Source organism: Caulobacter sp. GW821-FHT11A05, from assembly GCF_058809015.1.
In genome coordinates, this window is record NZ_JBXASF010000025.1 from 1 (window position 1) to 47,629 (window position 47,629).

A 47,629-nucleotide genomic window follows, 5' to 3' on the forward strand; every position below is an offset into this window, starting at 1 on the left:
GGCGGCGGCGGCGGCGCGGTCGGCGTCGTCCAGCAGGGCGGCGGCGAGGCGCGGCTGGCCGGTGGCCGGGCAGGCGGCGGGGCTGAGGGCGCGGACGTAGGCGGCCAGGCCGGCCAGCACGGCAGGGCTGGGCGGCGGGCCGTCGAACTCCTCGGTGATCAGGCCCTCGATGAAGCGCGGCAGGTCGGGGCGGGCCGGGTCCTGGGCGATCTTCAGGGCGGCGCGGGGGCCGGAGAGGTCGGGGATGGCGACCGGGTCGTCGACGCCGTTGCCGCGATGGCTGCTGAAGCGGGAGGTGGTGACGTCGGCGGTGCCCGGCGCCCCCGAGACGCCGGGGAACTGGAACAGGCGGTTGCTTCGCCCGTCGCGGTGGCAGCTGTCGCAGGAGAGGCCCGCCCGGGCCGCCGGCCCGCCGAGCAGCAGTGGGCTGCGGAAGGCGGCGCGGCCGACCTCGACGCTCTGGCGGGCGGCGGGGTCGGCGGGCAGTGTCAGGCATTCGCCGGGGCGCATCGTCAGCGCCCGGTCACGATCGGGGCCAGCGGCCAGCCAGCGCATCTCAGCCAGCGGCGGGGCGGCGGCGGCCAGCAGCAGCAGGCCGGCCCCGATCAGCAGCAAGGGCGCCAGGGCGGGACGGATCAGGAAGGCTGGCCGCCGGCCGAGATCCATCGCCGCAGCTCCTCCGCCTCCGGACAGCCGAAGTCGCAGGCCGCGTCGAGCCGGGCCAGCAGGACCCGGGCGCCGTCGCGATCGCCGCGCACCACCTTCAGCTCGCCATAGTATTCCAGCGCCCCCCGGTGGGCCGGGGCGATGGCCAGGGCCTGGCGGTAGTAGCTTTCGGCGATGTCGTACTGGCCCATGCGCCGCTGGACGTAGCCCTGGTAGGTCAGGACGTCCGGATGCGGCCCGAAGGCCAGCCGCGCCTGGGACAGCGACGCCCAGGCCTCGGCCCAGCGCTTCTCGTTGATCAGGCCGCTGGCGTCGGCGTAGGCGAGGTCGCCTTCGTCGGCCCCCGGCAGGGTCAGGAAGGACTGCGGGGCCGGGGCCGGCGCGGCGCCGGTGGCCGGCGGCGCCAGGGCGGCCTCGACCGCGCCGATGCTCGATTTCAAGAGGGCGGCGTCGGCGCAGGTTCCGGCGCAGGTCGTCGCCCGGCCCTTGAGGCCGGTCAGCTCGGCGTTGGCCTTGTCGACGTCGCCGAGTTTGGCGTGGGTGACGGCCAGTTCGCGGCGGGTGGCGATGTCCTCGGGCTTGAGCTTGGCGGCCTTCTCATAGGCCTTGCGGGCCCCTTTGAGGTCGCCGCCGCTGGCCTTGGAATAGCCGAGCAGGAACCAGCCCTCGGGCAGCTTCGGCGCGGCCTCGGTGACATGGCCGAAGGCGCGCTGGGCGTCCTTCCACTTGTTGGCCTTCAGGGCCTCGACGCCCTTCTGGTATTCGGCGGCCGGGTCGTACATCGGGGCCGAGGCGCCGGGCGATCCGCCACCGCCGCCGCCACCGCCGCTGGCCGCCAGCAGGGGCGAGGCGGGAAGCGCGATCAGCAAGGTGGAAACAGCGGCCGTCAGCGCGGCGCGCATGGGACGGGACATGGCATCCTCCCTCTGGGGAGCGCTCTTTGGAGGCGCTCTTCGAACCCGATCACTGTTACACCGAAGCCGTTCCCGCGCCAGCCTCGGTGGTGAAACGGCCCCTCACGTCCTATCTTGTCGGCAACAGCTCCGGAGTCCCGCCATGTTCTTCAAGAAGACCGCCGAATTGCCGACCGCCGACACCGCCCTGCCGGGTCGCAGCACACCGATCCTCGGCGAGCACGAGCGCCATTTCGTCAACGGCCGCCCCCTGCACGGGCCCTGGCCGGAGGGCCTGGAAACGGCGGTGTTCGCCATGGGCTGCTTCTGGGGCGTCGAGCGCATCTTCTGGCAGATCCCGGGCGTCTATTCGACGGCCGTCGGCTATGTGAACGGCTTCACGCCGAACGCCACCTATGAAGAGGTCTGCTCGGGCCGCACCGGTCACACCGAGGCGGTGCTGGTGGTCTATGACCCCAAGGTCGTCTCCTACGACGATCTGCTGAAAGCCTTCTGGGAGAACCACGACCCGACCCAGGGCATGCGCCAGGGCGGCGACGTCGGCACCCAATACCGCTCGGGCATCTATCCGCTGAACGACGCCCAGGCCTCGGCGGCGGTGGCTTCGAAAGCCGCCTTCCAGCAGGCCCTCTCCGACAAGGGCTACGGTGAGATCACCACCGAGATCGCCCAGGCCGGGCCCTTCTACTACGCCGAGGACTACCACCAGCAGTACCTGGCCAAGAACCCGGGCGGCTACTGCGGCATCGGCGGCACCGGCGTCACCTGTCCGATCGGCGTTGGGGTAGAGGCGTGACGCCCGAAGCCTTCGACAAGGCCGCCAGGGCGTTGCCGGGCGTGACCATGGACGTGCTGTGGGGCGACCATCACGTCTACAAGGTCGGCGGTCGGATGTTCTGCATCTACGGGCCCGGCGACGACAGCTTCTCCTTCAAGGCCAGCGACATCGCCTTCGAAGCCCTGACGGAGACGGGCCGCGCCATCCCGGCCCCCTACATGCAGCGCGCCAAATGGGTCCGGTTCGCCTCGCTGAAGGCGGAGGATACGGCGGAGGTCGCGGACTGGCAGACCTCGGCGCATGGCATCATCGCCCAGAAGCTGACCAAGAAGGCGCGCAAGGAACTGGGGATCGCCTGAAACCCTCCCTCCCCTTTATGGGGAGGGACAGCGAGGCGAAGCCTCGCAGGGTGGGGTACACGCGTGACCGGGCGCGCTGCATCCGACTACCCCACCCGTCACGCTGCGCGTGACACCCTCCCCATAAAGGGGAGGGAGGGTTGTTCTCGCCCTACTCCGTCCCGCTCTCGTCCAGCGTCCTGCGCAGGTTCCGCACCGCCGTCGCCGCCGGGCTCAGCGTCTGGCGCCAGGCCAGCAGCAGCACCGCCCCCATGGTGGCGATGGCGAAGGGGATCGGGCCGAACATCCAGGCCGCCGCCGCCAGGGCGAAGTAGTAGCCGCGCACCCCGGCGTTGAAGGCGCTCAGCGAGCCGTTGAGCACCCGCGCGCCGGCCTGGGCGATGGCGTCGACCACAGCGGGGTCGGCCGGCGGATCGCCCTCCTTGGGCTCCGGCGCGGCGCCGACGATGGTCAGGGTGTAGTTCATCTGGCGGATCGACCAGATGAAGTCGAGGAGCCCCCGCGACAGGGTGACCAGCATCACCGCCAGCTGGGTCTCGAACAGCAGTCGGCCGCTGGTGCGGATCAGGGCCAGGGACGAGAGCGAGCGGAAGCTGTCCTCGCCGCCGAACAGCACCCCGGCCACAGCCGCGATCAGCAGCAGGTTGGAACTGGCGAAGAAGCTGCCGGAGTTGAGCGCGTGGCCGAGCAGCTGGCCGTCCATGAACCGCCCCTCACGGCGGGCCATCTGCAGCATCCAGGCGACCCGCACCCGGGCCATGTCGCTGTTCAGCGAGCCGGCCGGGCCCCGGAACATCCGCAGCAGCGGCTCGTAGAACACCCAGCAGAGGACGTAGAAGCCGAGGGCGGCGAGATTGGCCGGGTCGATCATCTGCCCTCCTAATCCTCCAGGATCTGGCTGTTCTTCTGGGTGTCCTTGAGCAGGATGCTGACCACCAGCCCCAGCACCATCACCACCGTGACATAGACGTAGAAGCCGCTCTCGGTCTTGGCCTGCTTGAAGGCCAGGGCGACATATTCGGCGCTGCCGCCGAACACCGCATTGGCCACCGCATAGGGCAGGGCGACGCCAAGGGCCCGCACGTGGGTGGGATAGAGCTCAGCCTTCACCACCGCCGAGATCGAGCTGTAGCAGGACTGGAACAGCAGGGCGCTGAGCAGCAGCAGGAAGGCGGTGATCGGGTTCGTCGTTGCGGCGATGGCCGACATCACCGGCCAGGTGATCAGCACCCCGCCGGAGAAGGCGACGATCAGCATCGGCTTGCGGCCGAAGCGGTCCGACAGCCAGCCGAACAGGGGCTGGGCCAGCATGAACAGGAACAGCGCCGAGACGCTGATCAGGGTGGCGGTGTCCTTGCTGAAGCCCGAGGTGTTGACCAGGAACTTCTGCATGTAGCTGGTGTAGACGTAGTAGCCGAGCGAGCCGGCGGCGGTCAGGCCCATGACCGCCAGGGTCTGGCGCGGATGGGCCTTGATGGTCGGGGCGATCAGCGAGGCCAGCAGGGCGAAGAACAGCACCACCGCCGCGATCTGGGCCGGCTGGGCGATGCCAGGCACGGTGAAGGAGACGATGGCCGCGACCACCACCCCGGCCAACATCAGCGACACCCACCAGACCTGGGCGCGGGCCACCCGGACCTGCCCGGTCTTGACCTTGAAGCTGTGGCTCTCGTCGAGCCGGCGGCGGATCCAGAACACCACCACGGCCAGCAGGGCGCCGATGACGAAGGGAATGCGCCAGCCCCAGGCGTCGAGGGTCTCGTCGCTCATCGTCTGCTGCAGCACCACCAGCACCAGCTGGGCGGTCAGGCTGCCGGCGATCAGGGTGACGTATTGGAAGCTGGACCAGAAGCCGCGCCGCTGCTTGCCGGCCACCTCGCTCATGTAGGTGGCGCTGGCCCCGTACTCGCCGCCGACCGACAGGCCCTGCAGCAGCCGGGCGCCGAGCAGGATGACCGGGGCCAGGCCGCCGACCAGGGCATAGGTCGGGGCGCAGGCGATGATCAGGCTGCCCAGGCACATCAGCGACACCGACAGGGTCAGCGCTGCCCGCCGCCCGGACCGGTCGGCGTAGAGTCCCATCAGCCAGGCCCCCAGCGGCCGGGCCAGGAAGCCGACCAGCGACACCGCCGCCGCCTTCAGGAGCTGGGCGGTCTGGTCGCCCTCGGGGAAGAACTGCTTGGCGAAGTAGAGGCTGAGGAACAGATAGGCCGACCAGTCGTACCACTCGACCAGGTTGCCGGCCGAACCGCCGAGGATGGCGCGAAGCCGCTGGCCGGCGGTCATGCCGGGCGCGCTGGCCTCCGGCGGCAGCTGGCCATCGGCCCCGGTTTCCGTGACGCTCATCGTGCTCCCCTCATCTTGGGGGAGCCTAGGTCAGGCCGCGAGCGACGGGAAGGGCGGCCGTCAGGCCGTCTGCAGGCTTTCGGCCGGGGCGGGGTCGCGGCCCGGCGTCAGGCCGACCCAGGCCAGGAACAGCGGCCCGATCGCCATGGCCAGCAGGACGCCGGCGAACAGCGGCCCCTCGCCCAGCCCGCCACGCACGTCCAGGCCGGTTTCGCCGACCGGCGTCAGCGTCGCGCCGCTGAGGCTGAAGAAGCCCGCCAGGATCAGCAGCGGCGAGGCGACGACCGGCAGCACCTGCCACCAGCCCGAGCGCCCCATGTCATGCAGGCGTTTCGAGAACAGGCAGATCATCACATAAAAGACCGCCGCGCCGACGACCGCGCCGAGCAGCGGTATCCAGCCCAGCATCGCGCCGATCACCGAGGCCCCGAGCCAGGCGCCCCAGAACTGGCCGCGGCCGATTCGGCCAAACGGAGAAAACAGCAGGTTGGACATGGACATTGGGGACCCCTCCCGAGCCGTCGAATGTCCGACGCTAATACAACCATAAGGACTATACAAGATTAACGACGCTGCTGGATTGAGCCGAGCCGCCAGCCTCCGAAAGCCGCCCGTCGGCGATGTGCAGGCGCCGCCCGGCCAGTCCCGCCAGCCGGGGGTCATGGGTCACCAGGGCGACCGCGGCCCCAGCGGCGTTCAGGGCCTGGATCAGCTCGACGACCCGGTCTCCGGATTCGCTGTCGAGATTGCCCGTCGGCTCGTCGCAGATCAGCAGGTCCGGCTCCTTGGCCATGGCCCGGGCGATCGCCGTCCGCTGTTGCTGGCCGCCGGAGAGCTGCGACGGCAGGTGGGCGGCGCGGTCCGAGAGCCCCAGCCGCTCCAGCACCGCCTCGGCCCGGGCCCGCCGGGCGGGTCGGCCGCGAACCAGGCCCTCGAGGGCGAGCATGACGTTCTCCAGGACGGTCATGTCCTGCACCAGATGGAAGGCCTGGAAGACGAAGCCGATATGCGCCCGCCGCAGGGCCGCCAGCCGGTTGGCGGAATAGCGCGAGACGTCCTCTCCCATGAAGATCAGGCGACCGCGATCGGGCCGGTCCAGCAGGCCCAGCAGGGTGACCAGCGTCGACTTGCCGGAACCGGACGGACCGGTGATCGAGATGAACTCCCCTTCGGCGAGATCGAGGGAGGCGTCGGCCAGGGCGGTGACGGCCACCGGTCCGCTGGCGAACTGTTTCCAGGCGCCGTCGAGCTGCAGCATCGTCAAGGGCGCAACCGCACGCTGCCGTGGCCGTCCAGGGCCTTGGCCGAGCCGATCAGCACCCGGTCGCCGGTCTTGAGCCCGGAGAGCACCTCGACGTCGTCGCCCGCCCGCTCGCCCAGCCGGACCGCCTTGGGCCTGGCCATGGCGTCGTCGCGATCCACCACCCAGACGGTCTCGGGACCGACCAGGTCGCCGTAGCGGACCACCAGGGCCTGCCTCGGCGCGCCGGCGGCGAAGGCCAGCTGCAGGGTCTGTCCAGGCTTGAAGTCGGGCGGCGCGGCGCCGGTAAACTCCAGACGCACGGTCAGCGAGCCCTGTTCGACCTCGGGATCGATCGAGCGGATGACCAGAGTCGCGGCGGGATTGTCCATCAGCCGGGCTCGGCCGCCGACCTTCAGCAGCGGCCCGTTGACGTCCGGCACCCGGGCCTCGACCCGGACGGTGTCCTCCACGGAGATCTGGCCGATCACGTCGTTGGGCCGGATCGGCGCCCCCTGGCGCACATTGACGCCGCCCAGCACGCCCGAGATCGGGGCCCGCACGATCAGCGCATCCAGCCGTCCCGACTGCAGGGCCTTCAGGTCGACCAGCCGGCGCCGGGCTTCGCCCCGCGCCAGGCGGCGTTCCTGCTCCAGCGTCGTCAGCCGGCGGTGCTCGGTTCCGGCCGCGTCGAGCTGCTTGCGGGCGAAGGCCACGTCCTCGCGCAGGCGATCCATCCGGGCCTTGGAGGCGAAGCCGCGCTCTTCGAGCTGCTGATTGCGGTCCAGGTCATTGCGAGCCACCTGGTGGCGGTATTCGGCGTCTCTCACCCGGTCCAGCGCCTGGGCGATCTGGCGCTCTCCGTCGCCCTCCTGGGCGCGCAAGGCGGACTCCTCGCTCTCCAGCCGCATCAGGGCGTCGGCCACCTCCCGCTGCAGCGTCGGATTGGCCAGGGTGAGGATCGCCTCGCCCTTGGTGACCCGATCGCCGCTGCGGTGCAGAATCTGATCGACCACGCCGCCTTCCAGGGCCGCGACCGTCAGGCCGGAGTCGCTGGAAATGGCCCCGGTTCCGACGATCAGGGGGGAAAAGGCCTCCTGCCGGACCTCGGCCAGGGTCGCCTCTGAGGGCGCCAGGCTGGGTCCGCCGGCCAGGCTGAAGCCGGCCGTCGCCACCGCGATGACCACCGCGCCCAGGGCGCCGCCGACCGCCAGCAGACGGTTGCCCGGCCGCCACGGCCGCCGGGGACCTCCGTCATGGCCGGGCGGGGAGTCCTGCCCGCCGACATCCCGCTCGAAGATCGATCTCTTGCCCGCGCCGGGCGTCGATGGGGCCGGTCCTATTCGGAACAGCTGCGGACTCTCCGCGCTCATGGCCATCGTGAAGTGCTCCCCAAGCCCTCACCCGGCGACGAAGCCGGCGGCGGAACCAGGGCTCCGCCGCCGAACTCCGGCCTACCGGGCGAAAAACGCCCTAGCCGATGCTATCGCTGTCGCCGGTCGGGTCGCTGTCGCAAATCTTGACCTTGATACAGAGGGTCAGTTCGACGCCGACATCGACCGTGACGCAAATCCACCGATCCTGGCACGCCGCGAACGCCGGCGCGCTGACACCCAGCGTCGCCGCGGCAATGGCCCCGGCGATGCCGGTCCTAATCAACTTGATCATTGAAGTCCCCCTAGTGGCGCACGTCCGCCATGGACGGCGACTCCACCATTGCGAGTATCAAGATGCGAGTCAATCGAACCGTGTTATTTGAACCACTCTAACACGTTTTGTGAAATGGCACGCGCTTTCCGCGCGTAACGCTCTTGCGACGTAACCGTTTGCATGGAATCCATGCAATTTCAGGTTAAGGGGGAATTGATCGTGGCGCTCAGGTTCAACAAATGGATTGCGACGGGCATCGCCGGGGCGGTGGTGATCGCGGGCGTTGGCGCTTTCGCGGCCGCCAGTTCCAGCCAGCCGGCCTCTGCGGACTTCAAAAATCCGCTGCACCGGATCCTGTTCTCTTCCATCGACAGGAACGGCGATGGTCGGGTCGATCGCCACGAGGCCGAGACCGCCGACTTCAGCATGTCGGTCAAACCGGGCCAGCAGGGCGCCGAGAAGATCGCCGTAGAGCGCATGAGCAAGGCGGACCGCTTCATGTATGCCTTCGACGCCAACGGCGACGATGTGGTGCCGGCCGCCGAGTTCGCCTCGGTCCTGAACGGCGCCCAGAAGGGCAAGGCCAGGGAGTGCGCCAACCGCCCCTGTGAGCCCTAGAGGCCGCATGAAGCGTCCTTCTGGGGGTCGTTCTTGAGATCGACGCGGCAATGGCTGACGGCGGCGGCGATGGTCGTCATCATCGCCGTGGGCTTGGCGGTCGGGGCCTTGATGACGGCCAGCGTCGCCCTGGACCTGGCCAGCGACCGGGAGCACCCTTTCGCCGCCTCCACCTACAGGGTGACCACCCGCACCCCGGCGCTGTTCACCAGCGTGGTCAGCGCCGACGAGGCGCGGGCCGACACGCCCAAGGAACTGCGCGGCGCCCTGCTCGCCTCGGGCGCGGTGGTCCAGGCGGTGCGCGTCGCCCCGGCCGCGGCCGCCCTGCGGGCGCCGGCCCGGCCCGATCGCGAGGTGCGGCTTCAGGTCATCGCCGCGGACCCGGATTTCCCCCAGCTGTTCAAGGTGACGTCCGGCGGGACGGGGCTCTCCTCCTTCGGGACGCGGCCGGGCGTCTGGCTCACGCGCCAGGCCCTGCGACGCCTGGAGGCGGTCCAGGGCGGCCCGCTCGCCCAGGTCCAGGTCGGGGCGCGCCGGCTGCCGATTCTCGGGGTCATCGACCGCCCCGGCCCGACCTCACACCTGCAGTACGACGCCGTGGTCCCGTTCACCGAGGCCTTCGACTACGCCAACTCGATCCTCGGCTCGACGCACCACTATCCGGCCCTGACCTATGTGCGCCTGCGGGGCGATCCCGAGACGGCCGCGCGAAGCGCCGCCCTGGCCATGCGGCAGGTGACCGGGCTGGAGACGCCGGCCGACCTGACGCCGATCACCCGGCTGCGGTCCGGCGTCCCGGGCGGCCTGTCGGGCGAGCCGCGGTTCGTCGTGACCGGTGGCGCCCTTGAGCGGCAGACGGGCCTGTTGCTGGCCCTGATCAGCCTCGGCGGCGTCGCCGTGTCGCTGCTCCTGTTCGTCCAGACGGCGCTGGAGGCGCGCCGGGCGGAGATGGGCGTCCGCATCTGCTTGGGCGACGCGCCGCGCCAGATCTATCTGCGCGGCATGGCGATGGCCGGCGGCCTGATGGCCGCGGCGGCGCTGCCGTCCGTCCTGCTGATCGCCCTGGCGGGCGGCCAGGTCCTCGCCTACCTGGGCAAACGCGATCCCGGACCGATCGTCTGGTCCGGCGTGGCCACAGCCTTCGTCGTCTGCGGCGTCCTGGTTCTGGCGGCCGCCGCCCTGGGCCTGACGCCGATCCTGATGACGGCGCCGATCAAGCTCGTCCAGCCGCGCCCGCACGGCCGGCGGCTGGCCTGGGTCCTGACCGCGGCCGGGCTGTCCATCCTGGTCTGCGCCAGCGGCGCCTTCTCCTTCTCGGCCGCCCTGTTCGGGGTGGAGGTCGCCCGGGGCGCCGCGCTGACCCCCGACGACGACCGGCTGCTGCTCGTCCCGGCGCGGGCCGACCATGTCGACGCGGTGTTGCAGGCGCTGGCCGGCCGACCGGGGGTCGAGGCCGCCGGGACGCTGCACTGGAGGCCGTTTGACGTCAGCGCCGGCAACATGAGCCTGCAACTGGCCGGGGCGGGCCGGTTTCAGCAGGCGACGGTGCTCACCGGCGAGGTCACCATCTTCCAGGTCACCGGCCGCCGGCCCCTGGTCGGAACCCTGCCGCGTCTCGCCGATGGCAAGGGCTGCCGCGCCGCCGCCAGCGAACAGCTGGCCCGCAGCCTCGGGTTCAGCCGCCCCTCCGACCTCCTGGGGCGTTGGGTGACGCTGGCGGCCTTCCCCGACCGTTGCGTCATTGTCGCCATCGTCCCGGACATCCGGCTCGACCGCCTGAACGATCCCACCGGCCCGACCCTGCACGTCGTCGGCTCGGAATTCGTCACCCTGCGCGAACGCTCCGGCGTCCCGTCGCGGCGGATTCTCGTCCGTCTGCAGCCCGGAGCCTCGGCCCAGGCGGCCCTGGCCGACCTGCCGCGCGCCGCGTCGGCCCCGCCGACCAGCCTGACCCGGCTTGGCCGCAACGCCTACGCCAGAGAGGGCCGCATTGCCGCCCTGCTGGGTCTGGGCGCCGTTGTCATGAGCCTGGTGTTCCTGGGGATCTGTACGGCCCTGGTCCTCAACGCCGTCGAGCATCAGCGGCGCGAGATCGCCATTCGCCAGGCGTTGGGGGCGGGCACGGCGCGGCTGGTGGCCCGGCTCACCGCCCCCATCGCCGCCGCCGCGGCGCTCGGGGCGGCCTTCTCCCTGGTCGTCAACGCGATTCTGCTGGGCGCCTGGCGGACCCTGGGGGGCCTCGCCTCCGAGGCCGGCGCCTGGCCCGCTGTCGCGGTCGCCGCCGCCAGCCTGGTTCCGGTGGCGCTGGCCATGGGGGTCGCCTACGTCTGCGTCGCCCTGGTTCAGCCGGCCGAGACCCTCAAGTCCGCCACCCAGTAGGCTGGCCTCAAACGAAAAACGCCGGCCTCTCGGCCGGCGCTTCGCAAGTCAATGTCGATGGGATCAGCCCAGGCGCCAGGCGCCGGCGCCGCCCAGCGGCAGGACCCAGTCCTGGCCGTCGTCGTCGTCGCCCAGGCCCAGCAGTTCGTTGATCGGCGGGCGCAGGGTCTGCGGCAGGTTGTCGTCGCCGACCACATACGGGGTGTCGAGGATCAGGAACGACAGCGACTGATAGGCGCGGCCGAAGAAAACCGGCGGGGCGTCGTCGTCGAAGCTCGGCGCCGTCACGGTGACGGTCGGGGCCTCGAAGGTCGGCAGCGTCGGGATCGGCGGAATGCTCAGGTCGAGCGGGTCCAGCTGGACCAGGGATTCGTGGCCGTCGCCGTCGGTCGGGATCAGGACCAGCGGTTCGGCGTCCTTGCCGTGGCTGACCAGGCTCAGGGCGGCGGGCGCCTCGTCGTCATTGGCGGCCGCCAGGCCGGCGGGGGCGTCCTCGCCGCCGTCGTCGACCACCGGCTCGGGGGACGGATCGTCGTCGCTGGCCAGATCGACGACCTCGACAGTGACGATGCCGCTCAGTTCGTTCTGGGCGAATTCCAGCGGCTGGATGTGTTCCAGGCCCATCTGGGCCTCGGAGAAGTCGTCGACATAGAGGGCGCCCGGCACCCGGCCGGTGATGACCACCTCGCCGGCGTCATAGCCGACGGGACCGCCGAAGATGGCGTCCATGACGTCGCCGCCGAACCCGTTCCCCCGGAAGTCCAGCATGTTGTCGTCGTTGAAAAACATACATCCGTCCCCAATCATCGCCCAAAATCCCGGACGATCACCGTTATTGCTAGCATGGCGAGCGTAAAAGGCCAGCCCTCGCGCCATGGGAGCGAGCAGATTTCGGGCATTGCGTGGCCGCGGCGCCGAATAACCGCAATGGTCACCGTTCCCTCACGGAATTCTGCTACTAGATAAGGGAAAGGGAGAGACAACGACCATGGGCCCAACCGGCCTTGCAGTGCGGGGATCGCGCGGTCTGCTGCGGCAGATTCGCGAGGCCATGGCCGGGGGCGCCCCCGCCCAGGCCAAGCTCGACATGGTTGTGCGCATCATCGCCCGCTCGATGGTCGCCGAGGTCTGTTCCCTCTACCTGCGCCGCAGCCATGGCGACCTGGAACTGTTCGCCACCGAGGGCCTGGCCCGCGAGGCGGTGCACGTCACCCGGCTCAAGTCCGGCGAGGGCCTGGTCGGCGAGATCGTCCGCCTCGGCCGGCCGCTGAACCTCAGCGACGCCCCCAACCATCCGGCCTTCGCCTATCGCCCGGAAACCGGCGAAGACCCCTACCATGCCTTCCTCGGCGTGCCCCTGCTGCGCGGCGGCCGGGCCATCGGGGTGCTGGTCGTGCAGAACGCCACCACCCGCAACTACAGCGAGGAAGAGGTCGAGGACCTCCAGATCATCGCCATGGTGTTGGCCGAGCTGGTCGGGGCCGGCGACATCCTCGGCGAGGCCGAACTGCGCGACGTCGAGATCGCGCCGCACCGGCCCGAGCGGCTGAAGGGCGCCAAGTTCGCCGACGGTCTGGCCTATGGCGTCGCCGTGCTGCACGAACAGCCGGTCGCCGTCGGCCACCTGCTCAGCGACGATCCGGTCGCCGAGGAGGCCAAGCTGAAGGCGGCGGTCAGCGGCCTGCAGGCCCAGATCGACCAGATGCTGGAAGGCGAGGGCGGCCTGATCGGCGCCTCCTACGAGGTGCTCGACACCTACCGCATGTTCGCCCACGACCGCGGCTGGAACCGGTCGCTGGAAGAAGCCGTGCGCTCAGGGCTGACCGCCGAGGCGGCGGTCGAGCGGGTCCGTTCCGAACACCGCGCGCGCCTTGGCAAGGCCAAGGATCCCTACCTGCGCGAGCGCCTCCACGACCTGGAGGATCTCAACGACCGCCTGCTGCGCCACCTGTCCGGCGACGGCGACGTCAAGCGCGAGCTGCCTGAGAACGCCATCCTCATCGCCCGCAACCTCGGCCCCGCCGACCTGCTGGAGTATGACCGGACCAAGCTGAAGGGCATCCTCCTGGAGGAGGGCTCGACGGCCAGCCATGCGGCCATCGTCGCCCGGGCGCTCGACATCCCCTGCGTCGGCCGCCTGGCCGGCCTGCGCGACCGCCTGAGCCAGGGCGACCCGGTCATCGTCGACGCCGAGAGCGGCGAGGCCTTCCTGCGGCCCCGGCCGGACGTCATCAAGGCGCTCAACGCCCGCCTCGACGTGCGCGTCCAGCGCAAGGCCGAGTTCGCCAAGCTGCGCGACACGCCCGCCTTCACCCGCGACGGCGCCAAGATCACCCTGCTGATGAACGCCGGCCTGGCCGTCGACCTCGACATCCTGCGCGAGACCGGGGCCGAGGGCATCGGCCTGTTCCGCACCGAGTTCCAGTTCATGGTCGCCGAGGAGCTGCCGCGCCTCGAAGCCCAGACCAGCCTCTACCAGAAGGTCTTCGAGGCCGCCGACGGCCTGCCCGTCACCTTCCGCACCCTCGATCTGGGCGGCGACAAACTGCTGCCCTACATGGAGGCCGAGCGCGAGGAGAACCCGGCGCTGGGCTGGCGGGCCATCCGCATGGGCCTGGACCGTCCGGCCCTCCTCAAGATGCAGCTGCGGGCGCTGATCTGGGCCTCCAAGGGCCGGCCGCTGCGGATCATGTTCCCGCTGGTCGCCAACGTCGACGAGTTCCGCGCCGCCCGCGCCATGGTCGACAACGAGGTCAGCTGGGCCCTGCGCAGAGGCCGCCCGGCCCCGAGCCGTCTCGACGTCGGGGCGATGATCGAGGCGCCGTCGCTGATCTGGCACCTGGACGCCCTGCTGCCGATGACCGATTTCGTCAGTGTCGGGACCAACGACCTGATGCAATACCTGTTCGCCGCCGATCGCGGCAATCCGCGGGTCGCAGACCGCTATGACCCGCTGTCGCCGCCGGCCCTGCGGGCGCTGAAGCAGATCCAGTCGGCCTGTGCCGAAACGGGAACCCCTGTCTCGGTCTGTGGCGAAATGGCCGGCCGGCCCCTGGAAGCCTTCGCTCTGACGGCCCTGGGCTTCGACCGACTGTCGATGCCGCCGGCCGGGATCGGGCCGGTCAAACAGATGGTTCTCAGCTGCGATCGCGAGGCCGCGGCGCGCGGCGTCAACACCCTGATCAAGAGCGCGGCGGGCTCTGTTCGCAACGAGATCGAGACTCTGGCCCGGAAATTGTATGTCGCGGTGTGACTTTTGACCTCACGGGGGGTTACCGCATTGAAATCCGGGCGTTATTTTGTTATCCACAAAGGATCGTTAACGTCTCTCGCGGTAGGAGAGGCGAACGGCGGGACTCTCGCCTCATGCGCGAGCTCCGCTGCTTGCGTTGAGTGGGGGCTTTCCTAGTCATGGCGCTGGATACCGGCGGGGTTACGTCTTTGTATCGCACGGGTGAGTACGATCCTTCATCGGACGCGACGCGCAGCGATGCGCCGTCCCTGCAGGACGGCCACGACGTCGGCGCCGCCCTCAAGGCCGTCCGCCAGTTCCAGGGCGTCACCCTGCAGGACCTGGCCGACGCCACCCGCATCCGTCAGACCTATCTGGCCGCCCTCGAGGACATGCGCCTCGACGAGCTGCCCTCGCGCCCCTTCGCCATCGGCTATGTGAAGGCCTACGCCCGTCACCTCGGCCTCGACGTCGACGAAGCGGTCGAACGCTTCCGCAATGACAATCCCGAGCACGACGAGGGCCTGCGCGCGCCGGTCGGCGTGCGCAAGGAGCGCGATCCGCGCCTGGCCCTGATCATCATCGCCGGCCTCTTGATCGGCGCCGCCATCCTGCTGTGGAACGTGGCCCAGCGGGCCATCGCCGAAAAGGCCCCCAGCCAGGCCGTCGTCGCCGAGACCCAGGTTCCGGTCATCCCGTCCACCGACACCGGCGGTCCCATCCAGGTCGGCGCCGCCATCCCGCCGCCGGTGGAATCGACGACCCCCGACGCCTATGTCACGCCCGGCATGGCCGGCAACGGCGACGGCGCCGACACCGCCGCCAAGCTGGCCGAGGTTCCGGGGCTGTCGCTGCCGCTCGGCACGGCGTTCAAGGCCGAAGGCCAAGTCTACGGCGCCCCGGCCGGCGCGCCCATCAGCTCACAGGTGATCGTCAAGGCCCGCCGCAACGGCACCTTCGAGGTCAAGGGCCCCGACGGCTCCAACTACTTCACCCGCGTCCTGCAGCAGGGCGAGGCCTACCGCGTTCCGGCTCTCAAGGGCCTGACCGTGACGGTCAGCGACCCCGGCCTGTTCCAGGTCTTCGTCGCCGGCCGCTACACGGGGCCGTTGCCGGGCCTGATCACCCAGACCGCCAAACTGACCGAACAGGCTCCGCCTCCCATTCCGGCGACGCCGGCGCAGTAAGAATTCTCCCTCCCCTTTATGGGGAGGGAGGGCTACAGCGCCATCCACTCAGGGCGCAGCACTTCCGCCGCCCGACCCTCAACCGTCAGCGCCCCGTCGATCCGGTCCAACCGCATCAGCCCCAGCGCCAACCCTTCGACCCCCGACCCCGCCACGCCCGCCCGCAGCTCACCCTTCAGCACCTCGGCCCCCGCCGCCGGCGCCGGCCCGTCGAACCTGAGCGGCAGCATCCGGCTCTTCACCACGCCGCGCCGCTTCATCCGGCTGGTCGTCTCCTGGCCGACAAAGCAGCCCTTCTTGAAGTCGATGGCGTTCAACAGGTCGAGGTTGGCCTCGATGGGATAGGTGGCGTCGTCGCCGAAGTCGGCCATGTCCGGCACGGCCAGCGCGATGCGGTGCGCATCCCAGTCCGCCCGGCTCGCCGTGTCGGCGACCTCCAGCCCGTACCCGCGCCAACCCAGCGCCGGCAGTCTCGGATCGACGATCCAGCCCGCCCCAGGATTATCCCCAAACGCCGCGAACACCCCCGCCTCGTCCGGCCCGATGATCACCTTCGACCGCAGCCGGTACATCGTCAGCCGGCGGATCAGGTCCTCGCGCCGGTCGGCCGCCACCTCGATCAGCGCCCCGTCCTCGGTCCCGAGGATGAACAGGTCGACCAGCAGCCGTCCTTGCGGCGTGAGCAGCGCTCCGTACCTCAGCGCGCCGGCAGCCAGGGTCTCGACGTCTTGGGTCAGCAAGCCTTGCAGGAACCCGCGCCAGTCCTCGCCGCTGACCCGCACCAGCGCCCGGTCGGTCAGCCTCAGTTGCGACATCGTCATGCGTCCATAAGTGGCGCGCGTCGCATTGGAGCGCCAGAGGCAACCCGGTTACTATCCCGCAAATGGCCTCAACGCCCTTCCCGATTCTCTTCATTGGTCCCGGCCGCATCGGCGACGCCGTGCTCAGCTCCGGCCTGATCCACAGGCTGGCGCGCGAGATCCCGCACGCCCGCTTCACCATCGCCGTCGGCCCCGCCGCCGCGCCGCTGTTCGCCGACGTCCCCGGCCTCGACCGCCTGATCGTCATGGAGAAGCAGAAGGGCAGCGGCCACTGGTTCAAGCTGTGGAACCAGGTGCGCCACACCGCCTGGGGCCTGGTCATCGACATGCGCGGCTCGGCCGTCTCCAGCTTCATCCGCAGGAAGCGCCGCGCCGTGCACAGGAAAAGTCACGGCGAACCGGTCCACAAGGTCATCGAGGCCGCCCGCCTGCTGCAGATCGACGACGATCCGCCCGCCCCCTATCTCTACGTCTCCGACGAACGCCAGGCCGCCGCCGACGCCCTGATCGGCGAGGCCCGCCCGATCCTGGCCATGGGCCCGGCCGCCAACTGGTTCGGCAAGACCTGGCCGCTCGACCGCTTCGCCACCACCGCCAAGCGATTGATGTCTGATGACGGCCCGCTGGCCGGCGGCCGGCTGGTCATCCTTGGCGGGCCGGAGGACGTGCGCTACGTCGACGAGCTGCGCCGCTCCCTGCCGCGCGACCAGTGCCTGGACCTCACCGGCCAGCTGGACCTGCTCACCGCCTACGCCCTGCTCAAGCGGGCCCGCCTCTTCGTCGGCAACGACTCCGGCCTGATGCACCTGGCCGCCGCCGCCGGTTGCCCGACCGTCGGCCTGTTCGGTCCCTCCGACGACCGCCTCTACGCCCCCTGGGGCCCGCACACCCGCGTCGTCCGCGGCCCGCGCAGCTTCGAACAGTTCAAGGAGGTCGACCCCGGCCTCAACCAGACCATCGGCCACATGCTCGACCTGCCGACCGAGGCGGTGATCCTGGCGGCGAATGAGCTGCTGAAGGCGACGGAAACCCTTGATCCTTCTCCCGCTTGTCGGGAGAAGGTGGCCCCGGAGGGGTCGGATGAGGGCAGCGCCGACCTTTGAAGGTTGGCGCTGACAATCACTGACCTCCGGCGCTGCCCTCATCCGTCGGCGCAGTTCATCCTCGGGCGCGCGCTTCGCGCGACCCGGGGGCCGCCACCTTCTCCCGACAAGCGGGAGAAGGAACCAAGAGGAGCGCCGCCCGATGCCCAATACCTACGACCTGATCGTCCGCGGCGGCGAGGTGCTCAACCACTCCGGCCGCGGCCGCGCCGACATCGGCGTCCGGGCCGGCAAGATCGCCGCCATCGGCGACCTCTCCCAGGCCAGCGCCGGCGAGACCTTCGACGCCGCCGGCCTCACCGTCCTGCCGGGCGTCATCGACAGCCAGGTCCACTTCCGCGAGCCCGGCCTGGAATGGAAGGAAGACCTGCAAACCGGCGGCCGGGCGGCCGTGCTCGGCGGGGTCACCGCCGTCTTCGAGATGCCCAACACCGAGCCGACCACCACCGACCCGGACGCCCTGGCCGACAAGCTGGCCCGCGCCAAGAACCGCATGGACTGCGACCACGCCTTCTACATGGGCGGCACCCACGAGAACGCCGCCTTCTTGGGCGAGCTGGAACGCCTGCCCGGCTGCTGCGGCGTGAAGGTGTTCATGGGCGCCTCGACCGGCACCCTGCTGGTCGCCGACGACGAGGGCGTCGAGGCCGTCCTCAAATCCATCAACCGCCGCGCCGCCTTCCACAGCGAGGACGAATACCGCCTGGCCGAGCGCCGCCCCCTGGCCCGCACCGGCGACTGGACCAGCCACCCGGAAGTGCGCGACGCCGAATCCGCCATCCGCTCGACCGAACGCCTGGTCCGCCTGGCCCGCAAGGTCGGCCGCCGCATCCATGTGCTGCACGTCACCACCAAGGAAGAGATCGCCTTCCTCGCCCACCACAAGGACGTCGCCTCCGTCGAGGTCACCCCCCAGCACCTCACCCTGCACGGCCCGGAAGCCTACGAACGCCTCAAGGGCCTGGCCCAGATGAACCCGCCGATCCGCGGCCTGGAGCATGTCGAGGGCCTCTGGGCCGAAGGCATCGGGGCCGGTGTCGCCGACGTCCTCGGCTCCGACCACGCCCCCCACACCCTGGAGGAAAAGGCCCGGCCCTATCCGGCCTCGCCCTCCGGCATGCCCGGCGTCCAGACCCTGGTTCCGATCATGCTGAACCACGTCGCCGCCGGCCGCCTCAGCCTGGAGCGCTTCGTCGACCTGACCAGCCACGGCCCCCAGCGCGTCTTCGGCATCGCCGGCAAGGGCCGCCTGGCCGAGGGCTACGACGCCGACCTGACCATCGTCGACCTCAAGGCCAAACGGGTCCTGACACACGCCGACATGGCCACCCGCAGCGGCTGGACGCCGTTTGACGGCATGGAGGTCACCGGCTGGCCGATGGCCACAATCATTCGGGGACGGGTCGTGATGCGCGAGGACGAGGTCGTGGCCCCGGCGCTGGGCGAGCCGGTGCGGTTCCAGGAAACGCTGGGCGCCTAGAACGGCTCGGGTGTGATTTCGTCCTGATCGACGATGGCCTGCCGCGTCTGGACGACACGGCTCATTCGGCGGCGAGCTTGGCCGCCAGACGGGCGCGGCCCCGGGCCTTCACGTCCTCGATGGAGGCTTCGTCGAGGTCGCCGGCGTCGCCGCTCTCGAGACCAAGCTCGATGTCGCGCTTCAGCAACTGATGCTTGGTGTCCTGAGCCTCAAGCAGGCGCACAGCCTCGGCCATGGCCTCGGTCGCTGAGGCGAATCGGCCCGATCTCACCGCCTGTTCGATGAAGGCCTGCTGTTCCTGACTGAGCGAAACGTTCATGGCGCGATCCTAGCAGAAAACGCGTGCTTGTGCGATTTCCGCGGGCCCTGTCGAATCCGCGACAGCCCGCCCGTCTATGCTATCAGACGCGGGCGCTGCGCCCCGTCGCAGCCAAACGGGGACCAATCCCATGCAGTACATGATCCTGATCTACGAACCCGAGTCCGCCTACCAGGGGGCCAACGAAGCCACCCTGACCGAGATCGTCGGCAAGCACATGGCGCTCTCCAAGGAACTGCGCGAACTGGGCCTGCTGGTCTCCGGCGACGGCCTGCAGACCACCGACACCGCGACCACCGTCCACAACGGCCCCGGCGGCGTCCAGACCGTGCACGACGGACCCTTCGCCGAGACCCGCGAACAGCTCGGCGGCTACTATCTGATCGACGTCCCCGACCTCGACGCCGCCCTGACCTGGGCCAAGCGCATGCCGGTGGTCGAGGGCGGCAAGGTCGAGATCCGCCCGATCATGATCTACTGAGCATGGAGGGGCGGCTGATCGAAGCGGCGCGCGGCCGCGTTGTCGCCGCCCTGGCCGCCCGCTTCCGCGACCTCGACCTGGCCGAAGAAGCCTTCGCCGAAGCCGCCGCCAGCGCCGTCGAGGCCTGGCGGCGCGACTTCCCGGACGATCCGCCCGCCTGGCTCTGGCGCACCGCCTTCCGCAAGGGGCTCGACGCCGTCCGCCGGGCGAACACCCGCACGAAGGCCCTTCACGACGCTCCGCCGCCGCAGCCCACGCCTGAAGACGCCATGATCGCCGCCGACCAGCCGATCCCCGACGAACGCCTGCGGCTGATCTTCGTCTGCTGCCACCCGGCGCTTGGGCCCACCGCCCGCATCGCCCTGACCCTGAAGATCGTGCTCGGCCTCTCCACTGACCGCCTGGCCCGCGCCTTCCTGGTCGCGGAAGCCGCCATGCTCCAGCGCATCACCCGCGCCAAGAAAAAGATCGCCGCCGCCGGCGTGCCGTTCGAGATCCCCGGCCCCGCCGCCTGGCCCGAGCGCCTCGACGCCGTCCTCGGCACCCTCGAAGTCGCCTACGCCCAGGCCTACGAGGACGCCGCCCTGACCAGCGAGACGGCCGCTGCGTTCGCGCCGGAAGTCCTGCGCCTCTCCGGCCTCCTCGCCGACCTGCTGCCCGAGGAGCCGGAGGTCCTCGCCCTCGCCGCCCTCGTCCGCTTCGCCGAGGCCCGCCGTCCCGCCCGCCTCGACGAGACCGGCGCCATGGTCCCGCTGTCCCTGCAGGAACCGCACCTGTGGCGCGGCGATCGCATCGCCGAGGGCGCGGCGCTGCTCGACCGCGCCGCCGACCTCGCCCGGCCCGGCCCGCGCCAGATCCTCGCCGCGATCCACGGCGCCCACCTGTCGCGCCAGGAAACCGGCGTTACGCCCTGGGGCGACATTGCCCGCCTCTACGACGCCCTGGTCATGCTGCGTCCCGGCGCGGTCAGCGCGGTCAACCGCGCCGTCGCCTACGCCGAGGCCTACGACCCCGACACCGGCCTGCGCGCCTTCAACGCCATCACCCCGCAACCCAGCTGGCTCCCCTGGCAGGCCGCCCGCGCCTGGCTCCTCGACCAGACCGGCCAGCGCGCCGCCGCCGCCAGCGCCTACGACGCGGCGCTGGCGTTGGACCCACCGCCGGCTGAACGGCTGTACCTCGAACGCCAAAGGCGGCGGCTGGCGTAGTTTTCGCTCTCCCCCGCTTGGCGGGGGAGTGGCTTTGGCGAGCGCTGCAAGCGAGCCAAACCGAGGGGGTCTCCGCCGCCGGTGCAGGAGGAACCTCCCCAACCGCTGGTGGGGCCCCGCCTCCTGGTCCGTCGCTCACGCTCCGAACCGTCCTCCGCCCCCTCTCGGGGGCGGAGAGCGACTACCCCGCAATCCCGGCGCATGGCATAGGAGCCGACATGGACGGCAGCCAGACCCCCGCACCCTTCCGCGACGCCCGCTACGCCCCGCGCCGGCTCGACATCGAGCGCCGCGACGACGGAACAATCGTCCTGACCAACCCCACCCCCTGGTCGGACAGATTCCTCACCACCACCGCCGCCCTCGACTTCTGGGCCGTCGAGGCGCCGGACCGCGTCTGGCTGGCCGAACGCGACGGCGACGGCTGGCGCACCGTCACCTACGCCCAGGCCCACGCCCAGGTCGCCGTCCTGGCCGGGGCCCTCAAAGCCCTCGACCTCCCCGCCACCCGACCGCTGCTGATCCTCGCCCGCAACGGCGTCGACCACGCCCTGATCTCCTACGCCGCCATGGGCCTGGGCATCCCCATCGCCCCGGTCTCGCCGCAGTACGGCCTGAAGGGCGCCGATCTGGCCCGCCTCGAATACGCGGCCCAGGTGCTGCAACCCGCCGCCGTCTACGCCGACGACGCCGAGGCCTTCTCCGGCGCCCTGGCCGCGCCCTTCCTGGCCGGCCTGCCGGTCATCGCCAGCCGCAACCCCCGCCCCGGCGACATCCCCTTCACCGAGGCGCTCAAAGCCGCCCCCGCCGCCTTCATCGCCACCCCGGGCGACATCGCCAAGCTGCTGCTGACCAGCGGCTCGACCGGCCGGCCCAAGGCCGTCATCTGCACCCACCGCAACGTCTCGCTGAACGGCGCCCAGATCACCGCCTGTTTCGACGACCCCGATCCGCCGGTGGTCGTCAACGCCGCCCCCTGGAGCCACAGCCTCGGCGCCAACGCCATCCTGCACATGGTCCTGCACCGGGGCGGCACGCTCTACATCGACGCCGGCCAGCCGACCCCCGGCCGCTTCGCCGAGACCGTGCGAAACCTCAAGGACATCTCGCCGACCTACCACAACATGGTCCCGGCCGGCTGGGGCCTGTTCGTCACCGAACTCGAACGCGACGAGGCCCTCGCCCAGACCTTCTTCGCCCGCGTCCGCGTGCTGCAGTACGGCGGCGCCTCCATGGCCCAGTCGATCCTCGACCGCGTCCAGGCCGTGGCCACCCGTGTCTGCGGCCACCGCATCACTTTCGCGACGGGGTACGGCTCCACAGAGACCGGCCCCACCGCCTGCAACATCCACTGGCACAACGCCCGCTCGGGCATGTGCGGCCTTCCGGTTCCCGGCACCTCGGCCAAGCTGGTCCCGGTCGGTGAAAAGCACGAGATTCGCGTCAAGGGCCCGCAGATCAGCCCCGGCTACCTGGGCGAGCCCGACCTCTCGGCCGCCGCCTTCGACGAGGAGGGCTACTACCGCCTCGGCGACGCCGCCCGCCTGGCCGACGACGCCGACCCCGAGGCCGGCCTGGTCTTCGACGGCCGCCTGGTCGAGAACTTCAAGCTGGCCAGTGGCACCTTCGTCGCGGCGGGCGCCTTACGCGTCGCTGCCGTCTCGGCCATCGGCGGCGCCGTCTCCGACGCCGTCGTCTGCGGCGAAGGCGAGGAGGGCGTCGGCCTGATGCTGTTCCTCGACCCGGCCTACAACGCCCGCCACAGCCCGGCCGAAACCCGCGCCGCCATCGAGGCCGGCCTGACGAAGATGAACGCCGCCTCCAAGGGCGGCGGCGGCCGCATCTGGCGCGCCCTGATCCTCGACGGCGCCCCCGACGCCGCCAGCGGCGAACTGACCGACAAGGGCTACATCAACCAGGCCCTGGCCCGGGGACGGCGGCCGACGGAGCTGGCGCGACTGTTCGCGGCGGAGCCTGATGAGGGTGTGATGGTGTTCGGTTAGCCCATGGCCCGCCTGCACCGAGAGACCCACCGTATCGACCGAGTCGGCTGGCTGCGAGCCGCCGTGCTGGGCGCCAACGACGGCATCGTCTCGACCGCCAGCCTGATCGTCGGCGTCGCGGCGGCCTCGCAGGGCAGGGGCCCCATCCTGGTGGCCGGGGTGGCGGCGCTGGTCGCCGGGGCCATGTCGATGGCGGCGGGGGAATATGTCTCGGTCAGTTCGCAGTCCGACACCGAACGGGCCGACCTCGCTAAGGAGAAGGGCGAGCTGGAAACCCAGCCCGAGATGGAGCTGGAAGAGCTGACCCAGATCTACGTCGCCCGCGGCGTCGAGGCCGGCCTCGCCCGTCAGGTCGCGGCCCAGATGACCGCCCGGGACGCGCTCGGCGCCCACGCCCGCGAGGAGCTCGGCATTTCCGAGGCCACCACCGCCCGGCCGATCCAGGCGGCCCTGACCTCGGCCGCCACCTTCGCGGCCGGCGCGGCTCTGCCGCTGCTGCTGGCCGTCATCGCGCCGCTCGCGATGCTGGTTCCGGCGGTGTCGGTCTCCTCGTTGCTGTTCCTGGCCCTGCTCGGCGGCATTGGCGCCCGGGCCGGCGGCGCGCCGGTGCTGAAGCCGGTCCTGCGGGTGACCTTCTGGGGCGCCGTGGCCATGGCCCTGACGGCGGGGGTGGGCGCTCTGTTCGGGGTGGCGGCCTAGGCGGTCTCTTCGGCCAGCCTCCCGCTGACCCCCAGGCAGATCATTGTCTGCCCGACGAAATACAGTCCCCAGACCGCCAGTCCGACGGCGAAGCTCGGCTCGATCCGGCCCATGCGGGCGAAGATCAGCAGGTCGGAGACGAGGAACATCACCGCCCCCAGCCCGGTCCACAGTCGCGGAAAGCGGCTGATCCAGGCGCAGGCGGCCATGGCGGAAAGGCCTGTCGCATAGAGGGCGATGCCGGGCGCCTGGGCGCGGTCGGTGGGCAGCAGATAGGCGATGGTCACCGTCGCAGGGACCAGCACGATGGCCAGCAGCAGCTGGCTGCGGGTGAGGGCAGGGCGGCGGTTGCGCAGGTAGAGGCCGATGGCGACCAGGTGGCCGGCCAGGAAGGCCAGGGCCCCCACCGTGAAGTTCACCCCCAGCAGCACGTCGCCGGCCATCCCCAGGGCCATCACCGCCGCCAGCAGCCAGCCATCGAGGCTCCCCGCCCGCAGCGCCGCATAGACGGCCAGGAAGCCGACGCCGGTTCCCTTCCAGGCCAGATCCCAGGCCGGCGGCAGGTCCAGGTTCCAGGCCAGGACGTAGCTGGTCCCGCCAATGACGGCGGCGAGCAGCGCCAGTTTCGCAAGCCTGTCTCTGGTCATCGCGGTCCCCTCCCGCCCGGCATAGCGCCAAACGGCTCCCGCCGAAAAGCCTTCCGACCGGCCGATGGAAGCGGGGACACATTGAATTGCCGCCATCGCCGGCGCCAAGGCCGCTCCGGGCGTTGCGCGGCAATTCAATGTGTCCCCTCTACCCCTGGCGACCCCGTGAAACCCTCGCCCGCCGGGGGCTGGAGCAATATGTCTAGACATATTCACCGCCCTTTCACCGCCCCCGAGGGGCCCCGCCAGGCCCGGCGCCGCGGGCGTAGGTCGCCGCGGCGCGTTTTCGACCAACCTTCGCAGCGCATCGACCAACCCACCGACCAACGCTCCGGCCCACAGGCGCAGCCATCGAACCCACGCCAAAGCCAACGTTTCCGGGCGTTTGGCCGGTTCTCCGGGGCTTTCAAGCGGCAGCGCCTTTTTTGTGGGTCCGGCGACCGGCGGTATAATGGGTGGCCGCTTCGATAACCGGGTCAGCGGGGCGATCTCGCCGCGCGGCCGCCATTCCCTCAGCGCGCGGAATCCGGCATGACCTCCCCAACGAGGAGACATCCCCCATGAACGGCGCCGACGCCCTGATCACCACCCTCTGCGACAACGGCGTCGAGGCCTGCTTCGCCAACCCGGGCACCAGCGAGATGCAGTTCGTCTCGGCCCTGGACCGCGAGCCGCGCATGCGGCCCATCCTCTGCCTGTTCGAGGGCGTCGCCACCGGCGCCGCCGACGGCTACGGCCGCATCGCCGGCAAGCCGGCCTGCACCCTGCTGCACCTCGGCGCCGGCTACGCCAACGGCGGGGCCAACCTGCACAACGCCCGCCGCGCCGCCACCCCGGTGGTCAACGTCATCGGCGACCACGCCACCTACCACCGCCAGTACGACGCCCCGCTGAACAGCGACATCGCCGGCTGGGCCGCCCCCAACAGCCTGTGGGTCAAGTCGGCCGAATCCGCTGACGAAGTGGGTCCCCTGGCCGCCGAGGCCGTGCAGGCCAGCTTCGGCGCCCCCGGCGGCTGCGCCAGCCTGATCCTGCCGGCCGACACCGCCTGGCTGGAGACCACGGTCCTCGGCCCGAAACTGGAGCCCGCGCCCCGCGCCAAGGTCACCACCGACGAGGCCGCCGCCATGGCCGCCCGCCTCAAGGCGGCGAAGAAGCCCGTCATCCTGATGGGCGGCTCCTGCAGCCGCGAGGCCGGCGTCGCCGCCGCCGCCCGTGTCGCCACCGCCGGGGTGCGCATCCTCATCGACACCTTCGTCGCCCGCCATTCGCGCGGCGCCGGCCGCTTCGCCCCCGACCGGCTGCCCTACTTCGGTGAGATGGCCCTCGCCGACCTGGAGGGCGTCGACCTGATGGTGCTGGTCGAGACGACCATGCCGGTCGCCTTCTTCGCCTATCCCGACCGCCCCAGCGTGCTGGTCCCCGAAGGCTGCGAGCTGGCCAGCCTCTGCGGCAAGGACGCCGACGGCCCGGCCGCCCTCAACGCCCTGGCCGACGCCCTTGGCTGTCCCGCCCACGGCCCGGTGGTCGAACAGGCCCTGCCCGCCGCCCCGGCCGGCCGCCTTGACCCCCATTCCATCGGCGCCGCCATCGCCCGCCACATGCCGGAGGGGACCCTGATCTCCGACGACGCGGTCACCGCCGGCCTGCCGATCTTCACCCAGACCAAGTCGGCCCGCGCCCACGAGTGGCTCTGCCTGACCGGCGGCGCCATCGGCCAGGGCATCCCGCTGGCCATCGGCGCGGCCGTGGCGGCCCCGCACGCCAAGGTGCTCAGCCTGAACGGCGACGGGGCGGCGATGTACACCGTGCAGGGCCTGTGGACGATCGCCCGGGAGAACCTCGACGTCACGACCGTGGTCTTCGCCAACCACGCCTACCGGATTTTGGGCATCGAGCTGGGGCGGACCGGGGCGGGGAACCCAGGGCCGGCGGCCAAGACGCTGCTGGACCTCAGCAACCCGAAGATCGACTGGCAGCAGATCGCCGGCGGCCTGGGCATTCCGGCAGAACGCGCCACGACGGCCGAGGAGTTCGACGCGGCCTTCGAACGGGCGATGACCCAGCGCGGTCCGCGCTTCATCGAGGCGGCGCTGTAGGAATCCTTCTCCCGCTTGTCGGGAGAAGGTGGCCCCCGAAGGGGGTCGGATGAGGGCAGCGCAGATGCCGGACGAAGAGCGCTGGAGGCCACATCCCTGGCCGCCGATGCCGCCCTCATCCGGCCGCTACGCGTCCACCTTCTCCCGACGAGCGGGAGAAGGGCTGTGCCAAGGCTAAGGCTTGCGCTTCTTGAACGCCGCCTTGCCGGGAGGCGGGCCTTTGAAGGGCGGCTTCTTGTCGAAGGGCTTCTTTTCGAACGGCTTCTTCTCGCCATAGGGCTTGCGCGGACCGCCGGGGCCAGCGCCCGAGCGGGTCGCCGGACGCGGGGCGGGGCCGGCCGGGCGCGGCGAACGGGTGTCGCCCACGCCCGGCGCGCTCGACGGCTCGATCTTCACGTCTTCCCGCGAGGTGGCCCGCACCGCTTCGGCGAACCGCACCGACGCCTCGGCGCTGATCTCGAACTTGGTCTCGTTGTCGAAAATCTTGATCGAGCCGACGTCCTTCTTGGTCACATGGCCCAGGCGGCAGATCATCGGCAGGATCCACTTGGGATCGGCGTTCTTGCCCCGGCCGACGTTGAGCCGGAACCAGATGCCGTCGGTCATGCCGCCTTCGCGCGGTTCGCGCGGCGCGTATTCCGCCCGCTCGGGACGGTCATAGCCGCCGCGCGGCGCTTCGGAACGTTCCGGCCGCTCGCGTGGCGCACCTTTGGCCGGACGGGCGTCGGCGCCGCGGCCGTCGTCGTACAGGTCTTCCGGCTCGGGCAAGCCGCCGCGTTGCAGCCGCATGAAGGCCCCGGCGATCTCTTCCGGCGTCTTCTGCTGCAGCAGCAGCGCGCCGAGCGCCATGTCCTCCTCGCCCACGGGCTCGAAGGTCATCGCCGTTTCCAGCATCCGCTGCTTGTCGCGTTCGCGGATCTCCTCGGCTCCGGGCGGGCCGCTCCAGCCGGCGTCGATGTTGGCCGAGGCGAACAGCATCTCGGCCTTGCGGCGGCGGGTGTAGGGCACGATCAGCACAGCCGTGCCCTTGCGCCCGGCCCGGCCGGTGCGGCCCGAGCGGTGCATAAGGGTGGCCTTGTTCTGCGGCAGGTCGGCGTGGATCACCAGGCCAAGGTCGGGCAGGTCCAGCCCGCGCGCCGCCACGTCGGTGGCGACACAGACCCGGGCATGGCCGTCGCGCAGGGCCTGCAGGGCGTCGGACCGCTCCCGCTGGGAGAGTTCGCCGGACAGGCCGACGACGGCGAAGCCGCGTTCCTTCAGGCTGGCCTGCAGGTGGCGCACGGCCTCCCGCGTGTGACAGAAGACCAGGGCGCCGGGGGATTCGAAGTAGCGCAGCACGTTGACGACGGCATGTTCCACCTCGTTCGGCGCCACGCGGACGGCGCGATAGTCGATGTCGACGTGCGGCTGGTCCTTGCTGGTGGTGTCGATGCGCAGGGCGTCGTTCTGGAACTTGCGGGCCAGGATGGCGATGTCCTTGGCGATGGTCGCCGAGAACAGCAGGGTGCGGCGCTCTTCCGGGGCCGTCTCGAGAATGAATTCCAGGTCCTCGCGGAAGCCCAGGTCCAGCATCTCGTCGGCCTCGTCGAGGACGACGACCTTCAGGCTGGTCAGTTCCAGGTTGCCGCGTTCCAGGTGGTCGCGCAGGCGGCCGGGGGTGCCGACGACGATGTGGGCCCCGAAGTTCAGGGCGCGGGCCTCGGCGCGGGCGTCCATGCCGCCGACGCAGGAGACGATCTTGGCGCCGGTCTTGGCGTACAGCCAGGTCAGCTCGCGCTGCACCTGGATGGCCAGTTCGCGGGTCGGGGCGATGATCAGGGCCAGGGGCGCGTCGGCGCGGCCGAAGCGCTCGGCTTCCCCGAGCAGGCTTTCGGCCATGGCGATCCCGAAGGCGACGGTCTTGCCCGAACCCGTCTGGGCGCTGACCAGCAGGTCCTGGCCGTCGGAGGCTTCCAGCACGGCGGACTGAACGGAGGTCGGGGTTTCATAGCCGCGCTCAAGGAGCGCCGCGTCGAGGGCGGGGTGGCTGGCGGGGAAGGTCATTCAGGGTCGTTTCATGGTGCAGTGCACAATGGCGCACGCGGGAGGGCGGGGCTGATACGCTCTATTGGCACAAAACGCCAGCTTTGCCTGAGTTCCTCCCCCATTCGGGGGAGGATCACTATATGCAACCCATGACCAAGCTCTCCGTCCTCGACCTCGCCCCCATCGTCCAGGGCGGCGACGCGGCCCAGGCCTTCGCCAACAGCGTCTCCCTCGCCCAGACCGCCGAGCGGCTCGGCTACGAACGCTTCTGGCTGGCCGAGCACCACAACATGAAGGGCATCGCCAGCGCCGCGACCAGCATCGTCATCGGCCATGTGGCGGCCCAGACGAAGTCCATCCGCATCGGGGCCGGCGGCGTCATGCTGCCCAACCACGCGCCGCTGATCATCGCCGAACAGTTCGGCACCCTTGCCTCGCTCTACCCGGACCGCATCGACCTGGGCATCGGCCGCGCCCCCGGCACCGACCAGCTGACCGCCCAGGCCCTGCGCCGCAACCTGTCGGGCAACATCGACCAGTTCCCGCGCGATGTTCTGGAGATCATCCAGTACCTGGGGCCCGACAACCCCGACGCCCGCGTCCGCGCCGTGCCGGGCTATGGCACCAACGTGCCGGTCTGGATCCTCGGCTCCAGCACCTACGGCGCCCAGCTGGCGGCGGCGCTGGGCCTGCCCTACGCCTTCGCCTCCCACTTCGCGCCGGGCGAGCTCGACTTCGCCCTGGAACTCTACCGCCGCCAGTTCCGGCCCTCGGAGCACCTCGACAAGCCCTACGTCATGGCCGGCTTCAACATCTTCGCCGCCGACACGACGGCCGAGGCGCAGCTGCTCTTCACCTCCCTGCAGCAGGCCTTCGTCAACCTGCGCACCGGCAACCCCGGCCAGCTGCCGCCGCCGGCCCCCGGCTACGGCGAACGCCTCGACCCCCAGGCCGCCGGCATGCTGGCCAATGCCCTCAGCTGCGCCGCCGTCGGCGACCGCGACGTCGTCCGCGCCGGGCTTGAGGCCTTCATCGCCCGCACGGGGGCTGACGAGGTCATCGTCACCGCCCAGATCTTCGACCATGCGGCGCGTCTGAAGTCGTTCGAGATCGCCGCGGAGGTGCATGCGGGGCTGGCGAAAGCCGCTTAGCCTGTCGAGGGCTCCCGACCGTCGGGGGCAGATAATCCGGGGACACTATATAGATTTCCGTTGGTGACGGCGGCCGCGGCAACAGCGATGGCTGGAAATCTATATAGTGTCCCCGGATTATCTGCTGCACCGCCGACGCCGCGGCCTGATCAGACCCGAGCCAGCCCTTCCGGTGCAACCGCGCCATCCGTCAGCGGCTTCCACAGCACCCGCCGCTGGTCCACCGGCCCCGGCATCACCACGCCCGAGGCGGCGACAAAGCCCATCCGGCTGAAGTACGGCGCATCCCCGACTAGGAAGACGCTTCCCCAGCCCGCCGTCTTCGCCGCCTCGCACGCCCGCCCCACCAGCTGGGCGCCGATGCCATGCTTGCGCTCATCAGCCTCGACCGCGATCGGCCCCAGGAACACGCTCACGCCGTCGCCGACCTTCACCGGCCACATCCGCACCGACCCCAGCAGCGCCTCGCCCCGCCAGGCGCTGATCGACAGCGCCGCGATCAGCCGGTTGCCCTCGCGCAGGCGTTCGGCCGCCTTGGCATAGCGGCCAGGGCCGAACGCCCGGTCGGTGAGGGCGAGGATGGCGGCGGCGTCGGCCGACGCTTCGGGGCGGTAGGCGATGTCGGTCATGGGCTCGGCGAAAAGGAACAGGGACAGGGGCCCCGCCGGCCAGGCCGGGGAGCGGTCAACGGCGCCCGGGTCGGACGCGGAAGGTGGTTCGTCGCAGAGTCTTCATCACGGCGCGGCCAATAGGGCCCCCGCGATCCAGCGTCAACGGCGTTGCGGCGGCGGCCCCTACAGGCCAAGCTAGGCGGGCCCATGAGCGACTCCCCCGATACAGCGCCGCCGCCGTCCGAAAGCTCCATACGCGCCCTGCTGGGCCAGCGGGACTTCGTCTTCTTCTGGCTCTCGCGCTGGACCGCCGTCCTCGGGGTGCAGATCCAGAGCGTGGCGCTCGGCTGGCACGTCTACGACATCGCCCGCCGCACCATGGACGTGAAGCAGTCGGCGCTGATGGTCAGCCTGATCGGCCTGGTGTCCTTCGTCCCCGTCCTGCTGCTGGCTCTGCCGGCCGGGGAGGCGGCCGACCGCTACAACCGCCGCCGCATCCTGATCCTCTGCTACATCGTCGAGATCGCCGTCGCCGCCGGCCTGTTCGCCGCCGCCTTCTGGAACCGCGAGACCATTCCCATCCTGCTCGGCGCGGCCGTCGTCTTCGGGGCGGCCCGCGCCTTCTTCGCGCCGGCCAACACCGCGCTCGGCCCCATGCTGGTGCCACGCGCCCTGCTGCCCCGCGCCATCGCCTGGAACTCGCTGGCTTGGCAGACCGCCTCGATCATCGGCCCGGCCCTCGGCGGCCTGTTGATCGCCGTCTCGCTGAGCGCCCCCTACGCCGCCGCCCTGATCCTCTACCTGGTGGCCGGCTTCTGCGTCCTGATGGTGCGCGGCAACGCCCAGCCGCAGCTGCAGCCCGGCTCCCGCTGGTCCCTGATGAAGGAAGGCCTGGCCTACGTCTGGAACAACAAGATCGTCTTCGGGGCCATCTCGCTCGACCTCGCCGCCGTCATCCTCGGCGGAGCCACGGCTCTCTTGCCGGTGTTCGCCCGCGACGTGCTGGTGCTGACGCCGGAGCAGCAGGCCTGGGCCTTCGGCGTACTGCGCGCCTCGCCGGCCATCGGCGCCGCCTCCGTCGCCGTCTACCTGGCCGCCAATCCGATCCACCGCCGGGCCGGGCCGATCATGTTCCTGGCTGTCGCCCTGTTCGGCGTCTTCACCATCGTCTTTGGCCTGTCCAGCTATCTGTGGCTGTCGGTCGCCGCCCTGGCCATCCTTGGCGGAGCCGACATGGTCAGCGTCTATGTCCGCCAGACCCTGATCCAGCTGGCCACCCCCGACCATATGCGCGGCCGGGTCGCCACCGTCTCCAGCCTGTTCATCGGCGCCTCCAACGAGCTGGGCGAGTTCGAGACCGGCCTCGTCGCCCGCTTCCTGGGGCCCGTCGGGGCGGCGGTGTTCGGCGGGGTTGGGGCCCTGGCGGTCACCGGCCTGTGGGCCTGGATGTTCCCGTCCCTGCGCAAGGCCGACCGGCTGGTCTGAGCTCTTGCGTGACCCAAGGTACGACCCTTAAACCCGATCCCAACAACCGTTTGAGGAGACGAGGTCATGGGCGTTCTTGCGGGCAAGGTCGTGATCGTCACCGGCGCCGCCGGCGGCATCGGCAAGGAATGCGCGCTGCTGGCCGCCCGCGAGGGCGCCAAGGTGGTGGTCAACGATCTCGGCGGCAGCGTCGGCGGCGGCGACGAGGGCGACGCCGGTCCCGCCCAACAGACCGCCAACGAGATCAAGGCGGCCGGCGGCGAGGCGGTCGCCAACTCCGACAGCGTCACCAGCATGGCCGCCGTCAAGGGCATGGTCGAACAGGCCAAGGACGAGTTCGGCGGCCTGCACGCCATCATCAACCCGGCCGGCATCCTGCGCGACAAGATGTTCCACAAGATGGACGACGAGGACTGGGACCGGGTCATCGAGGTCCACCTGCGCGGCGCCTATAACGTCTCCCGCGCCGCGGTCGAACTGTTCCGCGACCAGCAGGAAGGCTCCTACGTCCACTTCACCTCGACCTCGGGCCTGATCGGCAACATCGGCCAGGCCAACTACGCCGCCGCCAAGCTGGGCGTCATGGGCCTCTCCCGCATCCTGGCGATGGAGGGGGCGCTGAAGAACGTCCGCTCCAACATCATCGCCCCCTTCGCCTGGACCCGGATGATCGCCACCATCCCGGTCAAGGACGAGGCCTCGGCCCAGCGCGTCGCCCGCATGCAGAATGCGATGCGCGCCGACCAGGTCGCCCAGCTGGCCGTGGCGCTCGCCTCGCCGGAAGCCAAGGACGTCTCCGGCCAGATCTTCGCCGTGCGCGGCAACGAGGTCATCCTGTTCGACCAGCCCCGGCCGATCCGCAACATGGCCAATACGCAAGGCTGGACCCCCCGCTCGCTGCTCGACATCGCCCTGCCGGCCATGAAGAACAGCTTCTTCGACGCCGGCGCCAGCGCCAGCGTCTTCCCCTACGACCCGATCTAGGACCAGCCCATGCGCCGCGCCGCTATCGTCAGCCCCCTCCGCACCGCCGTCGGCAAGTTCCAGGGGTCGCTCGCCAGCATGACCGCCGGCGAGCTGGGCGGAACCATCATCAAGGCCCTGGTCGAGCGCACCGGCATCGATCCGGAACGCATCGACGATGTCACCTTCGCCCACGGCTATCCCAACGGCGAAGCGCCCTGCATCGCCCGCTGGTCGGCGCTTCAGGCCGGATTGCCGATCGGCGTCCCCGGCGTCTCCATGGACCGCCGCTGCGGCAGCGGCCTGCAGGCGGTCATCGACGCCGCCATGCGCATCCAGACCGGGGCCGCCGACGTGGTGCTGGCCGGCGGCGTCGAGAGCATGAGCAACGTCGAATACTACTCGACCGACATGCGGAACGGGGCCCGCGCCGGCTCGGTGACCATGCATGACCGCCTGGCCCGCGGCCGGGTGATGAGCCAGCCGGTCGAACGCTTCGGCGTCATCAGCGGTATGATCGAGACCGCCGACAACCTGGCCCGCGACTACCAGATCAGCCGCGAAGAGGCCGACGAATACGCCGTCATGAGCCACCAGCGCGCCGCCAAGGCCTGGGCCGAGAACCGCTTCGCCGACGAACTGGTCCCCGTCTCGGTCAAGCAGAAGAAGGGCGATCCCATCGTCTTCGCCCATGACGAAGGCTACCGCGCCGACGCCACGATGGAATCGCTCGGCAAGCTGCGCGCCCTGGAGAAGGACGGCGTCGTCACCGCCGGCAACGCCAGCCAGCAGAACGACGCCGGCGCCGCCTGCCTGGTGGTCGCCGAGGACAAGCTTGAGGAACTGGGCTTGGAACCGATCGGCTGGTTCCACAGCTGGGCGGCCGCCGGCTGCGAGCCCTCGCGCATGGGCATCGGCCCGGTGCCGGCCGTCGAGCGGCTGTTCGCCCGCAATGGCCTTTCCTGGAGCGACATCGATCTGGTCGAACTCAACGAAGCCTTCGCCCCGCAGGTGCTGGCCGTGCTCAAGGGCTGGAACTGGGACGACCGTGACAAGCTCAACGTCAACGGCGGCGGCATCAGCCTGGGCCACCCGATCGGCGCCACCGGCGGTCGCATCCTGGCGAACTTGCTGAACGAGATGCGCCGCCGCGAGGTCCGCTACGGCCTGGAGACCATGTGCATCGGCGGCGGCCAGGGCATCGCGGCGGTGTTCGAGCGGGCTTAGAGCCCGCTCGAGACCGGCTACATCTTCGGCGCGCTCGTCAGGCTGCGGCGGGAAAGGTCATCGAGTCCTTCCTTGGCGCTGGCTTCCTCGGCCGCCCATTCCCCGGCCGTCCGGCAGACCTTCTTGCCCGGAGTCCGTGAGCCGGTCGGGATCAGCCGCTTGCAGACCATCCGCGACTTGTCGTCGTCCTTGGCCTTCTTGGAGTCGACCGCGACCGGCGTGACCGTGGTTGGATCGGTCGCCAGTCGCAGGGCGCCGGAACTGGCCATCGCCGGGGCGGCTAGGCAGGCGATCGCCGCCATCGAGAGCAGGGCGGGGGTGACCAGAGTGCGGATGGTCATCGTCGTTCTCCTCGCCCAGCGACCACCGCCGGCGTTCTGCCTCTTGTTGACCGTGCTGTTGAGCCGTTTTCAGCTCACGCCTGGCGTCGTCCGTCTGCCCTCTCAGGCAAGCGTCCAGCGAACACGGTCCGCCGAAAGCGCCGATTGATCAAGACCCGATGCTCCCAATGGGATCAGCCGATCTTCACCCCGGGCGGCGGCGGCATGGTCTCCGGCACGAAGAAGTCGGGCATCAGCGGTTGGCTGGGGTCGACACGATAGCCCTCGAAATCCCGCACCCCCTCCTCGTAGAGGAAGCTGTCGTCGATCAGGAAGTTGCCGGTGAAGCTGGCCGCCGGCTTGTTGAAGATGGCGTAGGCGGCATCGGCCATGATCTCCGGCGTTCGGCACATCCGCATGCCCGCGTCGCCGGCCAGGGCGAACTGGATGGCGGCGGTGGCGATGCCGGTGCGCGGCCACAGGCCGTTGAAGGCGATCTGGCCGCGGTACTCGTCGCTCATCCCCAGCATGCACAGGCTCATGCCGTACTTGGCCATGGAATAGGCCACATGCCGCCCGAACCAGTGGGGCGCCAGGTCGAGTGGCGGCGACAGCGCCAGCACATGCGGATTGGCCGCCTTCTTCAGGTGCGGGATGCAGGCCTTGGAGGTCAGGAAGGTCCCCCGCGCATTGACCTGGTTCATCAGGTCGAACCGTTTCATCTCCGTCGCCTCGGTCCCGGTCAGCTGGATAGCCGAGGCGTTGTTGACGCAGATGTCGATGCCGCCGAACGCCGCCACGCACTTCTCGACGCCCGCGTAGACGGAGGCCTCGTCGCGCACATCGACGATCAGCGGCAGCGCCTTGCCGCCCGCCGCCTCGATCTCCTCGGCGGCGCTGTAGATGGTCCCCGGCAGGTGCTTGTGCGGCTCGGCCGTCTTGGCGGCGACGGCGATGTTGGCCCCGTCCCTGGCGGCCTTCAGCGCAATGGCCAGGCCGATGCCCCGGCTGGCCCCGGTGATGAAGAGGGTCTTTCCGGCGAGGTTCATGCGCCCGCCCCCGTCGTCTCCACCGACAGCGCCCACAGCCGCTCGGCGCTCTCCGGGTTCAGCGCGTGCGGCATGACCCCGGCCCGCGGGTTCTCCTTCGACCAGGCCACGGCCTGGGCGCAGTCCTCGAGATACAGCCCGCCGACCCCCTCAAGTTCCGGCCCGACCGCCGCCCAGACGCTGGTGCTGGCGCCCTGCTCGGTAGTCTTGAACCCCGTCACCGGCTTGTCGTCCGCATCCAGCCAGCCCATCGCCCGCTGCTCCTCGATCGGCAGGTGGCGCTGCAGAGGGGTCATGATGCCGCCCGGCATGACGGCGTTGGCGGTGACGCCCTGGTCCTTGAACCGCCTGTTGAAGCCGACCGCAAACAGGGCGTTGGCCGTCTTGGCCTGGCCATAGCCGGCCCATTTCTCATAGTCGCCCTGGCGGAAATGGGGGTCGTCCCAGCGGATGTCGCTGCGCACATGGCCGATCGACGACAGCGACACCAGCCGCGAGGTGTGGCCCGTGGCCTTGGCGCCGGCGATCAGCGCCGGCGTGAGCAAGGCGGTCAGCAGGAAGTGGCCGAAATGGTTGGTGCCGATCTGCATCTCCAGCCCGTCCTTGGTGTGATCCAGCGGACAGGCCATGACGGCGGCGTTGTTGATCAGGATGTTCAAGGGCTTGGCGCCCCAGCGCGCGCCGAACGCCCGGATCGAGGCGAAGTCCGACAGGTCGAGCATCTCGAAGCTCACCTTGCCCTCGGCGGTCTTCTCGATGTCGGCGATGGCCGCCGCCGCCAGGTCCGGCTTGCGCGCCGCGATGACGACGTCGGCGCCGGCCTCGGCCAGGGCCCGCACGGTCTCGACCCCGATGCCGGTGGCGGCCCCGGTGACGATGGCGGTCAGGCCGGAGAGATCATGCCCGGCGACCACCTCGCGGGCGGTGGAGTAGCGCTGGAAGGGCGAAGTGATGCGGTCGCTCATGGGTGTTTCCTCTCGTTGTTATTATCTCTGATTTCCGCTCATCCCGGCGAATGCCGGGACCCAGATTCAGCCGCGGTAGTCGGCGGTCCCATCCGAAGAGCTGGTGCTCAGGCGGCTGGGTCCCGGCATTCGCCGGGATGAGCGGAAGCAAACAAATCAGGCCACCTTCGAAAAGTCCGCCGGCCGCTTCTGGAAGAAGGCCGCGAAGGCTTCCGCCGCCTCGGCGGTCTGCAGCCGCTCGCCGAAATAGCGGCCCTCCAGGTCCATCAGCTCGGAAATCTTCGCCGCGTCGCGCATCAGCCGCTTGGTCACCTTCAGCGCCCCGATCGGCCGCTTGGTCAGGGCCACGGCCGCCGCCAGCGCCGCCGCCTCCACCTCGCCGGCCGGCAGGCAGCGGTAGGCCACCCCCAGCCGCTCGGCCTCCGCGCCCATCATCGCCTCGCCCAGCGCGAACATCGCATAGGCCCGGGCATGGCCGATCCGCTGCGGCAACAGCCAGCTCGAGGCCGCCTCCGGCACCAGGGCCAGGCCGACGAACGGCGTCGTCAGTTTAGCCTCGGGCGCGACGAACACCAGGTCGCAATGCAGCAGCATGGTCGTCCCGACCCCGACGCCCAGTCCGCGCACCGCCGCCACCAGCGGCTTCTCGGCCCGGGCCAGGCCCTTGAGGAACCGGGTGACGTTGCGGTCAAGTCCCGAGCGGCTGGTGTCGGCTGAAGCGTTCTGCGCCGCGAAGTCCATCAGGTCGTTGCCGGCCGTGAAGGCCTCGCTGCTGGAGTTGAACAGCACGCAGCGGATGGCCGGGTCGTCCTGCGCCCGCTCCAGCCCGTCGGCCAGCACCCCGTACATGGCGTCCGTGATGGCGTTTTTCTTGTCGGGCCGGTTGAAGGTCAGGGTCATCACCCCGTCTTCGACTTTGCACAGGATATGGTCGGTCATTTGCTGTCTCCCTCGGGGAACCGCTGCTGCAGATTGGTCAGCCAGCGGGCGATGATGTCCACCTCGGCTTCGGAGAAGCCGTCGGTGATACGGGCGTTGATGCTGTCCAGGCCGCTCTTGGCGTAGTCGCGGGCGGCCAGGCCCTTGTCGGTCATGTGGATGCGCTGGGCGCGGCGATCTAGCGGATCGGGCCGCCGCTCGACCAGCCCGGCCCGCTCCATGCGGTCGATCAGCCCGGTCATGGCGCTGGGGGCGGCGTCGAGGGCCTCAGCCGCCTCGCCGATCAGCGCCCCGTCCCGCTTCGCAAGAAAGAACAATACCCCCGACTGCGCCGAGGTCAGTCCGCCCTTGGCCGCCATCTCGGCCTCGATCCAGCGCTGCACCCGCCGGTTGGCGGCGCTGAGCAGGAACATCAGCCGGCGGTTGGGAGGCGTGGCCATGGCGCCGTTATATGCTTCGTATGCGAAACATCAAGTTCGTGTGCGAAATAAATCAAAATCGCGCGTAGGTCGTGATTCGTGGAATTCACGCTCAGAATGCTCTAGGCCTTGCGCCTCGCAGAGGGGGCAAACGCATGACCGACATCCAGCTGAATTTCATCAACCAGACCACCGATCCCGACAATTCTGAAATCCTCATGTTCCAGCAGAACGTCTCCCCCTGGATGTACGGGACCCCGGTTGCCTGGAGGGTGATCCAGAACAGCAGTCCGGGCCAGCAGGCGACCATCACCTTTCCCACCGACCTGCAGATCGCGGTCACCGACAGCTGGGGCAACCACACCCCGGCGGTCGACGCCCAGGCCGGACAGATGTTCGTCATGCGCTCGACGCCGACCGGCCCGCAGCTGGTCTACGATCGCCCGGCGCCCCAGCCGGGGGAGATCTGCCTGTTCAACGCCCTGCCCGAGGGGGCGATCACCGTTCAGGTCTATCGCGGCGGCCGGCTTCTCGCGACCGGGACCGGGTTGGCGCCGCAGCAGACCGCCACCTTCAATTTCAACCACCGCATCTGCATTGGGCCGAGCCAACAGGTGGTCGAGGGGCAGGCGCTGACCTCCGCCGCCATTGCCAACGTCAACACGGAACTCGACCTGATAGGCGTCACGTCGGCCAACATCGTCATGGCCGGCGGCGGGTCGGGCCCGAGCGCCACCCCCTTCACCTTCACCCTGCAACCGACGCCGACCGCTCCAGCGACCTGATCGAGCCGGACGCGAGAGCTCGCGCCAACGGATGACGCTTCAAGACACCGGTGTCATGGTGCTAAGAGCAGGATGGTTCACCGGGGAGTCTCCAATGCCTTTGTCACGTCGCGCCGTGCTGATCACGGGGGCTGCGCTCGCCGCCATGCCGGCGGCGGCCATCGCCTCCAACCCCGACCGCGACGCCATCCTCGCCGCCATGAAACGGGCCTCGAAGTTCATGACCGACGAGGCCTCGGTCGGCGGCGGCTACGTGTGGTCGGCGCTGCCCGACTTCTCCCGCCGCTGGGGCGAGCTGGAGGCGGCGCCGACCATGATCTGGGTCCAGCCGCCCGGCACGGCCACCATGGGCCACCTGTTCCTCGACGCCCTGCACGCCACCGGCGACGCCTGGTACTACGAGGCCGCCAGATCGGCCGCCGACGCCCTGGTCCGCGGCCAGCACCCCAGCGGCGGCTGGAACTACGTCATCGACACCGCCGGCGAGGACAGCCTGAGGCGCTGGTACGAGACCTTCGGCGCCAATGCCTGGCGGATGGAGGAATTCCAGCGCTACTACGGCAACGCCACCTTCGACGACGCCGGCACGGCCGAGGCCTCCCAGCTCCTCCTGCGCCTCTACCTGGAAAAGCGCGACCGCAAGTATCGCGCGCCGCTCGAGCGGGCCATCGCCTTCGTCCTCGACAGCCAGCACAAGACCGGCGGCTGGCCCCAGCGCTGGCCGGCGGTCGCCGACGGCGGCCTGCACGGCCACCCCGACTACACTGGCTACCTGACCTTCAACGACGATGTGGCCGGCGAGAACATCAAGTTCCTGATCTTCTGCTACCAGACGCTCGGCGAAAAACGCCTGCTGCCGGCCATCCACAAGGCCATGGACTGCTTCCTCGCCTGCCAGCAGCCCGCCCCCCAGGCCGGTTGGGGCCTGCAGCATCACCCCGACACCCTCAAGCCGGCGGCCGCCCGCACCTATGAGCCGGAGGCCTTCGCCACCCACACCACCGCCAGCAACATCGAGGCGCTGTTTGGCTTCTACCGCCTGACTGGCGATCCAAAGTACCTGGCCCGCATCCCCGAGGCCCTGGATTGGCTGGACTCGGTGCGCCTGCCGGTGGCCCTGCACCGCGACGGCCGCGAGCACCCCACCTTCGTCCAGCCGGGAACCAACAAGCCCCTCTACGTCCACCGCAAGGGCTCCAACGTCGTCAACGGCGCCTACTACGCCGACGGCAACCCCAACGAGACGGTGATCCACTACTCCTCGTTCCGCGCCGTCGACACCGCCCGCCTGCGCGCCGAACACGCCCGGCTCGCGGCCCTGCCGCCGGCCGAGGCCGCCAAGGGCTCGCCGCTGCTCTCCAAGTCCGGCTCGGCCCCGCTGCCGAAGTACTTTACCCTGGCCGACGTCGCCGTCTCCGACATGACCAGCGACGCCAAGCGCACCCGCGACGTCTCGCCCGCTGCGGTCGCCAAGCTGATCGGCGACCTCAACGACCGCGGCTACTGGCCGACGCCGCTGAAAGCCGTCAGCAACCCCTACATCGGCCCCGGCTCAAAGGACGTCGCCCCCGGCGAATACCGCCTGACCCGCGTCGGCGACGCGTCGGATACCTCGCCGTATATTACCGACTATCCGGTCATGGGCGTCTCGACCGGCGAGTACATCAAGAACATGGGCGCCTTCATCGAGGCGCTGGAGGGCGGCTGAGCTCTCACGTTCGGCGGTAACGCCCGCGCCCGTCCAACACCACCGTCTCCAACGCGCCCCGATACCGCAGCGCCACCGTCGCACCGGCCGGCCCGCTGATCTCCAGCCTCGCCAGCCGGCCCCGCCGCCAACTGATGTCCAGCGTCAGCCCGCCCCGCGCCCGCACGCCCTTCAGCGTCCCCGACGGCCAGGCCGTCGGCAGGGCCGGCAGCAGCAGCACCTCGCCGCCCCAGGACTGGACCAGCATCTCCAGGATTCCCGCCGCCCCGCCGAAGTTGCCGTCGATCTGGAACGGCGGGTGGGCGTCGAACATGTTGGGGTAGGTGCGCTGGGGTCCGGTCAGGGCTTTCAGCACCTCATGGGCGTGGTCGCCCTCGCCCATCCGCGCCCACAGGCACAGCCGCCAGGCCGTGCCCCAGCCGGTCGCCAGGTCGCCGCGCCTGCGCAGGCTGGTCTTGGCCGCCTCGACCAGGGCCGGGGTGTCGCGGACATTGGCCTGGCTGCTCGGATAGACGGCGTAGAGGTGGGAGACGTGCCGGTGGTTCTGTTCCGGCGCCGCCGCGTCCCAGTCCTCCAGCCATTCCTGCAGCTGGCCGGCCTTGCCGATCCGGTCCGGGGCCAGCCGCGCCCGCGCCTCCGCGACCCGGCTGGCGAAGGCCTCGTCGCGACCGAGCAGGGCGGCCGCCTGGGCGGTGTTGTCGAACAGATCGCGCAGGATCTGCCGGTCCATGGCCGGCCCGGCGCACAGCGACGAGCCGAACGGATGCTGGTTCTCCGGCGAGATCGACGGCGAGGTGATCAGGCCCCGGCCTTGCGGATCCTCGATGAGGGTGTCGAGGAAGAACCGCGACGCCCCGGCCATCAGCGGATAGAGCCGCTCCAGCACGCGGCGGTCGCGGCCGTAGTCGTAATGGTCCCACAGGCTGTTGCAGAGCCAGGCCCCGCCGCAGGGCCACATCCCCCACTTTGGCCCGTCGATCGGCGCGGCGGCCCGCCACAGGTCGGTGTTGTGGTGCGCCACCCAGCCTTGGGCGCCGTACATGATCCTGGCCGTCTCCGCCCCGGTCACGGCCAGCTCCTCGACCATGCGCAGCAGCGGCTCGACGCAGGCGCCCAGGCCCGCCGGATCGGCCGGCCAGTAGTTCATCTCGGTGTTGATATTGATCGTGTACTTGCTGCCCCAGGGCGGGTTGGTCCCCTCGTTCCACAGGCCCTGCAGGGTGGCCGGTTGGCCGCCCGGCCGCGAGGCGGCGATCAGCAGGTAGCGGGCGAACCGGAAATAGAGGGCGGCCAGATCGGGGTCGTCGGCGGTCTCGGCGGCGGCGATGCGGGTGTCGGTCGGCGCGGCCGCGGCGGCGGTGCGGCCCAGGTCCAGGGTCACCGTCCCGTACAGCGCCTGGTGATCGGCGATGTGGTCCCGGCGCAGCGCCGCATAGGGCCTGGCGGCGGCGGCTTGGCCCTGGCGGCGAACCTGCGCGACCGGATCGCCGCTCACGTCCTGATAGTTCACATAGCTGCTCGCCGCCGTCAGCAGCAGGGTGACGGCCTTCGCCCCCCGCACCGTCAGCCGGCCGCCTTCGACCGTCACCTGGCCGTCCGACAGCGCCTCGATGCGCAGGGCCCAGGTCAGGCCGGCCGGGGTCGCTTCGCCGGCCTCGTTGCGGCCGGTGATCAGCAGGGCCGCCTGGCCATCGGCGGCGATGGCGATGCCGGGGCGGGGCTCGCCGCCCGCCTCGGCCCCCAGCCAGTCGACCGTCGTCTCGGCGACCAGCGGCGTCGCCGAGCCGCTGTAGTCCGGATCGATGTGTTTGACCTTGCGGGGCCCGCGATGCTCAAGGTCGAAATCGATCGTCCCGCCGCTCGCCTCCAGCCGCAGCACGACCACCTGGTCGACCGCCGAGACGAAGGCCTCCCGCCGCACCTCGCCCGCCGCGTTGCGGAACCGGGTCGTGGCGATCGCCGTCTCCAGGTCCAGCTCGCGCTCGAATTCCGTCGGAGTTTGGGCGCCCGGGAAGGTCAGCAGCACATCGCCCAGGGTCCCGTAGGACATCTGCCGCAAGGGCCTCGCCATGACCCCGGCGCTGGCCAGCTCGGTCGCCTCGACATAACGCCCGGCGGCGATCAGCGCCCGCACCTTCGGCAGGGTCTCCAGGGCGTCGGGATTGGCCGGCGAGTAGGGCGATCCCGCCCACAGGGTGCTCTCGTTGAGCTGCAGCCGCTCCTGCCCGACCCGGCCGAACACCATCGCCCCCAGCCGCCCGTTGCCCAGCGGCAGCGCCTCTTCCCAGCGCGCCGCCGGCTGCCGGTACCAGAGCCGGGCCCTGGCCGGCCGCGCCTTGGTGAACCCCATCGAGGGCAGGGCGGCTCCCCCGGCTCCCGCCAGAACCGCACGTCGCGATGGTCCCGACAGGCCCATGCTGTCCTCCACTGGTAGCGCTAACATTGTTGTTGAACCTTCGTACCGCCATCGCGCCGACCTGCCAATGCGCCCCGGCCTGGCCGACAACGATACGCGCTGACAGGCTAGTGGGATCGGCTGTCGGGTCGTTCGCGCAGCACTCGCCGGGCGTTGTCGATGAGGTCGATGCTTTCAAACCAGATGTCGGAGGGCCGGCGGGCCATCACGCCGCCCGGTACCAGGTCACCCCGTCGGCGTCCGTCTCCGCCACCGCCCGGCCACGCCCGATCAGGCAGTTGAGGTGGGCCAGGCTCTCGCCCGTCGCCATGCCCATCAGCTCCGGCCCGATCGGTCGCGCGAACAGGCTGCCGAACACGTCGATGGACCGTTTGGGCGCCTCGGAGATCGACTTCTCCAGCCGGCCCAATTGACGTTCGTGCCCCGCCGCCAGGTGGTCGAGCCGCGCGTGGACGCCATAGAAGGGGTCGTTGTGGGCCGGCAGCACCAGCACGCCCTCGGGGACCAGCGCCTTCAGCTTGGCCAGCGAACTCAGCCAGTCGGTCAGCGGGTCGCCGTCCGGCTCGGTCGGGAACACCGACACATTGGAGGAAATCCGCGGTAGCACCTGATCGCCGCTGATGAACAGGTTGAGCTCGGGACACCACAGACAGGCATGGTCCGGCGAATGGCCGTTGCCGGTGATCACCTTCCAGTCGTGGTCGCCGACGCGGATGGTCTCGCCGTCGGTCATCCGCCGATAGCTGTCGGGCAGCTGGTAGATGGCCTTGCCGAAGCCGCCGAAGCGGGCCCGGTAGTTGTCGATGGCGTCCTCGTCCCAGCCGGCCGCCTTGTAGAACCGCAGGCCGTCCTCCGGCGCCTCGCGGCCCGTATCGGCCACCAGCATGCGGCACTGGATATACTCCAGCCGTGTCATCCACAGCCGGCATTGGAACTTGCGGGTCATCCAGCCGGCCAGGCCGATATGGTCGGGATGCAGGTGGGTGACGATCACCCGGGTGATCGGCTTGCCGCCCAGCGCCCCCTTGAAGGCCTCGCGCCAGGCCTGCGAGGTCTCGCGGGTCTGCATGCCGGTGTCGACGATGCACCAGCCCTCGCCGTCGGCCAGGGCCCAGACGTTGATGAAGCCCAGTGGCCCGCCCAGCGGCTGGCGCAGCCACAGCACCCCCGGCGCCACCTCCACCGCATCGCCCGCACCGGGCGTCGGCACGGTCTCGAACGGATAGTCGAGCTTGGGCCTGCGCAGCTCCGTCGAGATATCTTCCACGCCGTCGTGCACTGTGTCTCTCCGATGAACGCGGCCATCATCCCGCGTTCAGCCCGCCGCCGCAATTGCGCCGGTTAAGGGAGGCATCTTGACCGCTTCGGGAACGGGGCGTTTAAACCCCGAAACAACAGCCTATCCCCAGGGAGCTCGGGTAGACATGAGTCGCAACCGTTTCGGCGTCGCCGCCGCTGTCGTCTTGGCGATGCTCGCCACCTCCGCCGTCACCGTCGCGGCTCCCAAGAAGGAAGAAAAGGCCGCCCCGGGCGCCATCTCCCAGAAGGATCGCGACCGCGGCATGGCCGAGGCGCCGGCTCTGGCCAAGGCCGCCGGCCTGGCCTGCAACATCACCGAGGCCCGTTTCACGGTCGCCGACAGCAAGACCAAGACCAACTACTTCGAAGTCGCCTGCGACCAGGGCTTCGGCTACATCGTCGCCCAGGACCCGGCCAAGCCGGCGCCCCAGCTGTTCCCCTGCTTCGACGCCGAGAAGAAGGTCAAACAGGGCGAGAAGGAAGTCGAAAGCCCGCTGAAGTGCAAGCTGGCCGGCAACGCCAACCTGCAGGGCCAGCTGGCCCCCTACCTGGCCAAGGCCGGCAAGACCTGCAACCCGACCGGCTACCGCTACATCGGCGCCAGCCCGACCAAGACCTACATCGAGGTCGCCTGCGGCCCCGGCACGGGCTTCGTGGTCGAGACCGCCTCGCCGGCCAACCTGTCGGGTGAGGTGCGGGCCACCTCCTGCATCAGCTTCGACGCCGCCGACACCCGCGCCTGCCAGCTGACCGACCGGGCCAGCCAGCTCGCCGTCGTCGACGCCCTGGTCGCCAGCTCGGGCAAGACCTGCGCCGTCAAGGACAAGCGCTACGTCCTCACCACCACCACCGGCGCCAGCTGGTTCGAAGTCGCCTGCCAGGCCGGCGACGGCTACATGCTGGAGCAGCTGGGCGACGGCAAGAACGGCAAGTCCGTGGCCTGCGCCGACGCTGACTTCGTTGGCGGCGGCTGCACCATGACCGACTCCCGCGCCGCCAAGACCGAGCAGAACGCCCTCTACACCCGCCTGGCCGGCAAGGTGGGCTTCACCTGCGACGTCGCCCAGTACGGCATCTTCAACGTGCCCGGCAAAGAGATCGTCGAGCTGAAGTGCAACGACCGTCCCGACGGCGCCGTCGTCGAGTTCAAGGGCGCGGCCAGCGGCGTGGTCTACCCCTGCGCCATCGCCGAGGCGCAAGGCTACCGCTGCTCCTTCACCAAGAAGGACCCCGGCTACGCCCAGGTCACCAAGGACATCAAGTCGTTCAAGGACAACTCCACCTGCGTGGTCCGCGAGACCCGTCCGATGGACAAGGCCAGCGACGCCGCCGTCTACATGGAAGCCAACTGCGCCGACAATTCCGGCTCCTACATCGTCGGCTACGCCCGCGGCTCGACCAAGCCGGTGGAAGTCCTGTCCTGCGCCCAGGGCAAGGCCTTCGGCCCCTGCAAGCTGCCCGGCAATTGATGTTCCTCCCCCATCGGGGGAGGTGGCAGCCGCGTAGCGGCTGACGGAGGGGGTCCCCACCGTCATGACAACGAGGGGCCCGCCGGGAAACCGGCGGGCCCTTTCGCTTTTCAGGCGATCGCGGCGGGGTCGCTCCGCCGGTAGCCGAGATATTCCAGCGCCGTCAGTCCCACCACGCCCAGAGCCTGGGCGATGACGAACAGCTCGCCGACCAGGGTTGGCCGCACCCAGCCGCTGGCCAGCAGCAGGACGCTGGCCGCCACCCAGCCGGCGTTGCCGCCCAGCACCAGCCAGACCATCGGGGCCGGGGCGCTGGACCGCCGCGCCAGCCAGGCCATCACCGCCGCCACCGCCAGCAGCACGACGCCGGCCATCATCAGCAGGGCCGGCGGCAGGCCGGTGATCCCGGCCAGCGGCAGGCCGCCGGCCGTCATCGCCACCCCCATCGCCGCGCAGGTCGCCGCATCGAACCCCAGGGTCCGCCGCAGCAGGGTCGAAAGTTGCATGGTCATCGTCTCGCTCCATCCTCTGGTCGCCCCATCCCGGGGCCTGAAGCGATCCTCGCGGAGGCAGGGAGGCGGGTCGATTACCTCACGGGTCATCCATCGGCGGACCGGAACCAAGCCCGCCGGTCCGCGCTTGGTCTGGGCCAGATGCAGGAGGATCAGATGGCGAACGGAAACAGTGGGGGCAATTCAGGCCTGGCCTTCGTGGTCGGCGGCCTGCTGGTGCTGGTGGTGCTCATCGGCGCCTTCCTGATTTTCGGCGGCGGCCTGACCCAGAAGAAGTCGGTCGATGTCAACATCAAGGCTCCCGAAATACCGGCGCCCAAGGTTCCGAGCGGCGGTTGAGTCTCGCCAGCCGGCCGCAACCATGCCATGGCGCCAGCCATGGCCGCCGACCTCATCCGCCAGTCCCTTGAGCAGCTCGCCGAGCGGCAGGGCGATCCGACGTCCCAGGTCTACGCCCGCCTGTTCGCCGCCCGGCCGGACGCGCAGGCCCTGTTCGTCGGCGACCGCACCGGCGCGGCCCGCGGCGAGATGCTGGCCCAGGCCTTCGACGCCCTGATGGACCTGGCCGAAGGCGGCCAGCAGGGCGCCCGCCTGATCGCCATCGAACGGGTCAACCACGAGGGCCTCGGCGTCCCGCCCGAGGTCTTCGCCGACTTCTTCCCGGTGGTGGCGCAGGTCGTCCGCGAGAGCCTGGGCGAGGACTGGACGGCGGAGATGGCACAGGCCTGGGATGAACTCACCGACAAAGCTCGGAAGCTGGCGGACGGCTAGACGGGCTCAATTGCAACGGCATCCTTTATTTCCGATCATCCCGACGAAAGTCGGGACCCAGCTGGCAAACCAAAAGACAGGCTGGCGCTGATCAGAGCGAATGCCCTCGTTCCGGTGGACACTGGGTCCCGACTTTCGTCGGGATGATCGGATCTTTGTGGGGGTTCCAATGACCGTTCTTCACACCCGCCGCACCACCCTCGGTCTCCTCGCCGGCGCCGCGACCCTCACCCTCGCGCCCGCCGCCCACGCCGCCCCGACCCCACTCACCGCCGTCCCGCCGCCGGACCGTGAGCTTATGGTCCCTGTCCCCGGCGGCCGGATCTACGTCCGCGTCAACGGCGACCTGAAAGCCCCCCGCCCGCCGCTGCTGATGGCCCACGGCGGCCCCGGCGGCAGCCATGCGGCCAACCTGCAGGCCATCGCCCTCAGCGCCGACCGCGCCATCGTCCTCTACGACCAGCTCGACTGCGGCCGCTCAGACGCTCCCGGCGACCCAAAGAACTGGACCGTCCCCCGCTTCGTCTCCGAGATCGACCCTATCCGCCAGGCCCTTGGCCTCGAACGCCTGCATTTCCTCGGCCACAGCTGGGGCGGCACGCTGGCTGTCGAGTACGCGGCCCGCCGCCCCTCCGGCCTGGCCAGCCTGATCCTGCAGGGGCCGCTGGTCTCGACGGCCATCTGGATCGCCGACGCCGACCGCCTGCGCGCCACCCTGCCGCGCCCCGTGCGCGACACCCTGACCGCCTGCGAGACCCTGCCCGCCGCGACCCCGGCCTGCGAGGCGGCGACCGACATCTTCTACCACCACTTCAACGCCATCGAGCGCCGCCCGGCCTGGGCCCAGGCCTATCGCCAAAGCCTGCCGATGGGCTTCAACCCCCGGCTCTACCAGGCCCTCTGGGGCCCCAACGAGTTCCGCGCCACCGGCCAGCTCAAGGCCTACGACGGCGCCCCGCTCCTGCGCCGCATCGCCGCCCCGACCCTGGTCCTCGGCGGCCAGTTCGACAGCGCCAGGCCCGAGACCTGCCGCCGCTTCGCCCGCATGATCCCGCGCGGCGAGGCCCAGACCATCCCCGGCGCCGCCCACGCCATCCAGGTCGACCAGCCGCAGCGCTGGCTGACGGCGGTGGACGGCTGGCTGCGGCGGTTTGATTGACAGTTCCTCCCCCATCGGGGGAGGGGGACCATTGCGCAGCAATGGTGGAGGGGGTCACCGCCCCAATCGGCGGGTAAACCTGTTGAAGCTGAACCGCCGGTGGGAACCCCCTCCACCACGCGCTGCG

45 protein-coding genes are annotated in these 47,629 nt (G+C 70.3%); 23 read left to right on the forward strand and 22 right to left on the reverse strand.

What is annotated here, in order from left to right:
- Positions 1-666, reverse strand: a 666-nt coding sequence (locus AC1RSK_RS23160) for a hypothetical protein (protein WP_492910051.1), incomplete at its 3' end; no start/stop codon positions are given.
- On the reverse strand, positions 636-1,580 hold the full coding sequence (locus AC1RSK_RS23165; protein WP_492910052.1) for a tetratricopeptide repeat protein: 945 nt from the start codon (positions 1,578-1,580) through the stop codon (positions 636-638). The genes AC1RSK_RS23160 and AC1RSK_RS23165, both read right to left, overlap by 31 nt.
- A 142-nt stretch (positions 1,581-1,722) precedes the next feature.
- Between AC1RSK_RS23165 and msrA the strand changes: the two genes are divergently transcribed.
- Together msrA and AC1RSK_RS23175 are read left to right on the forward strand one after the other, a co-directional pair.
- Positions 1,723-2,376, forward strand: coding sequence for a peptide-methionine (S)-S-oxide reductase MsrA (gene msrA, locus AC1RSK_RS23170; RefSeq protein ID WP_492910053.1), 654 nt, complete (start codon positions 1,723-1,725; stop codon positions 2,374-2,376).
- Positions 2,373-2,717 (forward strand): MmcQ/YjbR family DNA-binding protein, encoded by a 345-nt coding sequence (locus tag AC1RSK_RS23175; RefSeq protein WP_492910054.1) that lies wholly within the window; start codon positions 2,373-2,375, stop codon positions 2,715-2,717. The genes msrA and AC1RSK_RS23175 overlap by 4 nt, the downstream gene beginning before the upstream one ends.
- Before the next feature lie 151 nt (positions 2,718-2,868).
- Here the strand turns inward: AC1RSK_RS23175 and AC1RSK_RS23180 are convergent, their stop codons facing one another.
- The 6 genes from AC1RSK_RS23180 to AC1RSK_RS23205 all read right to left on the reverse strand — a co-directional run bounded on the left by AC1RSK_RS23180 (position 2,869) and on the right by AC1RSK_RS23205 (position 7,971).
- Positions 2,869-3,588 carry a DUF599 domain-containing protein gene (locus tag AC1RSK_RS23180; RefSeq protein ID WP_492910055.1) on the reverse strand — a complete coding sequence of 240 codons (720 nt, stop codon included), beginning with the start codon at positions 3,586-3,588 and terminating at the stop codon, positions 2,869-2,871.
- Positions 3,589-3,596: 8 nt separating this feature from the next.
- A complete protein-coding gene (locus AC1RSK_RS23185) occupies positions 3,597-5,063 on the reverse strand; it encodes an MFS transporter (protein WP_492910056.1) in 1,467 nt (488 codons plus the stop codon).
- Positions 5,064-5,123: 60 nt separating this feature from the next.
- Positions 5,124-5,564, reverse strand: coding sequence for a DUF805 domain-containing protein (locus tag AC1RSK_RS23190; protein WP_492910057.1), 441 nt, complete (start codon positions 5,562-5,564; stop codon positions 5,124-5,126).
- Positions 5,565-5,616: 52 nt separating this feature from the next.
- Positions 5,617-6,321, reverse strand: coding sequence for an ABC transporter ATP-binding protein (locus AC1RSK_RS23195; protein WP_492910058.1), 705 nt, complete (start codon positions 6,319-6,321; stop codon positions 5,617-5,619).
- 2 nt (positions 6,322-6,323) lie between these two features.
- Positions 6,324-7,682 (reverse strand): efflux RND transporter periplasmic adaptor subunit, encoded by a 1,359-nt coding sequence (locus AC1RSK_RS23200; RefSeq protein WP_492910059.1) that lies wholly within the window; start codon positions 7,680-7,682, stop codon positions 6,324-6,326.
- A 94-nt stretch (positions 7,683-7,776) separates the two neighbouring features.
- On the reverse strand, positions 7,777-7,971 hold the full coding sequence (locus tag AC1RSK_RS23205) for a hypothetical protein (protein ID WP_492910060.1): 195 nt from the start codon (positions 7,969-7,971) through the stop codon (positions 7,777-7,779).
- A gap of 162 nt (positions 7,972-8,133) precedes the next feature.
- Here AC1RSK_RS23205 and AC1RSK_RS23210 point away from each other — a divergent pair, with 162 nt between their 5' ends.
- Both AC1RSK_RS23210 and AC1RSK_RS23215 read left to right on the forward strand, forming a co-directional pair.
- Positions 8,134-8,571: a hypothetical protein gene (locus AC1RSK_RS23210; protein WP_492910061.1), complete on the forward strand. Its 438-nt coding sequence runs from the start codon at positions 8,134-8,136 to the stop codon at positions 8,569-8,571.
- A 33-nt stretch (positions 8,572-8,604) separates the two neighbouring features.
- Positions 8,605-10,950 (forward strand): ABC transporter permease, encoded by a 2,346-nt coding sequence (locus AC1RSK_RS23215; RefSeq protein ID WP_492910062.1) that lies wholly within the window; start codon positions 8,605-8,607, stop codon positions 10,948-10,950.
- A 63-nt stretch (positions 10,951-11,013) separates the two neighbouring features.
- Here AC1RSK_RS23215 and AC1RSK_RS23220 read toward each other — a convergent pair whose 3' ends face one another.
- The gene (locus tag AC1RSK_RS23220; RefSeq protein ID WP_492910063.1) at positions 11,014-11,739 is read right to left on the reverse strand and encodes a hypothetical protein; all 726 of its coding nucleotides are present in this window, start codon (positions 11,737-11,739) and stop codon (positions 11,014-11,016) included.
- 199 nt (positions 11,740-11,938) lie between these two features.
- On the opposite strand from AC1RSK_RS23220, the gene ptsP reads away from it, so the two are divergent.
- Entirely contained in the window at positions 11,939-14,203 is a 2,265-nt protein-coding gene (gene ptsP / locus AC1RSK_RS23225) for a phosphoenolpyruvate--protein phosphotransferase (RefSeq protein ID WP_492910064.1), read from the forward strand.
- 158 nt (positions 14,204-14,361) lie between these two features.
- On the forward strand, positions 14,362-15,369 hold the full coding sequence (locus AC1RSK_RS23230) for a helix-turn-helix domain-containing protein (protein ID WP_492910065.1): 1,008 nt from the start codon (positions 14,362-14,364) through the stop codon (positions 15,367-15,369).
- Positions 15,370-15,401: 32 nt separating this feature from the next.
- Here AC1RSK_RS23230 and ygfZ read toward each other — a convergent pair whose 3' ends face one another.
- Entirely contained in the window at positions 15,402-16,184 is a 783-nt protein-coding gene (gene ygfZ, locus AC1RSK_RS23235) for a CAF17-like 4Fe-4S cluster assembly/insertion protein YgfZ (RefSeq protein WP_492910066.1), read from the reverse strand.
- A gap of 68 nt (positions 16,185-16,252) precedes the next feature.
- Here ygfZ and AC1RSK_RS23240 point away from each other — a divergent pair, with 68 nt between their 5' ends.
- A complete protein-coding gene (locus AC1RSK_RS23240) occupies positions 16,253-17,293 on the forward strand; it encodes a glycosyltransferase family 9 protein (protein ID WP_492910067.1) in 1,041 nt (346 codons plus the stop codon).
- A gap of 142 nt (positions 17,294-17,435) precedes the next feature.
- Complete coding sequence (locus tag AC1RSK_RS23245) at positions 17,436-18,773, forward strand: dihydroorotase (protein WP_492910068.1); 1,338 nt, start codon at positions 17,436-17,438, stop codon at positions 18,771-18,773.
- Positions 18,774-18,834: 61 nt separating this feature from the next.
- Here the strand turns inward: AC1RSK_RS23245 and AC1RSK_RS23250 are convergent, their stop codons facing one another.
- On the reverse strand, positions 18,835-19,092 hold the full coding sequence (locus tag AC1RSK_RS23250; protein ID WP_492910069.1) for a type II toxin-antitoxin system ParD family antitoxin: 258 nt from the start codon (positions 19,090-19,092) through the stop codon (positions 18,835-18,837).
- 130 nt (positions 19,093-19,222) lie between these two features.
- Here AC1RSK_RS23250 and AC1RSK_RS23255 point away from each other — a divergent pair, with 130 nt between their 5' ends.
- The 4 genes from AC1RSK_RS23255 (at position 19,223) to AC1RSK_RS23270 (ending at position 23,483) form a co-directional block, all read left to right on the forward strand.
- The gene (locus tag AC1RSK_RS23255) at positions 19,223-19,573 is read left to right on the forward strand and encodes a YciI family protein (RefSeq protein ID WP_492910070.1); all 351 of its coding nucleotides are present in this window, start codon (positions 19,223-19,225) and stop codon (positions 19,571-19,573) included.
- A gap of 2 nt (positions 19,574-19,575) precedes the next feature.
- On the forward strand, positions 19,576-20,781 hold the full coding sequence (locus AC1RSK_RS23260; RefSeq protein ID WP_492910071.1) for an RNA polymerase sigma factor: 1,206 nt from the start codon (positions 19,576-19,578) through the stop codon (positions 20,779-20,781).
- Positions 20,782-20,999: 218 nt separating this feature from the next.
- Positions 21,000-22,784, forward strand: coding sequence for a feruloyl-CoA synthase (locus tag AC1RSK_RS23265; RefSeq protein ID WP_492910072.1), 1,785 nt, complete (start codon positions 21,000-21,002; stop codon positions 22,782-22,784).
- Positions 22,785-22,787: 3 nt separating this feature from the next.
- A complete protein-coding gene (locus tag AC1RSK_RS23270) occupies positions 22,788-23,483 on the forward strand; it encodes a VIT1/CCC1 transporter family protein (RefSeq protein ID WP_492910073.1) in 696 nt (231 codons plus the stop codon).
- Here AC1RSK_RS23270 and AC1RSK_RS23275 read toward each other — a convergent pair.
- Positions 23,480-24,130, reverse strand: coding sequence for a lysoplasmalogenase family protein (locus AC1RSK_RS23275; protein ID WP_492910074.1), 651 nt, complete (start codon positions 24,128-24,130; stop codon positions 23,480-23,482). The genes AC1RSK_RS23270 and AC1RSK_RS23275 overlap by 4 nt on opposite strands.
- A gap of 560 nt (positions 24,131-24,690) precedes the next feature.
- Between AC1RSK_RS23275 and AC1RSK_RS23280 the strand changes: the two genes are divergently transcribed.
- Complete coding sequence (locus AC1RSK_RS23280) at positions 24,691-26,229, forward strand: acetolactate synthase large subunit (RefSeq protein ID WP_492910075.1); 1,539 nt, start codon at positions 24,691-24,693, stop codon at positions 26,227-26,229.
- A gap of 174 nt (positions 26,230-26,403) precedes the next feature.
- Here the strand turns inward: AC1RSK_RS23280 and AC1RSK_RS23285 are convergent, their stop codons facing one another.
- Positions 26,404-28,272, reverse strand: coding sequence for a DEAD/DEAH box helicase (locus AC1RSK_RS23285; RefSeq protein ID WP_492910076.1), 1,869 nt, complete (start codon positions 28,270-28,272; stop codon positions 26,404-26,406).
- Positions 28,273-28,403: 131 nt separating this feature from the next.
- On the opposite strand from AC1RSK_RS23285, the gene AC1RSK_RS23290 reads away from it, so the two are divergent.
- Positions 28,404-29,405 carry an LLM class flavin-dependent oxidoreductase gene (locus AC1RSK_RS23290; RefSeq protein WP_492910077.1) on the forward strand — a complete coding sequence of 334 codons (1,002 nt, stop codon included), beginning with the start codon at positions 28,404-28,406 and terminating at the stop codon, positions 29,403-29,405.
- A gap of 149 nt (positions 29,406-29,554) precedes the next feature.
- Here the strand turns inward: AC1RSK_RS23290 and AC1RSK_RS23295 are convergent, their stop codons facing one another.
- Positions 29,555-30,034 carry a GNAT family N-acetyltransferase gene (locus AC1RSK_RS23295; RefSeq protein ID WP_492910078.1) on the reverse strand — a complete coding sequence of 160 codons (480 nt, stop codon included), beginning with the start codon at positions 30,032-30,034 and terminating at the stop codon, positions 29,555-29,557.
- A 189-nt stretch (positions 30,035-30,223) separates the two neighbouring features.
- Here AC1RSK_RS23295 and AC1RSK_RS23300 point away from each other — a divergent pair, with 189 nt between their 5' ends.
- The 3 genes from AC1RSK_RS23300 (at position 30,224) to AC1RSK_RS23310 (ending at position 33,691) form a co-directional block, all read left to right on the forward strand.
- Positions 30,224-31,501: an MFS transporter gene (locus AC1RSK_RS23300; protein ID WP_492910079.1), complete on the forward strand. Its 1,278-nt coding sequence runs from the start codon at positions 30,224-30,226 to the stop codon at positions 31,499-31,501.
- Positions 31,502-31,567: 66 nt separating this feature from the next.
- Positions 31,568-32,485 (forward strand): SDR family NAD(P)-dependent oxidoreductase, encoded by a 918-nt coding sequence (locus tag AC1RSK_RS23305; RefSeq protein WP_492910080.1) that lies wholly within the window; start codon positions 31,568-31,570, stop codon positions 32,483-32,485.
- A 9-nt stretch (positions 32,486-32,494) separates the two neighbouring features.
- Entirely contained in the window at positions 32,495-33,691 is a 1,197-nt protein-coding gene (locus tag AC1RSK_RS23310; RefSeq protein ID WP_492910081.1) for an acetyl-CoA C-acetyltransferase, read from the forward strand.
- 17 nt (positions 33,692-33,708) lie between these two features.
- Here AC1RSK_RS23310 and AC1RSK_RS23315 read toward each other — a convergent pair whose 3' ends face one another.
- The 5 genes from AC1RSK_RS23315 to AC1RSK_RS23335 form a co-directional block, all read right to left on the reverse strand.
- Complete coding sequence (locus AC1RSK_RS23315) at positions 33,709-34,032, reverse strand: hypothetical protein (protein ID WP_492910082.1); 324 nt, start codon at positions 34,030-34,032, stop codon at positions 33,709-33,711.
- 173 nt (positions 34,033-34,205) lie between these two features.
- Entirely contained in the window at positions 34,206-35,060 is an 855-nt protein-coding gene (locus tag AC1RSK_RS23320; RefSeq protein WP_492910083.1) for an SDR family oxidoreductase, read from the reverse strand.
- Positions 35,057-36,025 carry an oxidoreductase gene (locus tag AC1RSK_RS23325; RefSeq protein WP_492910084.1) on the reverse strand — a complete coding sequence of 323 codons (969 nt, stop codon included), beginning with the start codon at positions 36,023-36,025 and terminating at the stop codon, positions 35,057-35,059. The genes AC1RSK_RS23320 and AC1RSK_RS23325 overlap by 4 nt, the downstream gene beginning before the upstream one ends.
- 156 nt (positions 36,026-36,181) lie before the next feature.
- Positions 36,182-36,964 (reverse strand): enoyl-CoA hydratase-related protein, encoded by a 783-nt coding sequence (locus tag AC1RSK_RS23330; protein ID WP_492910085.1) that lies wholly within the window; start codon positions 36,962-36,964, stop codon positions 36,182-36,184.
- Positions 36,961-37,404 carry a MarR family winged helix-turn-helix transcriptional regulator gene (locus AC1RSK_RS23335; RefSeq protein ID WP_492910086.1) on the reverse strand — a complete coding sequence of 148 codons (444 nt, stop codon included), beginning with the start codon at positions 37,402-37,404 and terminating at the stop codon, positions 36,961-36,963. Before AC1RSK_RS23335 ends, AC1RSK_RS23330 begins: the two co-directional genes overlap by 4 nt.
- A gap of 134 nt (positions 37,405-37,538) precedes the next feature.
- Here AC1RSK_RS23335 and AC1RSK_RS23340 point away from each other — a divergent pair, with 134 nt between their 5' ends.
- On the forward strand, positions 37,539-38,168 hold the full coding sequence (locus tag AC1RSK_RS23340; RefSeq protein ID WP_492910087.1) for a hypothetical protein: 630 nt from the start codon (positions 37,539-37,541) through the stop codon (positions 38,166-38,168).
- 94 nt (positions 38,169-38,262) lie between these two features.
- On the forward strand, positions 38,263-39,876 hold the full coding sequence (locus AC1RSK_RS23345) for a pectate lyase (RefSeq protein WP_492910088.1): 1,614 nt from the start codon (positions 38,263-38,265) through the stop codon (positions 39,874-39,876).
- Positions 39,877-39,880: 4 nt separating this feature from the next.
- On the opposite strand, the gene AC1RSK_RS23350 is transcribed toward AC1RSK_RS23345, so the two are convergent.
- Entirely contained in the window at positions 39,881-42,226 is a 2,346-nt protein-coding gene (locus AC1RSK_RS23350) for a glycoside hydrolase family 95 protein (RefSeq protein WP_492910089.1), read from the reverse strand.
- Between the two features lie 271 nt (positions 42,227-42,497).
- Positions 42,498-43,571: an MBL fold metallo-hydrolase gene (locus tag AC1RSK_RS23355; RefSeq protein WP_492910090.1), complete on the reverse strand. Its 1,074-nt coding sequence runs from the start codon at positions 43,569-43,571 to the stop codon at positions 42,498-42,500.
- Between the two features lie 145 nt (positions 43,572-43,716).
- Here AC1RSK_RS23355 and AC1RSK_RS23360 point away from each other — a divergent pair, with 145 nt between their 5' ends.
- The gene (locus tag AC1RSK_RS23360) at positions 43,717-45,060 is read left to right on the forward strand and encodes a hypothetical protein (protein ID WP_492910091.1); all 1,344 of its coding nucleotides are present in this window, start codon (positions 43,717-43,719) and stop codon (positions 45,058-45,060) included.
- Between the two features lie 110 nt (positions 45,061-45,170).
- Here AC1RSK_RS23360 and AC1RSK_RS23365 read toward each other — a convergent pair whose 3' ends face one another.
- A complete protein-coding gene (locus AC1RSK_RS23365) occupies positions 45,171-45,572 on the reverse strand; it encodes a hypothetical protein (RefSeq protein ID WP_492910092.1) in 402 nt (133 codons plus the stop codon).
- Positions 45,573-45,728: 156 nt separating this feature from the next.
- On the opposite strand from AC1RSK_RS23365, the gene AC1RSK_RS23370 reads away from it, so the two are divergent.
- The 3 genes from AC1RSK_RS23370 (at position 45,729) to AC1RSK_RS23380 (ending at position 47,502) form a co-directional block, all read left to right on the forward strand.
- Positions 45,729-45,911 carry a hypothetical protein gene (locus AC1RSK_RS23370; protein ID WP_492910093.1) on the forward strand — a complete coding sequence of 61 codons (183 nt, stop codon included), beginning with the start codon at positions 45,729-45,731 and terminating at the stop codon, positions 45,909-45,911.
- 39 nt (positions 45,912-45,950) lie between these two features.
- The gene (locus AC1RSK_RS23375; RefSeq protein WP_492910094.1) at positions 45,951-46,343 is read left to right on the forward strand and encodes a globin; all 393 of its coding nucleotides are present in this window, start codon (positions 45,951-45,953) and stop codon (positions 46,341-46,343) included.
- Between the two features lie 169 nt (positions 46,344-46,512).
- On the forward strand, positions 46,513-47,502 hold the full coding sequence (locus AC1RSK_RS23380; RefSeq protein ID WP_492910095.1) for a proline iminopeptidase-family hydrolase: 990 nt from the start codon (positions 46,513-46,515) through the stop codon (positions 47,500-47,502).
- The last annotated feature ends 127 nt before the right edge of the window (positions 47,503-47,629 follow it).

Bases quoted from the DNA above. Each gene is read 5' to 3' on its own strand.
- AC1RSK_RS23165 (WP_492910052.1), bottom strand. From the start codon at position 1,580: ATGTCCCGTCCCATGCGCGCCGCGCTGACGGCCGCTGTTTCCACCTTG.
- msrA (WP_492910053.1), top strand. From the start codon at position 1,723: ATGTTCTTCAAGAAGACCGCCGAATTGCCGACCGCCGACACCGCCCTG.
- AC1RSK_RS23180 (WP_492910055.1), bottom strand. From the start codon at position 3,588: ATGATCGACCCGGCCAATCTCGCCGCCCTCGGCTTCTACGTCCTCTGC.
- AC1RSK_RS23185 (WP_492910056.1), bottom strand. From the start codon at position 5,063: ATGAGCGTCACGGAAACCGGGGCCGATGGCCAGCTGCCGCCGGAGGCC.
- AC1RSK_RS23190 (WP_492910057.1), bottom strand. From the start codon at position 5,564: ATGTCCATGTCCAACCTGCTGTTTTCTCCGTTTGGCCGAATCGGCCGC.
- AC1RSK_RS23195 (WP_492910058.1), bottom strand. From the start codon at position 6,321: ATGCTGCAGCTCGACGGCGCCTGGAAACAGTTCGCCAGCGGACCGGTG.
- AC1RSK_RS23200 (WP_492910059.1), bottom strand. From the start codon at position 7,682: ATGGCCATGAGCGCGGAGAGTCCGCAGCTGTTCCGAATAGGACCGGCC.
- AC1RSK_RS23205 (WP_492910060.1), bottom strand. From the start codon at position 7,971: ATGATCAAGTTGATTAGGACCGGCATCGCCGGGGCCATTGCCGCGGCG.
- AC1RSK_RS23210 (WP_492910061.1), top strand. From the start codon at position 8,134: ATGGAATCCATGCAATTTCAGGTTAAGGGGGAATTGATCGTGGCGCTC.
- AC1RSK_RS23220 (WP_492910063.1), bottom strand. From the start codon at position 11,739: ATGTTTTTCAACGACGACAACATGCTGGACTTCCGGGGGAACGGGTTC.
- ptsP (WP_492910064.1), top strand. From the start codon at position 11,939: ATGGGCCCAACCGGCCTTGCAGTGCGGGGATCGCGCGGTCTGCTGCGG.
- AC1RSK_RS23230 (WP_492910065.1), top strand. From the start codon at position 14,362: ATGGCGCTGGATACCGGCGGGGTTACGTCTTTGTATCGCACGGGTGAG.
- ygfZ (WP_492910066.1), bottom strand. From the start codon at position 16,184: ATGTCGCAACTGAGGCTGACCGACCGGGCGCTGGTGCGGGTCAGCGGC.
- AC1RSK_RS23240 (WP_492910067.1), top strand. From the start codon at position 16,253: ATGGCCTCAACGCCCTTCCCGATTCTCTTCATTGGTCCCGGCCGCATC.
- AC1RSK_RS23245 (WP_492910068.1), top strand. From the start codon at position 17,436: ATGCCCAATACCTACGACCTGATCGTCCGCGGCGGCGAGGTGCTCAAC.
- AC1RSK_RS23250 (WP_492910069.1), bottom strand. From the start codon at position 19,092: ATGAACGTTTCGCTCAGTCAGGAACAGCAGGCCTTCATCGAACAGGCG.
- AC1RSK_RS23255 (WP_492910070.1), top strand. From the start codon at position 19,223: ATGCAGTACATGATCCTGATCTACGAACCCGAGTCCGCCTACCAGGGG.
- AC1RSK_RS23260 (WP_492910071.1), top strand. From the start codon at position 19,576: ATGGAGGGGCGGCTGATCGAAGCGGCGCGCGGCCGCGTTGTCGCCGCC.
- AC1RSK_RS23265 (WP_492910072.1), top strand. From the start codon at position 21,000: ATGGACGGCAGCCAGACCCCCGCACCCTTCCGCGACGCCCGCTACGCC.
- AC1RSK_RS23270 (WP_492910073.1), top strand. From the start codon at position 22,788: ATGGCCCGCCTGCACCGAGAGACCCACCGTATCGACCGAGTCGGCTGG.
- AC1RSK_RS23275 (WP_492910074.1), bottom strand. From the start codon at position 24,130: ATGACCAGAGACAGGCTTGCGAAACTGGCGCTGCTCGCCGCCGTCATT.
- AC1RSK_RS23280 (WP_492910075.1), top strand. From the start codon at position 24,691: ATGAACGGCGCCGACGCCCTGATCACCACCCTCTGCGACAACGGCGTC.
- AC1RSK_RS23285 (WP_492910076.1), bottom strand. From the start codon at position 28,272: ATGACCTTCCCCGCCAGCCACCCCGCCCTCGACGCGGCGCTCCTTGAG.
- AC1RSK_RS23290 (WP_492910077.1), top strand. From the start codon at position 28,404: ATGACCAAGCTCTCCGTCCTCGACCTCGCCCCCATCGTCCAGGGCGGC.
- AC1RSK_RS23295 (WP_492910078.1), bottom strand. From the start codon at position 30,034: ATGACCGACATCGCCTACCGCCCCGAAGCGTCGGCCGACGCCGCCGCC.
- AC1RSK_RS23300 (WP_492910079.1), top strand. From the start codon at position 30,224: ATGAGCGACTCCCCCGATACAGCGCCGCCGCCGTCCGAAAGCTCCATA.
- AC1RSK_RS23305 (WP_492910080.1), top strand. From the start codon at position 31,568: ATGGGCGTTCTTGCGGGCAAGGTCGTGATCGTCACCGGCGCCGCCGGC.
- AC1RSK_RS23310 (WP_492910081.1), top strand. From the start codon at position 32,495: ATGCGCCGCGCCGCTATCGTCAGCCCCCTCCGCACCGCCGTCGGCAAG.
- AC1RSK_RS23315 (WP_492910082.1), bottom strand. From the start codon at position 34,032: ATGACCATCCGCACTCTGGTCACCCCCGCCCTGCTCTCGATGGCGGCG.
- AC1RSK_RS23320 (WP_492910083.1), bottom strand. From the start codon at position 35,060: ATGAACCTCGCCGGAAAGACCCTCTTCATCACCGGGGCCAGCCGGGGC.
- AC1RSK_RS23325 (WP_492910084.1), bottom strand. From the start codon at position 36,025: ATGAGCGACCGCATCACTTCGCCCTTCCAGCGCTACTCCACCGCCCGC.
- AC1RSK_RS23330 (WP_492910085.1), bottom strand. From the start codon at position 36,964: ATGACCGACCATATCCTGTGCAAAGTCGAAGACGGGGTGATGACCCTG.
- AC1RSK_RS23335 (WP_492910086.1), bottom strand. From the start codon at position 37,404: ATGGCCACGCCTCCCAACCGCCGGCTGATGTTCCTGCTCAGCGCCGCC.
- AC1RSK_RS23340 (WP_492910087.1), top strand. From the start codon at position 37,539: ATGACCGACATCCAGCTGAATTTCATCAACCAGACCACCGATCCCGAC.
- AC1RSK_RS23345 (WP_492910088.1), top strand. From the start codon at position 38,263: ATGCCTTTGTCACGTCGCGCCGTGCTGATCACGGGGGCTGCGCTCGCC.
- AC1RSK_RS23350 (WP_492910089.1), bottom strand. From the start codon at position 42,226: ATGGGGTTCACCAAGGCGCGGCCGGCCAGGGCCCGGCTCTGGTACCGG.
- AC1RSK_RS23360 (WP_492910091.1), top strand. From the start codon at position 43,717: ATGAGTCGCAACCGTTTCGGCGTCGCCGCCGCTGTCGTCTTGGCGATG.
- AC1RSK_RS23365 (WP_492910092.1), bottom strand. From the start codon at position 45,572: ATGACCATGCAACTTTCGACCCTGCTGCGGCGGACCCTGGGGTTCGAT.
- AC1RSK_RS23370 (WP_492910093.1), top strand. From the start codon at position 45,729: ATGGCGAACGGAAACAGTGGGGGCAATTCAGGCCTGGCCTTCGTGGTC.
- AC1RSK_RS23375 (WP_492910094.1), top strand. From the start codon at position 45,951: ATGGCCGCCGACCTCATCCGCCAGTCCCTTGAGCAGCTCGCCGAGCGG.
- AC1RSK_RS23380 (WP_492910095.1), top strand. From the start codon at position 46,513: ATGACCGTTCTTCACACCCGCCGCACCACCCTCGGTCTCCTCGCCGGC.